This is a genomic window from Rhodoferax sp. ZS1R25, from assembly GCF_056521335.1.
The window spans coordinates 1,412,287-1,468,351 of sequence record NZ_JBWMAZ010000002.1; the positions used below are offsets into that span (position 1 = coordinate 1,412,287).

General features: G+C 58.9%; 57 protein-coding genes and 1 tRNA gene (2 of these 58 running past the window's edge). 29 read left to right on the forward strand and 29 right to left on the reverse strand.

Annotation, left to right across the window (positions count from 1 at the left end; translation table 11 throughout):
- The 5 genes in view from AC097R_RS17470 to AC097R_RS17490 are tightly spaced (at most 54 nt apart) and all read left to right on the forward strand, a layout consistent with a single transcriptional unit that may run on beyond the window.
- Nucleotides 1-1,082, forward strand: the 3' portion of a protein-coding gene (locus AC097R_RS17470) for a surface lipoprotein assembly modifier (protein WP_479599463.1). Its footprint begins 274 nt before the window's first position; 1,082 of the gene's 1,356 nt are visible here — the last part of the coding sequence; the start codon falls outside the window, past its left edge; its stop codon occupies nt 1,080-1,082.
- A gap of 23 nt (nt 1,083-1,105) precedes the next feature.
- Complete coding sequence (locus tag AC097R_RS17475) at nt 1,106-2,206, forward strand: FecR family protein (RefSeq protein WP_479599464.1); 1,101 nt, start codon at nt 1,106-1,108, stop codon at nt 2,204-2,206.
- A gap of 21 nt (nt 2,207-2,227) precedes the next feature.
- Nucleotides 2,228-3,070, forward strand: coding sequence for a FecR family protein (locus AC097R_RS17480; RefSeq protein ID WP_479599465.1), 843 nt, complete (start codon nt 2,228-2,230; stop codon nt 3,068-3,070).
- A gap of 54 nt (nt 3,071-3,124) precedes the next feature.
- On the forward strand, nt 3,125-4,336 hold the full coding sequence (locus tag AC097R_RS17485; protein ID WP_479599466.1) for an MFS transporter: 1,212 nt from the start codon (nt 3,125-3,127) through the stop codon (nt 4,334-4,336).
- Nucleotides 4,337-5,041 (forward strand): type 1 glutamine amidotransferase, encoded by a 705-nt coding sequence (locus AC097R_RS17490; protein WP_479599467.1) that lies wholly within the window; start codon nt 4,337-4,339, stop codon nt 5,039-5,041.
- 15 nt (nt 5,042-5,056) lie between these two features.
- On the opposite strand, the gene AC097R_RS17495 is transcribed toward AC097R_RS17490, so the two are convergent.
- The 6 genes from AC097R_RS17495 to AC097R_RS17520 form a co-directional block, all read right to left on the reverse strand.
- Nucleotides 5,057-5,740: a CBS domain-containing protein gene (locus tag AC097R_RS17495; protein ID WP_479599468.1), complete on the reverse strand. Its 684-nt coding sequence runs from the start codon at nt 5,738-5,740 to the stop codon at nt 5,057-5,059.
- Between the two features lie 37 nt (nt 5,741-5,777).
- Complete coding sequence (gene hemW, locus AC097R_RS17500; protein WP_479599469.1) at nt 5,778-7,019, reverse strand: radical SAM family heme chaperone HemW; 1,242 nt, start codon at nt 7,017-7,019, stop codon at nt 5,778-5,780.
- Nucleotides 7,020-7,025: 6 nt separating this feature from the next.
- Nucleotides 7,026-7,631: an RdgB/HAM1 family non-canonical purine NTP pyrophosphatase gene (gene rdgB / locus AC097R_RS17505; RefSeq protein WP_479599470.1), complete on the reverse strand. Its 606-nt coding sequence runs from the start codon at nt 7,629-7,631 to the stop codon at nt 7,026-7,028.
- Between the two features lie 43 nt (nt 7,632-7,674).
- The gene (gene rph, locus AC097R_RS17510) at nt 7,675-8,352 is read right to left on the reverse strand and encodes a ribonuclease PH (RefSeq protein ID WP_479599568.1); all 678 of its coding nucleotides are present in this window, start codon (nt 8,350-8,352) and stop codon (nt 7,675-7,677) included.
- 90 nt (nt 8,353-8,442) lie between these two features.
- Entirely contained in the window at nt 8,443-9,360 is a 918-nt protein-coding gene (locus tag AC097R_RS17515) for a PP2C family protein-serine/threonine phosphatase (RefSeq protein ID WP_479599471.1), read from the reverse strand.
- Nucleotides 9,357-10,364 (reverse strand): serine/threonine protein kinase, encoded by a 1,008-nt coding sequence (locus AC097R_RS17520; RefSeq protein WP_310345464.1) that lies wholly within the window; start codon nt 10,362-10,364, stop codon nt 9,357-9,359. Before AC097R_RS17520 ends, AC097R_RS17515 begins: the two co-directional genes overlap by 4 nt.
- 79 nt (nt 10,365-10,443) lie before the next feature.
- Between AC097R_RS17520 and AC097R_RS17525 the strand changes: the two genes are divergently transcribed.
- The 4 genes from AC097R_RS17525 to AC097R_RS17540 all read left to right on the forward strand — a co-directional run bounded on the left by AC097R_RS17525 (nt 10,444) and on the right by AC097R_RS17540 (nt 14,567).
- The gene (locus AC097R_RS17525; RefSeq protein WP_479599472.1) at nt 10,444-11,361 is read left to right on the forward strand and encodes a YicC/YloC family endoribonuclease; all 918 of its coding nucleotides are present in this window, start codon (nt 10,444-10,446) and stop codon (nt 11,359-11,361) included.
- 36 nt (nt 11,362-11,397) lie between these two features.
- Complete coding sequence (gene gmk / locus AC097R_RS17530; protein WP_479599473.1) at nt 11,398-12,018, forward strand: guanylate kinase; 621 nt, start codon at nt 11,398-11,400, stop codon at nt 12,016-12,018.
- A 17-nt stretch (nt 12,019-12,035) separates the two neighbouring features.
- Entirely contained in the window at nt 12,036-12,239 is a 204-nt protein-coding gene (gene rpoZ / locus AC097R_RS17535; protein WP_477885290.1) for a DNA-directed RNA polymerase subunit omega, read from the forward strand.
- 87 nt (nt 12,240-12,326) lie between these two features.
- Nucleotides 12,327-14,567 (forward strand): RelA/SpoT family protein, encoded by a 2,241-nt coding sequence (locus tag AC097R_RS17540; RefSeq protein WP_479599474.1) that lies wholly within the window; start codon nt 12,327-12,329, stop codon nt 14,565-14,567.
- Here AC097R_RS17540 and greB read toward each other — a convergent pair.
- The 14 genes from greB to AC097R_RS17610 all read right to left on the reverse strand — a co-directional run bounded on the left by greB (nt 14,564) and on the right by AC097R_RS17610 (nt 28,422).
- Nucleotides 14,564-15,127: a transcription elongation factor GreB gene (gene greB, locus AC097R_RS17545; protein WP_479599475.1), complete on the reverse strand. Its 564-nt coding sequence runs from the start codon at nt 15,125-15,127 to the stop codon at nt 14,564-14,566. The genes AC097R_RS17540 and greB overlap by 4 nt on opposite strands.
- Nucleotides 15,128-15,214: 87 nt before the next feature.
- Nucleotides 15,215-16,036: a diguanylate cyclase domain-containing protein gene (locus AC097R_RS17550; protein ID WP_479599476.1), complete on the reverse strand. Its 822-nt coding sequence runs from the start codon at nt 16,034-16,036 to the stop codon at nt 15,215-15,217.
- Between the two features lie 145 nt (nt 16,037-16,181).
- Nucleotides 16,182-16,258 (reverse strand) — tRNA-Arg (locus AC097R_RS17555).
- 98 nt (nt 16,259-16,356) lie between these two features.
- On the reverse strand, nt 16,357-17,235 hold the full coding sequence (locus AC097R_RS17560; protein ID WP_479599477.1) for a beta-keto acid cleavage family enzyme: 879 nt from the start codon (nt 17,233-17,235) through the stop codon (nt 16,357-16,359).
- Nucleotides 17,232-19,190, reverse strand: a complete 1,959-nt coding sequence (locus AC097R_RS17565) for an acetyl/propionyl/methylcrotonyl-CoA carboxylase subunit alpha (RefSeq protein ID WP_479599478.1) — start codon at nt 19,188-19,190, stop codon at nt 17,232-17,234. The genes AC097R_RS17560 and AC097R_RS17565 overlap by 4 nt, the downstream gene beginning before the upstream one ends.
- Entirely contained in the window at nt 19,187-20,026 is an 840-nt protein-coding gene (locus AC097R_RS17570) for an enoyl-CoA hydratase/isomerase family protein (RefSeq protein ID WP_479599479.1), read from the reverse strand. The genes AC097R_RS17565 and AC097R_RS17570 overlap by 4 nt, the downstream gene beginning before the upstream one ends.
- A 15-nt stretch (nt 20,027-20,041) precedes the next feature.
- Nucleotides 20,042-20,245, reverse strand: a complete 204-nt coding sequence (locus tag AC097R_RS17575; protein WP_479599480.1) for a hypothetical protein — start codon at nt 20,243-20,245, stop codon at nt 20,042-20,044.
- Between the two features lie 381 nt (nt 20,246-20,626).
- Nucleotides 20,627-22,345, reverse strand: coding sequence for a hypothetical protein (locus tag AC097R_RS17580; RefSeq protein WP_479599481.1), 1,719 nt, complete (start codon nt 22,343-22,345; stop codon nt 20,627-20,629).
- Between the two features lie 395 nt (nt 22,346-22,740).
- Complete coding sequence (locus tag AC097R_RS17585) at nt 22,741-24,657, reverse strand: hypothetical protein (protein ID WP_479599482.1); 1,917 nt, start codon at nt 24,655-24,657, stop codon at nt 22,741-22,743.
- Entirely contained in the window at nt 24,650-26,101 is a 1,452-nt protein-coding gene (locus AC097R_RS17590; protein ID WP_479599483.1) for a hypothetical protein, read from the reverse strand. The genes AC097R_RS17585 and AC097R_RS17590 overlap by 8 nt, the downstream gene beginning before the upstream one ends.
- 401 nt (nt 26,102-26,502) lie before the next feature.
- The gene (locus tag AC097R_RS17595) at nt 26,503-26,904 is read right to left on the reverse strand and encodes a DUF2513 domain-containing protein (RefSeq protein WP_479599484.1); all 402 of its coding nucleotides are present in this window, start codon (nt 26,902-26,904) and stop codon (nt 26,503-26,505) included.
- Between the two features lie 78 nt (nt 26,905-26,982).
- Complete coding sequence (locus AC097R_RS17600; protein WP_479599485.1) at nt 26,983-27,849, reverse strand: hypothetical protein; 867 nt, start codon at nt 27,847-27,849, stop codon at nt 26,983-26,985.
- An 18-nt stretch (nt 27,850-27,867) separates the two neighbouring features.
- A complete protein-coding gene (locus AC097R_RS17605) occupies nt 27,868-28,116 on the reverse strand; it encodes a hypothetical protein (protein WP_479599486.1) in 249 nt (82 codons plus the stop codon).
- A gap of 183 nt (nt 28,117-28,299) precedes the next feature.
- A complete protein-coding gene (locus AC097R_RS17610; RefSeq protein WP_479599487.1) occupies nt 28,300-28,422 on the reverse strand; it encodes a YHYH domain-containing protein in 123 nt (40 codons plus the stop codon).
- A gap of 268 nt (nt 28,423-28,690) precedes the next feature.
- Here AC097R_RS17610 and AC097R_RS17615 point away from each other — a divergent pair, with 268 nt between their 5' ends.
- The 3 genes from AC097R_RS17615 (at nt 28,691) to AC097R_RS17625 (ending at nt 31,119) form a co-directional block, all read left to right on the forward strand.
- Complete coding sequence (locus tag AC097R_RS17615; RefSeq protein WP_479599488.1) at nt 28,691-28,885, forward strand: DUF3606 domain-containing protein; 195 nt, start codon at nt 28,691-28,693, stop codon at nt 28,883-28,885.
- 493 nt (nt 28,886-29,378) lie between these two features.
- Nucleotides 29,379-30,023: a Cap15 family cyclic dinucleotide receptor domain-containing protein gene (locus AC097R_RS17620; protein ID WP_479599489.1), complete on the forward strand. Its 645-nt coding sequence runs from the start codon at nt 29,379-29,381 to the stop codon at nt 30,021-30,023.
- Nucleotides 30,013-31,119, forward strand: coding sequence for a nucleotidyltransferase-like protein (locus AC097R_RS17625; RefSeq protein ID WP_479599490.1), 1,107 nt, complete (start codon nt 30,013-30,015; stop codon nt 31,117-31,119). Before AC097R_RS17620 ends, AC097R_RS17625 begins: the two co-directional genes overlap by 11 nt.
- Before the next feature lie 148 nt (nt 31,120-31,267).
- On the opposite strand, the gene AC097R_RS17630 is transcribed toward AC097R_RS17625, so the two are convergent.
- Nucleotides 31,268-31,489, reverse strand: a complete 222-nt coding sequence (locus AC097R_RS17630; RefSeq protein WP_479599491.1) for a hypothetical protein — start codon at nt 31,487-31,489, stop codon at nt 31,268-31,270.
- A 287-nt stretch (nt 31,490-31,776) separates the two neighbouring features.
- Between AC097R_RS17630 and AC097R_RS17635 the strand changes: the two genes are divergently transcribed.
- Genes AC097R_RS17635 through AC097R_RS17650 form a run of 4 tightly spaced genes read left to right on the forward strand, consistent with a single transcriptional unit; the run spans nt 31,777 to nt 34,704 of the window.
- On the forward strand, nt 31,777-32,043 hold the full coding sequence (locus AC097R_RS17635; RefSeq protein ID WP_479599492.1) for a DUF2604 domain-containing protein: 267 nt from the start codon (nt 31,777-31,779) through the stop codon (nt 32,041-32,043).
- A gap of 8 nt (nt 32,044-32,051) precedes the next feature.
- On the forward strand, nt 32,052-32,681 hold the full coding sequence (locus AC097R_RS17640) for a putative metal-binding protein (protein ID WP_479599493.1): 630 nt from the start codon (nt 32,052-32,054) through the stop codon (nt 32,679-32,681).
- Entirely contained in the window at nt 32,678-33,163 is a 486-nt protein-coding gene (locus AC097R_RS17645; RefSeq protein WP_479599494.1) for a Mov34/MPN/PAD-1 family protein, read from the forward strand. The genes AC097R_RS17640 and AC097R_RS17645 overlap by 4 nt, the downstream gene beginning before the upstream one ends.
- Entirely contained in the window at nt 33,163-34,704 is a 1,542-nt protein-coding gene (locus tag AC097R_RS17650; RefSeq protein WP_479599495.1) for an E2 ligase fold family C protein, read from the forward strand. Before AC097R_RS17645 ends, AC097R_RS17650 begins: the two co-directional genes overlap by 1 nt.
- Nucleotides 34,705-34,861: 157 nt before the next feature.
- Here the strand turns inward: AC097R_RS17650 and AC097R_RS17655 are convergent, their stop codons facing one another.
- Entirely contained in the window at nt 34,862-35,101 is a 240-nt protein-coding gene (locus AC097R_RS17655; RefSeq protein ID WP_479599496.1) for a hypothetical protein, read from the reverse strand.
- A gap of 72 nt (nt 35,102-35,173) precedes the next feature.
- Between AC097R_RS17655 and AC097R_RS17660 the strand changes: the two genes are divergently transcribed.
- From AC097R_RS17660 to AC097R_RS17670, 3 genes are read left to right on the forward strand one after another with little or no spacing between them, the layout of a single operon-like run.
- Nucleotides 35,174-35,443 carry a metal-sensing transcriptional repressor gene (locus AC097R_RS17660; RefSeq protein ID WP_479599497.1) on the forward strand — a complete coding sequence of 90 codons (270 nt, stop codon included), beginning with the start codon at nt 35,174-35,176 and terminating at the stop codon, nt 35,441-35,443.
- Between the two features lie 9 nt (nt 35,444-35,452).
- The gene (locus tag AC097R_RS17665; RefSeq protein WP_479599498.1) at nt 35,453-36,568 is read left to right on the forward strand and encodes a nickel/cobalt efflux protein RcnA; all 1,116 of its coding nucleotides are present in this window, start codon (nt 35,453-35,455) and stop codon (nt 36,566-36,568) included.
- A 36-nt stretch (nt 36,569-36,604) separates the two neighbouring features.
- On the forward strand, nt 36,605-37,645 hold the full coding sequence (locus tag AC097R_RS17670) for a DMT family transporter (protein WP_479599499.1): 1,041 nt from the start codon (nt 36,605-36,607) through the stop codon (nt 37,643-37,645).
- Nucleotides 37,646-37,709: 64 nt separating this feature from the next.
- Here AC097R_RS17670 and AC097R_RS17675 read toward each other — a convergent pair whose 3' ends face one another.
- The 3 genes from AC097R_RS17675 to motA all read right to left on the reverse strand — a co-directional run bounded on the left by AC097R_RS17675 (nt 37,710) and on the right by motA (nt 39,818).
- On the reverse strand, nt 37,710-38,060 hold the full coding sequence (locus AC097R_RS17675; protein ID WP_479599500.1) for a DUF6488 family protein: 351 nt from the start codon (nt 38,058-38,060) through the stop codon (nt 37,710-37,712).
- A 46-nt stretch (nt 38,061-38,106) separates the two neighbouring features.
- Nucleotides 38,107-38,892, reverse strand: coding sequence for a HupE/UreJ family protein (locus AC097R_RS17680; RefSeq protein ID WP_479599501.1), 786 nt, complete (start codon nt 38,890-38,892; stop codon nt 38,107-38,109).
- Nucleotides 38,893-38,960: 68 nt separating this feature from the next.
- Nucleotides 38,961-39,818, reverse strand: coding sequence for a flagellar motor stator protein MotA (motA, locus tag AC097R_RS17685; RefSeq protein WP_479599502.1), 858 nt, complete (start codon nt 39,816-39,818; stop codon nt 38,961-38,963).
- Nucleotides 39,819-40,165: 347 nt separating this feature from the next.
- Here motA and AC097R_RS17690 point away from each other — a divergent pair, with 347 nt between their 5' ends.
- On the forward strand, nt 40,166-40,408 hold the full coding sequence (locus AC097R_RS17690) for a hypothetical protein (RefSeq protein ID WP_479599503.1): 243 nt from the start codon (nt 40,166-40,168) through the stop codon (nt 40,406-40,408).
- Between the two features lie 316 nt (nt 40,409-40,724).
- Here the strand turns inward: AC097R_RS17690 and istB are convergent, their stop codons facing one another.
- From istB to AC097R_RS17710, 4 genes are all read right to left on the reverse strand, one after another.
- Nucleotides 40,725-41,498 (reverse strand): IS21-like element helper ATPase IstB, encoded by a 774-nt coding sequence (gene istB, locus AC097R_RS17695; RefSeq protein WP_479599504.1) that lies wholly within the window; start codon nt 41,496-41,498, stop codon nt 40,725-40,727.
- Nucleotides 41,495-43,063, reverse strand: coding sequence for an IS21 family transposase (istA, locus tag AC097R_RS17700; protein ID WP_479599505.1), 1,569 nt, complete (start codon nt 43,061-43,063; stop codon nt 41,495-41,497). The genes istB and istA overlap by 4 nt, the downstream gene beginning before the upstream one ends.
- 235 nt (nt 43,064-43,298) lie before the next feature.
- On the reverse strand, nt 43,299-43,565 hold the full coding sequence (locus AC097R_RS17705) for a hypothetical protein (RefSeq protein WP_479599506.1): 267 nt from the start codon (nt 43,563-43,565) through the stop codon (nt 43,299-43,301).
- A 767-nt stretch (nt 43,566-44,332) separates the two neighbouring features.
- Nucleotides 44,333-45,301 (reverse strand): MCP four helix bundle domain-containing protein, encoded by a 969-nt coding sequence (locus AC097R_RS17710; RefSeq protein WP_479599507.1) that lies wholly within the window; start codon nt 45,299-45,301, stop codon nt 44,333-44,335.
- A gap of 223 nt (nt 45,302-45,524) precedes the next feature.
- Here AC097R_RS17710 and AC097R_RS17715 point away from each other — a divergent pair, with 223 nt between their 5' ends.
- From AC097R_RS17715 to AC097R_RS17755, 9 genes are all read left to right on the forward strand, one after another.
- The gene (locus tag AC097R_RS17715; protein WP_479599508.1) at nt 45,525-46,943 is read left to right on the forward strand and encodes an aminotransferase-like domain-containing protein; all 1,419 of its coding nucleotides are present in this window, start codon (nt 45,525-45,527) and stop codon (nt 46,941-46,943) included.
- Nucleotides 46,944-47,301: 358 nt separating this feature from the next.
- The gene (locus AC097R_RS17720) at nt 47,302-48,183 is read left to right on the forward strand and encodes a helix-turn-helix domain-containing protein (RefSeq protein WP_479599509.1); all 882 of its coding nucleotides are present in this window, start codon (nt 47,302-47,304) and stop codon (nt 48,181-48,183) included.
- A gap of 101 nt (nt 48,184-48,284) precedes the next feature.
- Entirely contained in the window at nt 48,285-49,031 is a 747-nt protein-coding gene (locus AC097R_RS17725) for an SDR family oxidoreductase (protein ID WP_479599510.1), read from the forward strand.
- A 2-nt stretch (nt 49,032-49,033) separates the two neighbouring features.
- Nucleotides 49,034-50,590, forward strand: a complete 1,557-nt coding sequence (locus AC097R_RS17730; protein WP_479599511.1) for an FGGY-family carbohydrate kinase — start codon at nt 49,034-49,036, stop codon at nt 50,588-50,590.
- 85 nt (nt 50,591-50,675) lie between these two features.
- A complete protein-coding gene (locus tag AC097R_RS17735) occupies nt 50,676-51,752 on the forward strand; it encodes an ABC transporter substrate-binding protein (RefSeq protein ID WP_479599512.1) in 1,077 nt (358 codons plus the stop codon).
- A 6-nt stretch (nt 51,753-51,758) separates the two neighbouring features.
- A complete protein-coding gene (locus tag AC097R_RS17740) occupies nt 51,759-52,571 on the forward strand; it encodes an ATP-binding cassette domain-containing protein (RefSeq protein ID WP_479599513.1) in 813 nt (270 codons plus the stop codon).
- Nucleotides 52,572-52,575: 4 nt separating this feature from the next.
- Complete coding sequence (locus AC097R_RS17745; RefSeq protein ID WP_479599514.1) at nt 52,576-53,835, forward strand: sugar ABC transporter permease; 1,260 nt, start codon at nt 52,576-52,578, stop codon at nt 53,833-53,835.
- 3 nt (nt 53,836-53,838) lie between these two features.
- Entirely contained in the window at nt 53,839-55,443 is a 1,605-nt protein-coding gene (locus tag AC097R_RS17750) for a methyl-accepting chemotaxis protein (protein ID WP_479599515.1), read from the forward strand.
- Nucleotides 55,430-56,065 carry the 5' portion of an HAD family hydrolase gene (locus AC097R_RS17755; protein ID WP_479599516.1) on the forward strand. 51 nt of this gene lie beyond the right edge of the window, so the window shows 636 of its 687 coding nt (coding positions 1-636); its start codon is at nt 55,430-55,432; its stop codon lies off the right edge, out of view. The genes AC097R_RS17750 and AC097R_RS17755 overlap by 14 nt, the downstream gene beginning before the upstream one ends.

A 56,065-nucleotide genomic window follows, 5' to 3' on the forward strand; every position in this document is an offset into this window, starting at 1 on the left:
GCATCCTGGCGGTCACACCCTCGTATGTGGGCATCCGGGCCGACATGGGCCGGGCCTATTTCGCGCTGGGCGACTATGGCCGTGCACGTGTCGAGTTTGAAACAGTGTTGAGCTTTCAAAACCTACCGCCGGACCTGCGCACCACGGTTGAGCAGTACGTCAAGGCCGCGGAGGCCCGCGCCCAGGACAAGCGCACCGTGGCCACGGGCTATGCCGAGGTGGGCATAGGCCGGGACACCAACATCACCAGTGCTAACGACGCGGCCGTGCTCAGCTACCCCGGCAGTGCCACGGGGGCCGCCGGCACCTATGTTCCCGACAAAAAATCCGACAACTACGCCACGCTGGGTCTCGGCGGCGAGCTGAACCACCGGCTGAGCGAGCAATGGGGCCTGTATTTGGGCGGAGACTACCGTGGCCGCGCCTACCAGACCTACTGCGACAACACCTGCAATGCCACGCTGGATGCGCGGGGTGGGGTGAGCTACTCGGGCGGTGCATGGCTGCTGCGCACGGGCCTGACCACGGGCAACTACACCCTGAACAACGCCCCCTACCGCGACACCGTAGGCCTAACGGCTGATTGGCGCCTGGCCCTGGCGAGCGGCAACCAAATTTCCCTGGGCGGATCCACCACCCGGGCCCAGTACCTGGCCTTGGGCGCCCAGAGCCAGAACACCCAAACCAACACGCTGTCGGTAGGGTGGCTCATGCCAATTGGTGATGGCAGCGCCATATTCAGCCTCAGTGCTGCGGGCGGGGTTGAGGTCGCGGCGGGCGGACGGGACGATGGCGACAAACAATTCTTCGGGCCACGCGCCCTGTTCCAGAAGAGCTTCAATGACCGCTGGGGTGCCTACATCACCTTCGGCGCCACCAGCGCCAAGTACGCCGGCACCAACAGCCTGTATGGCATTTCTCGGGAAGAGTCTTTGTATGACCTGTCTCTGGGCGTGACCTGGACTGTCACCAAAGGCGTGTCGGTCCGGCCGCAGCTGACGTATGTGCGCAACGTTAGCAATGCCGATCTGTACGGCTACGACAAATCGGACGCGTCCATCAACGTGCGTCTGGACTATTGATGTTGGATAGGGAGTTTGTGGGCATGACGTTTTCTTTGCAACAGAGCCCCGCTACCACTGCGCTGCGCGCTATGGCGTTCGTGGCTCTGTGCCTGGGCTTGGCCCCCACGGCAATGGCACAGGTCAGTGCAGCCAAGGTCATGGCGGTCACCGGAACTGTGAAAGCCATTGATCCACAAGGGCAAGAGCGGGTGTTGGAAAAGGGCGCCGACGTGAAGTCGGGCGACAAGATCGTGACGGCGGAAGGCGCACTGGTGCAAATTCGCTTGAACGACGGCGGCTACATGTCCATACGATCTGGCACCGAGATGGTCATTGACCGTTTTGCTTACGACGACAAGGACCCCGCCAACTCCAACTTTTTAGTGTCACTGGTGCGTGGCGGTTTTCGCTCCATCACCGGACTGATTGGCCGCACCAACCCTGCGGCCTACCAAATCCGCACCACCACGGCGACGCTGGGCATTCGGGGTACGGACCACGAGCCCATGGTGATTCCCCAGGGGCCCTCGCCCTTTTCTGCGTTGGGCGCCCCCGGCATCTACGACAAGGTCAACGATGGCGAAACCTTCATCCGCAACCAGGGCGGCTTGCTCGCGCTGAAGCGGGGGGAGATTGGCTTTGCAGGCATGCTGCCCGAACGTCCCCCACAAATGCTGCAAAAGATTCCAGATTTCTACAAGGTGGAACTGAAGACTGACTCTCGCGACCCCAAGGACAACAGCAGCGACAACGGCGAGAAGAAAACCATCGCACCCGGAGCGCTGCTGCGCCCCTCCCTGGCAGCACGCCGGGACGTGCTCAAACCCCTCGGTACCGTGCTCACCACGCCGGTGGTCAACGAGCCCAGTGCTCTGCGAACCACTGTGATTGACCCCGCACCTCTGGTTACGGACCGCATAGTGGCCCCCACGACCACCACACTACTACCCATCACCACCGTGGTGAAAGAGCCTGTGTTGACCACCACCGTAACCCCACTGCTGACAGTGCCTACGACAACGCTGATCGCCCCGGTAACCACGGTCACGCCCATAGCACCCGTCGTGGCGCCCACGACCACCACGATCAATACCACCGTTCTGCCTCGCACTACGCTCAACACCACCATCTTGCAGAAATAGCCTGCTGACAAGGAGCCCGCCGTGACCACTTCCATGCGCCCCCCGATGTACCTAACCGTGCTGGGCCTGATGGCCTGCACCAGTGCCTGGGCCGCACCTGCGGCGACGCTGCTGTTTACCCAACCCGGCAGCCAGATCGTGGACGGCAACGGTGTCACCCGACCTGCCCAGCGCGGCGATGTGCTGCAGGTAGGTGAGCGCGTGCTTACACCCGACGGCGCCATCACCCAGTTGCTGCTGCCCGATGGCAGCATCATCGGCATGCGTCCCGGCTCCGAATTGAAGTTCGACCCACCCGCCCCGGGTGCGGACCCGGCGCCACTGGTGTCGCTGGTACGGGGTGCAGTACGGGTCATCGGCTCTGAACTCATGGACCCCAAACGGCCCTCCACCTTCACCCTGCAGTCCGGCCTGGCCACTCTCAAGCTCAAGGGCGCAGATCTGGAGTCCCGCATCGTCAACGAGAAGACCCCAGACGCAACCGATCCCGGCAGCTACAACCGCCTACTCATTGGCAGTGGCAGCATTGGCAAGGGCAGCTTGGTCGAACCACTGGCAACACGGCAAGTGAGCTTTGTGGGTCCCACCAATCCAGCACCCTTGACCATCACCTCGGTAGCCCCCAGCCTATTCACTGGCAGCAGAACCGTGCTGCCTCTGGTCACGCCACCGCCCAGTGGCGACCTCAGGACCGGCGCCACTGCACCGCCCACCAACGTGGGCAGCAACACGTTCATCACCAAAGCACCCATTGTGGTAACACCCCCACCACCGATCACGCCGCCGCGCGTGGTCCAGCCCATCATCGTGTCGCCGCCACCCAAGTTACCCGTGGTGTCCTGCAGAATCCTCAGGACCTGCTGAACTACTAGGCGCCGCCCAGCGCCCTGAATCGACCCCGGGGATAATTGGGCACCCATGCCCCATCCCCCCAAACTCTCCCAACAAAGCGCTTTTATCCGCTACTGGCTGGCCCGGTTGGCTGGCATCATGGGCAACCAAATGCTCATGGTCGCCGTGGCCTGGCACATGTATGACCTGACCTCCAGCCCCTGGGATTTGGGTTTGGTCGGTCTCTTCCAGTTCGTTCCCGCCCTGGTCATGACCTTGCCCGCCGGCCACCTGGCAGACCGGCTGCACCGGGGCCGCATTTTTGCGGCCTGCATGTTGGTGCAGGCGCTGGTGGGCGCCACGCTGGTCAGCGCCACCGCGGGACACTTTGCGTCGCGTGAGTTGATCCTCGGCATCTCGGTGGTGCTGGGCCTGACCCGCGCATTCCAGATGCCAGCACAGCAGGCCCTGGTGCCGCTGCTGGTACCGCCCAGCTTGCTCGCGCAGGCCGTGGCACTCAGCTCCACGGGCATGGAGATCGCCGTTATCAGCGGCCCGGCACTGGGTGGTCTGCTCTATGTCACTGGCGCCATCAACGTCTACATCTGCTGCACCGTGCTCATGCTCACCGCCGGACTGCTGATTCTGGCCGTGCGCTACGAACACCGTCCCTCGCACTTGGCGGCCACCTGGGCCTCGCTGTTTGCGGGCGTGGCTTTTGTTTGGCAGCGCAAGCTGATTCTGGGCGCCACCTCGCTGGATTTGTGTGCCGTGCTGCTGGGCGGTGCCACCGCGCTGCTGCCCATTTATGCGCGCGATATTTTGCACACCGGCCCCGTGGGCCTGGGTCTGCTGCGCGGTGCGCCCGCCGTGGGCGCGTTGCTGATGTCACTGGCCGTGGCGCGCTGGCCGCTGCGCCGCTACGTGGGCAAGCGGCTGTTGATTGCGGTGGGCATCTTTGGCTTGGCCACCGTGGTCTTTGGGCTGTCACAGTACTTCTGGCTGTCGCTCGTGGCGCTGGCCGTCACTGGGGCGGCCGACTGCATCAGCGTGGTCACGCGCAGCACGCTGGTGCAACTGGAAACCCCCGACGAGATGCGTGGCCGCGTCTCGGCGGTCAATTCGATTTTCATTGGCGCATCCAACCAGTTGGGCGAGTTTGAATCGGGTGCCACGGCCGCCCTGTTCGGGCCCATGGGCTCGGTGGTGGTGGGCGGTGTGGGTACGGTGCTGGTGGCGGGCTTGTGGTTCAAGCTGTTCCCCGCACTGGCCCACCGCGACCGTATGGAAAAGGACTGAATGCAGCCGGTTGCCATCGTCCAGCACCTGGCCGATGACGGGCCGGCGTTCTTTGCCACCTGGCTGCAGACCCAGCGCATTCCCTTCACACTGCACCGCATGCACCTGGGCGAGGCCCTGCCCACGGACATCTTGGCCTGCGCGGGCCTGTGCATTTTGGGCGGCGCCATGAGTGCCAATGACCCCCTGCCCTATTACCCGCGCCTGCTACAGCAAATTCGCGAGGCCATGGCCGCCGGCATTCCCGTCATCGGCCACTGCCTGGGCGGCCAACTCATGAGCCGCGCGCTGGGTGGCACGGTGCAGGCGGCTGAGCACACCGAGATTGGCTGGACCGACCTGAAACTCACACATCCCGACGGCGCAGCATGGACAGGAATGCACGCACCGCTGCGCCAGTTCCAGTGGCACAGCGAATCCTTCAGCATCCCTGCTGGCGCCACGCTTTTGCTGCGTGGCACCTGGTGCACCAACCAAGCCTTTGTGGTCAACGACAGGCACCTGGGCATGCAATTTCACTGCGAGGTTGACGAGGCCAAATTGCTGGAATGGTTGCGCGATGGTGATCAGCTTATGCGCAGTAGCCCGGGGCCCGCTGTGCAAACGCCTGAAACGATTTTGCGCACGCTGCAGCAGGATCTGGCGCATAGCCAAGCGATAGCCAGCAGCCTCTACACGCGCTGGGCGCAAGGACTGGGCCGCTGAGTCAGCGCGCCGGGCTCAGGTCCACAGGTCCAGCGGCGGATCGGCCACCACGGCGCGCAAGATGTCAGAGCGCGACACAAACCCGGTCACCATGCCCTGCTCATCCACCACGGGCAGGCCGGGCAAGCCGGTGTCCAGCAGCACGCGCGCCACACGGCGGATATCGGTGTCCTCGGTCACGCTGGGCACGGGGGTCCACATCAGGTCCACCACGCTTTGCGCCAGCAGGGCACGCCAGACCAGCGGGTGGCTATCGGCTTTGGGCAGGCGGTCCGGGCGCATCAGCTCCGCACGCGACAGCAGCCCCACCAGCACGCCGGTCGCCGAGACCACGGGGGCCTGGCCAATGCCGTGCTGGCCCAGCAGGCCCCAGGCCTGCTCCACGTTGAAACTGTCCGGCACGGTGAGCACCTTGGCACTCATGATGGCGTCCACCCGGGTCAGTGGCTGGCGGGGAAGCTCGGGCTTGCGCACGTCCTCGTAGGCGGCCAGTGCGGTGCGGTGGGCCAGGTCAGTGGGTGGGTCTGCAGGCGGCGCGGCGAGCAAGTCGCCAAAGTGCGAGGAGCCGTGGTCCTGTGCATCCTGGTCAATCGGGGCGACGCTGCGTGTGCGTGCCAAACCGGTGGTGGCGCCCACGCGGCGCAGTTCTTCCAGCGTGCCGCGAAATACGCGTCCTGCGGTTCCGTAAACCGAAAACATGGCGTCCCCTTCTGGTCAGGGCCTGCCCGCAGCCCCTTCAGTCCGGATTGGACAGGAAAAGCTCCTGCAAGTCACTCAAAAAGTCAAAGCCGCGCACCGTGGGCCGCACGCGTGCAAAGTCACGCTCGATCAAGCCCTTGCGTTCGGCCTCCTGCAGGCCGGCCTCGATGGCGGTGATGGCCAGGCCGGTGCGCTCAGTAAAGTCACGCAAGCCAAAACCGTTGCGCAAGCGCAGCGCGTTCAGCATGTACTCAAACGGCAGGTCGGCACGTGCCACCTCGTCGTCCTGCGCCAGCGCTTGCCCAGCCAGCGCCTGTTGCATATAGCGCGTCGGGTCACGAAACCGCACTTGGCGTACCACGCGGTGCGCAAAGCTCAGCTTGCTGTGCGCACCTGCGCCTATGCCCAGGTAATCACCAAACTGCCAGTAGTTGAGGTTGTGAAAACAGCGGTGCGCGGGCTTGGCATAGGCCGACACCTCGTAGCGCTCCAGCCCTGCCACGCCCGTCAGCTCGGTAATGCGGTCCAGCATGGCGTAGGCCGTGTCGTCCCCGGGAATCTGCGGCGGGAACTTGGCGAAGTAGGTGTTGGGCTCAATGGTCAGGTGGTAGATGGAGATGTGCGGCGGCGCGAACTGCAACGCCAGTTGCACGTCCGCCTCCAACTGCTCCATGGTCTGCCCCGGCAGCGCGTACATGATGTCCAGGTTGAAGGTGTCAAACGACTGCGCGGCCTCTTCCACCGCGGCCAGCGCTTGCGCACGGTCGTGCACGCGGCCCAGCGCCTTCAGGTGGTCGTCATTGAAACTCTGCACGCCAATCGACAGGCGCGTGACGCCCGCGCCGCGGAAGGCCTTGAACCGGTCCTTCTCGAACGTGCCGGGGTTGGCCTCCATGGTGATTTCGCAGTTCGCCTCCAACCGCAGGCGCGCGCGGATATCGGCCAGCAGGCGGTCGATGGACTGCGGTGAAAACAGGCTGGGCGTGCCGCCACCAATGAAGATGCTGTGCACCGTGCGGCCCCAAATCAACGGAAGCGCTGCCTCCAGGTCGGCAATCACGGCGTCAATGTAGCGCTGCTCCTGCAGGCCCTGCGCACTTTGCTCGTGCGAATTGAAGTCGCAGTACGGGCATTTCTTCAGGCACCAGGGCAGGTGTACGTACAAGGATAGCGGCGGCAGTGCCGGTAGCTGCAAGGTTCCGGGCCGCATGTAGTGCTGGATGTCGCGTTGCACCGCGGCCTCTGTCGCACCTTCACTAACCGGTGTGATCGGAATCATGGTCTCTCAGCCACCCAGCCAGTTGCTGCGAATCAGCGCCGCCATGGCCTGCGCGGCGCGGCCGCGGTGGCTGTGGGCGTTTTTTACCTCCACCGGCAGTTGGGCAAAGGTCTGTCCAAATTCGGGGATCCACATCACGGGGTCAAAGCCAAAGCCATTGCTACCCAGGCGCTCACGCGCCACCTCACCCACCACACGGCCCACGGCGATCAGCGGCTCCGGGTCTTCAGGCGAGCGCACCGCCACCAGCGTGCTGACCATGGCCGCGCGGCGGTTCTCAATGCCCTGCATCTGCTCCAGCAGCGCGGTGACGTTATTGTCGTCACCCTTGGCATAGCCATGCTGGGTGGCGTAGTAGGCCGTGTCCACGCCGGGCAAGCCACCGAAGGCGTCTATGCACAGGCCAGCATCATCAGCCAGCGCAGGCAAGCCCGTGTGCTGCGCCGCATTGCGCGCCTTGGTCAGCGCGTTTTCCACGAAGGTGCGGTACGGCTCGGGTGCCTCGGGTACACCCAGGTCACCCTGGCGCACCAGCGTGCAGCCCAGCGCGCCAAACATGGCCTGCAATTCCGCCAGCTTGCCCTGGTTGTTGGATGCGAGAACAATTTTCATAAAAATCCGGCTCTAGCCCCCGTATTTATTGCGCGAGCAGCTATTAATTTGATAGTGCCGCCTTCTGCAGCGCCATCAACTCGATGACGCCTTTCTCGGCCAGACCCAGCAGCTGGTCCATCTCCGCGCGCGTGAACGCCACGCCTTCGGCCGTACCCTGCACTTCCACAAAATGGCCGGCGCCGGTCATCACCACGTTCATGTCGGTGTCGCAGGCGGAATCTTCGGTGTATTCCAGATCCAGCAGCGGCGTGCCCTGCACCAGCCCGACGCTGATCGCAGCCACGGCGGCGGTGATCGGTGTCTCCGCAATTTTGCCGGCCTTGAGCAGCCCGTTCACCGCGTCTTGCGCCGCCACAAAGGCGCCGGTAATGGCGGCGGTGCGCGTGCCCCCGTCGGCCTGGATCACATCGCAGTCCAGCTGGATGGTGCGCTCGCCCAACTTCTTCAAATCAAAAATCGCGCGCAGCGAGCGACCAATGAGACGCTGGATCTCCTGTGTGCGGCCACTTTGTTTGCCTTTGGCAGCTTCGCGGTCGTTGCGGCTGTGGGTGGCGCGCGGCAACATGCCGTATTCGGCCGTCACCCAACCCTCACCGCTGCCACGCTTGTGCGGCGGCACGCGCTCTTCGACGGATGCCGTACACAGGACCTTGGTGTTTCCAAACTCAATGAGCACGGCACCCTCAGCGTGCATGGTGTAGTGGCGGGTGATGCGCACCGGGCGCAATGCATTGGCGGCGCGCGCACCGCTGCGAACGAAATCAGTCATGGCAGTCCTTCAGGAAATGGCAGTGCCGCAGCGCAGCACTCAAGCCTTGCGTGCAGCGGAGCGGCGAATCGCCTCGTTGATCTCGGCAATCGAGCGTTCGATGGCCGCATCGTCCAGGTCGTCGACATCGGAATCCAGCCAGCCGGCCTGCACCGTGGAGGCAAATACGCCTTCCTCAATGTTGTCGGTGGAAATGCTGCCGCGGGTGGATTCAAAGCTGTCCGGCGTTTCCCACTCCATCGCGATCAGCGTCACGTTGTCGCAGTGCGGCCCGCCATTGGCCAGCGCCATCTCCACCAGATCGGGGGCAGCCACTGGCACCGGTTTCTGCGCCATCTGGTAGACGATGTTGGAATCATCTACCGTGCCCCACAAACCGTCGGAGCACAGCATCATGCGGTCCCCCTGCTGCAGCGGTACCGGGCCGGTGATGTCGAACACCGGTTTGGTCGGCGAACCCAGACAGGTGTAAAGCACATTGCGGTTGAACACGGCGGCGGCAGACGCCAGAGGACGATCCTCGCCATCGCGCTGTTCCATATACGAATGGTCCCGCGTGCGGGCCAGTAGTTCGCCCTGGCGCACAAAGTACAAGCGCGAATCACCGCAGTGCACCCAGTGCGCAGAGCCGTGTTGCACCACGGCGGCCACCAGCGTGGTGCGCGGGGTGTCGGCCAGGTGTTTCTCTGCGGCATAGCGCAGAATTTGCCGGTGCGCGGCCATCACCGCACGGTGAAAGAATGCATTCACGTCTTCAATCTCGGGCGAGGCCTCTTTTTGGTACAGCGCAGAGATCACTTGCAGCGCCATCTGCGCTGCCACTTCGCCCTCGGGGTGCCCACCCATGCCATCGGCCAGCAAAAACAGGCCGGACGACTTGGTATAGCAGTACCCCATGCGGTCTTCGTTTTTCTCGCGGCCGCCCTTACGGCTGATCTGGAAGACGGAGAATTTCATTTGGGTTTGCCCGACGCAGCCACAGCGCCCTGCACTGTCTTTTTGGTGTCGGCCACCATGGAGTCAAACTGCATGCGCACTTTCTCGCCCACGGTGAGCTTGGTGTAACGGCGTTCGCCCTCGCGGGACAGTTCCTTCTGCAAGGCGAACACGGATTGCGGACGCGACAGCGGATCCAGCGACATGCACCACTCCACCACCTCAATCAGGTTGTCGGAGTACACGCCGCGCAGGCGTGCCAGCGCGGTGGTGATGCGGTCTTTTTCCAGGCGCTGCGGCGCTTCGTTGGGCGGGTAGCCCTGCATGCAGGCGTAGATGCAGGCGCCAATCGCGTAAATATCGGTCCACGGGCCCATGGACGCATCGCGGCGGTACATCTCGGGCGCAGCAAAACCGGGCGTGTACATGGGACGGATGAAGTTGCCTTCTTTGCTCAGCACTTCGCGGGCGGCGCCAAAGTCGATCAGCACCGAGCGGTTGTCGTCAGTAATGAAGATGTTGGCGGGCTTGATGTCCAGGTGCAGCATCTTGTGCTGGTGCACGATGCGCAGCCCGCGCAGGATTTCGTCGAACAGCGAGCGGATGGTGGACTCGCGGAACACCTTGCTCTTCTTCAGGTCGCGCGCAGTAACGATGAAGTCCTGCAGGGCAGCGCCCTCCAGGTAGTTCATCACCATATAAACAGTTTCGTTTTCGCGGAAGAAGTTGAGCACGCTCACCACCGAGGGGTGGGAGATCTGGGCCAACGAGCGGCCTTCTTCAAAGAAGCTTTTCAAGCCCAGGCGGTACAGCGAAAGTTTTTCGGGTTGCACCTGGGGCAGCAGCTCGCCCGGTGCGCGGCTGGCCAAAGACGACGGCAGGTATTCCTTGACGGCGACCTGCTGGCCTTCCGAATCGAGCGCCAAGTACACCAGCCCAAATCCCCCGGCGGCAACCTTGCGAATGATGCGATAGCCGCCAATGATGGTTTCGGGGGGAAGGGGGGCTGGCTTGACCTTTGACATAAATTGCGGGGTATGGGCTCGTCGGTTGCGTGTGAACCGGGTTATTCTCGGGGCCGTTTCAACGCAGCGAGAACCCGTGATGCCAGTTTACAGCATGACTGGCTATGCCAGTGCCCAGCACAGCACAGCCACCAGCGCCTCGGAAGGCGAGCCCAAAAACCAGCCCATCACCCAGCTCGGGCTGGAGATCCGCTCGGTCAATAGCCGCTTTCTGGACCTCACGTTTCGCCTGCCCGAGGACCTGCGCCAGTTCGAGCCCGCCCTGCGTGAGCTGCTGGGCGCCAAGCTCAAGCGCGGCAAGATTGAGGTGCGCGCCTCCGTGGAAACCACCAGCGCCAGCAACATCCCCGATCCCACGCCCAAGCTGCTGCAGCGCCTGAATGCCGCGCAAGACAGCATCCGCGCCTGGCTGCCCAACGCCAACCCGCTGAGCGTGGCCGACGTGATTCGCCTGGCCGCCGCCGAGCAGGGCAGCCAGCGCGACTGGAGCGCCGACGTGATGCCGCTGGCTGAAAAGACGCTGAAGGAACTGCTGACCGCACGCCAGCGCGAAGGCGCACGCCTGGCCACGATGCTGCTGGGCCACATTGGCCAGCTGCGTACCCTGGCCGAACAGGCCGGCCCGCTGGTGCCCAAACTGGTGGAACAGCAGCGCAACCGCTTCATGGAGCGCTGGAAAGAGGCCATGGCCCTGACAGACGGCGCCACTCTGCCCGAAGCCGCACAAGACCGTGCCCTGACCGAAGCCACCGCCTTTGCCATCCGGATCGACGTGGCCGAGGAAATCACCCGCGTGAACTCCCACCTGGACGAGCTGGAACGCCTGATCAAAAAAGGCGGCGAGATCGGCAAACGGCTGGACTTTTTGATCCAGGAGCTGCACCGCGAGGCCAACACCATGGGCTCCAAATCGGCGGCGCTGGAGCTCACCCACATCTCGGTGGACATGAAGGTGTTGATCGAGCAAATGCGCGAGCAGGTTCAGAACTTAGAATAAGGCGACTTCAGCCACCGCCCAACGGAGCCAATGTCAATGGACTACCCCGGAAACCTTTTTGTCGTCGCAGCCCCCAGTGGGGCGGGTAAGTCCAGCCTGTGCAAGGCACTGCTGGAGCTGGATTCGCGGCTGCAGCCTTCGGTCTCTCACACCACGCGCCCCCCGCGCGGTCAGGAAAAGCATGGCCGGGAGTACTTCTTCGTCTCCCAGCAAGAATTCGATGCCATGGTGGCCGGCGACGCCTTTGTGGAATGGGCCCATGTGCACAGCCAGCGTTATGGCACCTCCAAGAAGGCCATCGAAGACCGCATGGCCCAGGGCGCAGACGTGATCCTGGAAATCGACTTCCAGGGTGCCGTGCAGATCAAGAACGTGTTCGCCAACGCCATCTGCATCTTCATCCTCCCCCCCAGCTGGGAAGAGCTGCGCTCGCGGCTGGAACGCCGTGGTGAAGACTCGGCCGAGGTCATCGAGATGCGCATGAAAAATGCCCAAATTGAGGTGGCCCAGGTCGCAAAATTCGACTTCGTTATAATCAACGAGTTATTCGACCGTGCGCTTTTTGACCTGAAAGCCATCGTCCACTCTCAGCGGCTCAAGATTTCGGCACAGCGCCGTGCCCGTGCCGAGACATTCCAAGCGCTGAACATCCTCTAGTTTTCCCGGAGATTTCCATGGCCCGCATCACTGTTGAAGACTGCCTCGTGCAGATCCCCAATCGCTTCCAATTGGTTCTGGCAGCCACCTACCGTGCGCGCATGCTCAGCCAAGGCCACACTGCCAAGATCGAAAGCAAGAACAAGCCTGGCGTGACTGCCCTGCGCGAAATCGCTGCTGGCAAGATCGGCATTGAGATGCTGAAAAAAGTGCCTCTCTGAGCTTTACCGCTTTCCAAAAAAGCACCGCTTGCGGTGCTTTTTTTCGTCTGTACAACGCCACTCTGATCCGCACGCTACATTTACGCCATGGGTAGCACTCCACATCTCACATCACCCGCCGCGGCAGCCAATGCAGTAGCCGCCAGTTTTGCCGGACTGACGGCCAAGCTGGACTACTTGAGCCCCAGCGACGTGGAACAGGTGCGCCTGGCCTACCGGTTTGCCGACGAGGCCCACCTGGGCCAGATGCGCAACAACGGCGAGCCCTACATCACCCACCCCATTGCCGTGGCCGCCCAGTGCGCCGAATGGAAGCTGGACGCCCAGGCCCTGATGTCGGCGCTGTTGCACGACGCCATCGAAGACTGTGGTGTCACCAAGACCGAGCTGATCGAGAAATTTGGCTCCCCCGTGGCCGAGCTGGTGGACGGCCTGACCAAGCTGGACAAGCTGCAGTTCAACACCCGCGAAGAAAACCAGGCCGAGTCCTTCCGCAAGATGCTGCTGGCCATGGCGCGCGATGTGCGCGTCATCCTGATCAAGCTGGCCGACCGTTCGCACAATATGCGCACGCTGTCGGACATGCCGCGCGCCAAGTGGGGGCGCATTGCCTCCGAAACGCTGGACATTTACGCCCCCATTGCCCACCGCCTGGGCCTGAACCAGACCTACCGCGAGCTGCAGGACCTGTCGTTCCGCCACCTGCGGCCCTGGCGCTATTCCATTTTGGCCAAGGCCGTGGCCAAGGCGCGCAGCCGTCGCCGTGACCTGATCCAGAAAGTGCAAAAGGAAGTCGAAGCGGTGTTTGCCACTGCCAACATGCCGGTGCGCATTGCGGGCCGCGAGAAGACGCTGTACTCCATCTACAAGAAGATGGACGACAAGCACCTGAGCTTTGCCCAGGTCACCGACATCTATGGCTTTCGGGTGCTGGTGCCCAATGTGACCGACTGCTACACGGCCCTGGGCCTGCTGCACCAGCTCTACAAGCCCGTGCCCGGCAAGTTCAAGGACCACATCGCCATTGCCAAGGTCAATGGCTACCAGTCGCTGCACACCACGTTGGTCGGGCCCGCTGGCATCAACGTCGAGTTCCAGATGCGTACCGAGGCCATGCATGTGGTGGCTGAATCGGGCGTGGCCGCCCACTGGCTGTACAAGGTCAACGACCCTGAAGATGCCTCCAATGACCGCTTAGGTACCAAGTGGCTACAGTCGCTACTGGATATCCAGGACGAGACGCGCGACGCGGCCGAGTTTTGGGACCACGTGAAGGTGGACCTGTTCCCTGACGCGGTTTATGTATTCACCCCCAAGAGCCAGATCATGGCGCTGCCGCGCGGCGCCACGGTGGTGGACTTTGCCTACGCCATCCATAGCAATGTCGGCGACCGCACCACGGCCGCGCGCATCAATGGTGAGCAAGTGCCCCTGCGCACGGAGCTGAAAAATGGCGATGTGGTGGAAGTGGTCACCGCCCCGGTGTCCACGCCCAACCCGGCCTGGCTGGGTTTTGTGCGCACCGGTCGTGCCCGCTCCAAGATCCGCCACCACCTCAAAACCATGGCGCAGACCGAATCCGAGAGCTTGGGCAGCAAGTTGCTGACCCAGGCCCTGCGCGCCGAGGGCATTGAGGGCTTTCCTGATGACGACCCCAGCTACAGCGCACTATGGGACAAGCTGTTGCGCTTTACCGGCAACAAGACGCGCGAGGAACTGCTGACCGATATCGGCCTGGGCAAGCGCATTGCCAACATCGTGGCCAAGCGCTTGGTAACACTGCTAGCCGACACCGGCGAGCGCCCCGATGCGTTGCTGCTCACGCGCGAGCGCTTCACGGCGCACGAATCCACGTCGCTGGGCTCTATCACGCTGGACGGCAGCGAAAACGCCTCGGTGCAATTTGCGCCCTGTTGCCGCCCCATCCCAGGTGACGCCATCGTCGGCTATCTGGGCCGTGGCGAAGGCCTGGTGGTGCACCGGGAAGAGTGTCAGGTGGCACGCAAGCTGCAGAACAAGGACAGCGAGCGCTTCATTGGCGTGGAATGGTCAGATGAACCGATTCGCCCGTTCGAAACCGGCGTGGTGGTGACCGTGAACAACGGCAAGGGTGTGCTGGCCAAGGTGGCCGCCGCCCTGGCCTCGGCCGAGGCCGACATCCTGCACATCGACATGGGACAGGACGGGGTACAGGATGCATCCGACCTGCGCTTTTTGGTGGCAGTGCGCGATACAGGCCATCTGGACACCGCACTGCGCAACCTGCGCCGCACGCCCTCGGTGCTGCGCGCAGAGCGCAGCAGCAACGCGACCACCAACAATAACTAGCTGCGTGGCGGTGCCGGGTAGTCCACCCGCAGCACCTCAATGTCACCCACGCGGTCAGGCATCACCAGCTTGAGCTCGTCGCCCACGCGGGCTTTCAGCAGGGTGCGGGCGATAGGGGAAATCCAGCTCACCTCGCCCTGTGCACTGTTGGCCTCGTCAATGCCCTTGATGGTCACCGTGCGCTCAACGTCCTGGTCGTCTACGTAGGTCACAGTGGCGCCAAAGAACACCTGGTCGTTGCCATGGTGCACCGTGGGATCTGTCACCTCGGCAATCTCCAGGCGCTTGGTGAGAAATCGGATACGGCGGTCTATCTCGCGCAGACGCTTTTTGCCGTAAAGGTAGTCACCATTTTCGGAACGGTCACCGTTGCTGGCGGCCCAGTGCACCACTTCCACGATCTTGGGGCGTTCGTTGTCGATCAGGTCGAGCAGCTCGTCGCGCAGTACGGCATAGCCTTGGGGGGTGATGTAGTTCTTGCCGCCCGACGGCAGCGCAGGCAGTTGCAGCTCATCGTCGTCAGTGCCCGTGTCAGACTCTTTGGTAAAGGCCTTGCTCATGATTCCGTTCAATGCAGTCCACGGCACTCCGCGGCTGGTTTCATTCTATCGACGACAGCCTGTGCGCCGGGGCGGATCCCTGCATTGTTACTTGGCGAAGGCGTAGCCCGTGCGGTCGCGTTTGGCCACGTACATCGCAGCGTCCGCCTCTTTGATGAGTGAATCCGCTGTCGCCCCGTTTCTGGGGAAGAGCGCAATACCAATGCTCAACAGCACGGTGATGTCACCGGTATCGAGTTGGCAGGGCAACTGAACCCGGTTGACGATCTTCTGGGCGAGGTTGGCCACGGTCTGCTCATCCGTCGCCCCCATCAACAGGTACAGAAATTCGTCGCCACCTAGGCGGCTGACGGTGTCGTCGTCCCGCGTATTTTCCTTGAGTCGCTCTGCGATGGTCTTCAGCACCATGTCGCCCACATCGTGTCCATAGGTGTCGTTAACTTGCTTGAAACCGTCCAGGTCCAGAAACATCACTGCCAGGGCCAAGTCATGCCGCCGCGCTTGCGCCAGACCGTGTTCCAGTCGGTCGTTGAATAGCGTGCGATTCGGCAAGCCGGTCAGAGAATCGTGCATTGCGGCGTAGCGCGCCACCTCTTCCTGCTGGGTGACGAGGGCCAGCTCCGCATCGATAGCCTTGCGCTCGTTGATCTCCCCCTCCAGTGCCTGGGTGACCAACGCCAACTTGTCGGACGCGTCTTGCACCTTTTCTTCCACGGCCTGGCTTTGCGCCAAGGCCTGCTTGACCTCTGGCGACTGCGCTTGCACGCTGGGCTGCCCCAGCACGGAATTGACGGTCGACAGCTCCACGGCACTTTGCTCAACCAGGGCTTGCACGTGCTCCGCCTGGCCCAAAACGCTGTGAAGAGACTCGCTGGGCGTGGGACCGGGGGGCGGAGAAATAGGGGTCATGCAGATTACCTAGATGGGACGTCCCCTCAGGGTAACAAGCACGGCAACGGTGGTCTGTGCGGTGGCGCACGCGGGCTTCACAGCATGTCTGCTGGTGGCAGAAACGAAAAAACCCTAGAACATTGCTGTTCTAGGGTTTCACGTTTGGTGCGGCTGGCAGGAATTGAACCCACGACCCCTTGGTTCGTAGCCAAGTACTCTATCCAACTGAGCTACAGCCGCTAAGCTTCGTATTCTAGCACGAAGTTTTTTGGGCTTTCTGGAAAACCCGTAGAAACTTTTTGCACACCCCCACTTCCCGGGGGCGTTAGCCCCCAAGTTTACGCGCTGCGCAGGCCCAGCAGGCTGCGCGCCTCCGCCGGGCTGGCGATGGCACGGCCCGCACGGTGGGCGCAGGCGGACAGTTCGGTGATGAGGGCACCATTGCCGGCAGCACGTTCACCATTAGGCAAGTAGAAGGTGTCCTCCAGACCGGTGCGCAGCATGCCGCCCAGGTCGGCCGTCTTCTGGTGCACGGGCCAGATCTCGGTGCGGCCGATCAGCGTGGTCTGCCAGACGCTGTCTGCCGCCATGTACTTGGGCAGCAGCGGCAGCAGCTCCGCGTCGCACGGCATACCGGAGGCCACGCCCATGACGAGGTTGTATTCGGCGCGGCCCATGGCGGGTTTGAGCATGCCGTTCTTCAGGTACATGGTGACCGAGCGAACGATGCCCACGTCAAAGCATTCGAATTCGGGGTGGGTGCCCGCCTCTTCCATCACATCCAGAAACTGCTGCACCTTGGCCACCGGGTTGTCGAACACCATGGGCGGCCAGGCCCAGGATCCATCTTCCTTGAGCTTGAGGTAGTTCAAGCTACCCGCGTTGCAGGCCGCAATCTCGGGCTTCACCCGGCGGATGCAGGCCAGCGGGCCGCTGATGTCCTTGCCCACCACGCCGGTGGTCAGGTTGATGATGACGCCGGGGCAGGCTGCTCGGATCGCGTTGACGATGCTTTCCGCCACATCGGGGTCCCAGGACGGCATGTGGCCCATGCCCTCCTCCTGGCTGCGCATGTGGATGTGCATGATGCTGGCGCCGGCGTTGAAGGCGTCCCGTGCCTCGGCGGCCATTTGTGCGGGCGTCACTGGCACGGGGTGCTGCTTGGGGTTGGTCAGCACGCCGGTCAGCGCGCAGGTCAGTATGGCTTTGTCCATCATGCGTCCTTTTTGATATCAAGTTCCACCAGCAGCGCGCCGGATTCCACCTGGTCACCCGCCCTGGCGTGCACAGCCTTCACCGTGCCTGCGCTCTCGGCGCAGAGCCACATTTCCATCTTCATGGCCTCCACACAGACGAGCTGCTGGCCGTCCTGCACCGCGTCGCCCGGTGCCACCAGCACCTGCGTGACCTTGCCGGCGACCGGGGAGCGGGCACGGCTCGCGTCCTTGAGGGCATCGGCATTCGGAAATGCGGACACCTCGGTGAACACATGGCTGTGGCCCGCGTGGGCAAGGTGCAAGTCAGCGCCGACAAACACCGCAATCGCGGTCTGTGCCACGCCATCGACTTCGAGTCGCAGCACGCCCTCGGCAAACTGCAAGACACGGGCTGTCGTGGTGTGACTATCCCAAGTAACTGCCACCGCACCATGGCGGTCCGGCAACACGCGCACCGCACGCACCGTGTCGCCGGCCTGCAGTTGGAAGCCATAGGCCGCAACGCTGTTGGCGCGCCAGCTGCTACCGTGTTGCATCGCCAAGGCCACGGCCGCCACGGTCCACGCCGCATCGCTGGCCACAGGCGCTTGCAAGAGCGGCTCACCCTGCTCCAGCCACTGGTCGATCAGGGTGGTCGTCATCTCGGCATTGCGGAAGGCCGGGTGGTCGACCAGATCACTCAGGAAGCGGCCGTTGTTCTTCAGGCCCAGCAAAGGCGTATTCGCCAGCGCAGCGCGCAGGCGGCGGATGGCATCGTCCCGGTCGCGGCCGTGCACGATGATTTTGGCGACCATGGGGTCGTAGAACGGCGAGACCACACTGCCCTGCCGAATACCGTCGTCCACGCGAACACCGCCGTGCAGAGCACGCTGCGGGTGCCACCAGGCCACGGTACCGGTCTGCGGCGCAAAGCCCGTGTACGGGTCTTCCACGTACAGGCGCGCCTCGATGGCGTGGCCGATGAGCGTGATGTCTTCCTGTTTGGCGGGCAGCACATCGCCCGCTGCTACCTGTAGCTGCCACTCCACCAAGTCATAGCCTGTGATGCATTCGGTCACCGGGTGCTCCACCTGCAAGCGGGTGTTCATCTCCAGAAAGTAGTGATTGAGCTTGTCATCGACGATGAATTCCACCGTACCCGCGCCGCGGTAGCCCACGGCCAGTGCCGCGGCTACGGCGTCCTGGCCCATGGCTGCGCGCATGGCGGGGCTGACCACGGGCGATGGCGCTTCTTCAATCACTTTTTGCCGGCGGCGCTGCGCCGTGCAATCGCGCTCGCCCAGGTAGACCGCGTTGCCATGCGCATCGGCAAACACCTGGATCTCGATATGGCGGCCGTTGTCGATGAGGCGTTCCAGCATCAAGGTGCCGTCGCCAAAGGCGCTGGTGGCTTCGCGGCGTGCGCCGTCGATGCCCTGCTGCAACTCGGCGTCGCTCGCTACCCGCCGCATGCCGCGTCCGCCACCACCGGCTACGGCCTTGACGAGTAACGGGTAGCCCAGCTTCTTGGCTTCTGCCGTCAAGGCTGCATCGCTCTGGTCCATACCCAGATAGCCGGGGGCGCAGGGCACGCCGGCTTCCAGCATGCACTTCTTGGCCAATGCCTTGTCGCCCATGGCGGTGATGGCGCTGGCGGGTGGGCCGATAAAGACCACACCTGCATCGGCGCAGGCTTGCGCAAAGGCCGCGTTTTCGCTGAGAAAGCCATAGCCCGGGTGCAGCGCATCGGCACCCGTCTTGCGCGCGGCGTCCAGAATCGCGTCGAACTTTAAATAGGACTGCGCAGCAGGAGAAGGGCCAATGTGCACAGCCTCATCGGCCAGCGCCACATGGGGCGCGTCGCGGTCCGCATCGCTGTAGACGGCCACCGTCTGGTAGCCCAGCTTGCGAGCGGTGCGAATGACGCGGCAAGCAATCTCGCCACGGTTGGCGATCAGAATTTTGGAAAAGCTCATGTCACGGCCCAAGTGGGTTTGCGTTTCTGGATGAAGGCGGTCATACCCTCTTGCCCCTCCGGGCCCTGGGCTGCGTGGGAAAAGATGGCGGCGGCTTCCAACACCAGATCGGTAGCAGCCGTAAAGCGCGCTTGGCGCATCAGCGCCTTGGTGGCAGCTAGTGCGCCGGGCGCGCAGGCCAGGATTTCGGCCAACGCCTTGTTCAGCGCGGTGGCGATGCCTTCGGTAGTCTTGGCCTCATGCACCAGCCCCACTGCGAGTGCGCCCGCTGCATCAAGCCTGCCGCCAGTAACAGCCAACCGCTTGGCTTGCGAATAGCCAAGCCGCTCCACCAGAAATGGGGCGATCTGCGCGGGCACCACGCCCAGCGAGGTTTCTGGCAGGCGGAAGACCGCGGTGTCGCTGGCAATCGCCACGTCAGCCACACAGGCCAGGCCAAAGCCGCCGCCCATGACCGTGCCTTCCAGCACCGCCACCACGGCCAGCGGTGTGTTGGCATAGGCTGCGCACAGGTGGCCAAAGGCGGCATTCACTTCGGCCATCGGGTCGGGCGCGCCCTCGGCACGTTGCAGGGCACGCATGCGCGCACCGGCCATGTCCTTCAAGTCGGCCCCGGCGCTGAAGTGCCCGCCCTCGCCGCGCAGCACGACCACGCGCACGGCGTCCGGCGTTCCCGCCGTAGCCTCTGCCGCGCGCAGCACCTGCTGCAGCTCGGCCACCATTTGCAGCGACATGGCGTTGCGTGCCTCTGGGCGATTCAGGTAAATATGCAGGCTAGCCCCCGTGGACACTGCGCGAACAGCTCCTAATTGCATAGCATCGATGATGTGCTGCATGGTGTGTCTCTGGCCTCAAGCCTTGCCGGGCAGCGTGCCTTCAGGCTTGCCACGCGAATATATGTTTAATGGACACACCGATTTACCTTTGAAATCAACGATATCAGTATTTTTTATATGTCCATATTTCCATAGCATCGGATGGACTGAAACACTATCGGCTGTCCATTTTTGCGCCACTTCCGCCCCTTCTTGAATGAATTGATGTGACTTTTCCATCCGTCAGCGCAGCCTCTTTCTTGGCCCACTCCTGCCGTTCGTCCCACAGTTGTTTAACCACCGATGCCTCCCTACATAGGGCTCCCTCCCATAGGGCGCGATATCGTGCAGTTTCTTCACGGGCGGCATGCAGCCTCGTTTTAGCATCACGGAGTGGTAACTTCTGATCCCTGCCTGCCTCATCAATGGCATTAATCAGTGCTTGGAAGATAGGCCTTGATTTCTTGATGCTTCCTTTTCCACGACCGGCCTCCAGTGCGACACTGTCATTGGTGATCTTTGCTCCCCGTGTCACCACATTTGGAATCCCTTTCCTAAGCCGATCCAATGCCTCAAAGTATCCTTCTATTGGATTAGGCATGGAAACATCCCGACAAACTTCTAGCGTTCAACATTTCCAAGCTCACCTTTCAACAACGTATCCCCGCTCCTTAACGCCAAATCAGCGGCGGCATGCCTCAAACTAACGCGCACGGGTTTAGGGGCACTTGACCGTTGCGACAGGCTCCATTCTTTCTCCGTAGCTTCCAGAATGTCCAACTCCTCCTTTTCCATGGCGTAAGCAATGGAATCCGGATCAAGCTGCGCCACGATGCCCCGTTGAATGGGGACAATCTTGATGATCTGAGAGTGCTTGCCGATCAGTGATTTGCAGGCAAGCGAAACGCAGATGCCACTGGTCAAACGCAACCCTTTTTGCTTAGTGCAAGCTCCCACATGGGTGCACCCCCCCAATGGATGGGCCTTGTAGGCCAGGCGCCCGGACTTCAGTTGCTCCTTGACTTCCTGGCCTGACAAGACTTCGCCGCGCTTCCTTCTGAGGTCGTAGAAGACGCCTGCGGGCCCCCAGAGCGGTTCATCGGCGCTTAGAACATCACGCGTAAAAGCCAAGAATTGGGCTTCTTGCTCACTGTCCTGCCATTCCACAGCAATGTGCTCTTTATAGCCTTTCAGGTCATCTTTCAGGAAATTCCTGGCGAACACGCTGCCGCGCCCATAGTAATACGCCATTTCGCTGGTAATGTGCTGCAACTGTCGACGCAGGGAGGAAACCTTCACCAATCCGCTGGCGTTGGAATACAGCGCGAGCGAGCGTCGCAATTGGTGGGACTTAAGGTGCCATCGTTTTCCGACACAAAACTCACTCTCCCCATTCCACTCGCGGAAGGGGTCAATTGCTTCGAGCTCTTCGAGATCTTCAGGCTTGATAACGGAAAAAAGCTTTTCCTTCGTAATCTTTGGCAGTTTTAGAGGATCCAAACGCTGATTCGGAGCAAAGCCTACGGCGGGTCTTGTACGGTCGTTTCCCCAAGGCAAATATTTTGCAGAAACAAACAATGGAAAGGCGTCTTTGTCAGCATCTTCAGAACTCGGGGTGATGTCTATCACCTCATAGATTAGGTCCGCGACTCTTTGAGCGAAGCGAATGGCGCGAAAGCCCTGTTCGTCAGTTGTCACCCATCGGGTTCGCTTGTTCCGTCCTGCAGCCAACTTAGTAGTTGTCCCCGTGATCCAGGCATGTTTACGACCATGGGAGGAATTTTCATACTCCATACAGCTATACGGAAGATATTGGGTCTCTTGGTGGCGCATTCCGCTGAAGACCTGAATCTGCAACTTCGCAATGCGCTGAATGTGACCGAACAGCGACGTCAATCCATGGAGGCCAATATCAAACCCATAGTGGCCCAGAATAACGTCAAGACCATGTTTCACCAGCAATTCGGGGCCAAAGCTCGCACCCATCTTCCAGCCCTTAGCCTTGTAATCGCGGTGCAATATGGCCGCCTCCCTTGTCACAGCCTGAATTCGATCTAGGTGGACATCCAGGGCATCCAACTCTGCACTCAACCCGCTGATGAGCTGCATGTAAATTTGGGTTGGCAAAGGCGCGTGCTGCGCATTCCCTTCCCGATACTCTTTCGCACGATCGAACAATCTCCCCCACAACTGAGGTTTTGCCAATTCAAACCCCAACTCTGTATTCGGGTTCAACGTGCGAAGGAATCTGATCCACATCATCAACACATGGCTTTTGGCCTTAGGTAGCTTCGCAATGTAGGCATCCAATAAATCGGTTCGCTCAAGCACGTCCCGCACGGCACAATCCCATTCTTCCGCGCAGCTAGCTAAGTGTCTTAGTAGACCGAGCAACTGGCTAAGTTGTGATAAGCCACAACTCCGCTCCGATCGGTAAATTCGAAGCAACATCAAATACTGAAGCTCACGGATGCGAGAAATGCGCTCTGGTGTGATCTCGCTTTCTTGAACCGTTCTTGGGCTGCTTCTCCAATACCAAAATACCAGTTTTGTTTTTACGTTTCGAGGGTGGTAATAAGTAAAATCCCACTGGTAGTCGCCTACGCAAGACAGTGCGTCTCCCCTTGAATCTCTGGTGATGACATGGTCTAGCGATAGGCACACAGCCTCCCCGGCATCCCATGAGTCCGGAGCATATGCGCCGGTGGGTAGATCAAGCTGAGGGGCGTGAAACATCATAGAGCCCCCAGTGCGAGAAACAAATGATACTTGTTAAGAAAGTACGGCGTCAGGTTTCCGTTTTCGTAAACATCCTTTTTGACCCGATCTACGATTTCCGCACATCCCTCAAATGCACTCAATTTGGCTAGGTCCTCATCGCATTTGGTAATTTGTGGACGGAATTCCGCCTCTGACAATGCCCCAGTGACCAACCGCTCCATCAAGAACGCTGCACTGGCAATCTTGCGAGCGTCCTCTTCTCCAGCGACCAGAACCCGCTTCGCGCAAAACAAACATCCTGTTTTGCAATTCGGGAACACTGGAGCATCTTCCGACAATGCCGTCGGTTGGCCATAGGAAGGACAGACTCCGCCATCTTCCAATGACTTGGAATTCTTCGGCACACTTTCAAGATCGATAACTTGTGTCTGCGCCTTCTGTGCCATCTTTTGCATTACTAACGACATCTCAACCTGCTGGTCAGCCGCATTGCCTGCGTCATAGTTCCTGAGAGCCGTCGCCTCGGTGTTTTGCAATACAGCCGCCGTCACGGAGACATCGTACTGACGCTGATAGTGACCACTAAAAGTTGCCCGGATTTTCTTAGCGGCAATTAGGGGCAATGCAGGATCAATGCGCCGCAAGATTTTATACAGGCGATGAATTGCCCTTGGATCTATTTTGAGTGGCGAGTCGCTTCGTGATCTGCCAAGGTTAAAAAATAAACGGGGGCACTCCATTCCGTTAAGCATATATTTTCGCAGCTCCATATAGAGCCGTAAAGATGGCAAGAAGGCTGCTGGAACCACCAAATCTATCTGCTTTCCTCCAGCTCGCCACTTGATGCTGCGATACCCCTGATTCACCACACCCTCATTCAAAATTCCATCGATCTCAATGTCAGTGACGATTTGCAGGTTACCGCCGGTGTTAGCCATAAACAAGAAGAGAAAGGCGTCATGGGCTATGCTTGCCATCATGAGTCGGTAGTACGCCCTCGGATCGGCGTTAGCCTGATCAATGTTTACTTTTGCCTTGGCAAGCACATGTCGCACCATAGTACGTTGCTGGCGTTCAGTCTTTGCCTGATAAAGGTGCCAGATGCTGTGTTCTTTAGCAAGGCACCCGTTTTGGTAGTCGTACACGTTCCATCGATCAGATGGTTGACCTTGCTCTAGCGGGTGCTTAAACCATTTAGCAGACGGGAACACCCAAGCATGTTTTTCTTTCCAGCCCAACGACCCGGGCAGCGTCAACCTGTAGGGAAACTTGTTGCCACCCAAAACCAATTGGCAGAATCCCTGAAACAACGCTTCATTCAAGGCGAGCACATGGGAGAAGTCGTGCGGACTGGCTGCTTGAGTAGCACTCGACTCCTTGTAGCTGGATCTAATCAATCGAACACCTTTGCTCAATTGGTCCAATCCCGTTAAGGCTTCCAAGACGGTCAACACCCTTTTTTGCTTTTGGAACCCTGCGGCGCTGCCAAACTTGTGACGTCGATATTGATCCTCCACTGCTCCCGAATAGCTTCGGTACGCATCGCGTGTTGCAACCCCACCAGCTAGGCAGTCAAAATGTCCGTTGGAGTCGGCCCATTGCATGAATTCTTTTAAGGAATGACAATAGTTCTTCACGGTTTCCCCACGCAGACCGCCGCTGGTCAAAAGTTGCGAGAGCGTCTTGATCAAGTTGCGAATTTGGTGGGCCCGCTCCTGTCTGAAGCTTGCTAGGACCACTGCACTTGCGCAATTCGGCTTGCGGCTCTTAGGAGACCGTAAGGTATAGCAATAGGAACCCAGGTCGTGAACGGTTCGATTCACACGCACCATGATCCTCTCTGGGTGAAGCAAACTGGCGTTTGCTGGCAACGGGAGTTCCAGAATCATCACTTCGCGATCAGTGAAGATCGGTTCGAGGATGTTAGTCATCGGAGCCTCCGATTTTCAACGCATCGCTAATCCAGCACTGAACTTGCTCGCCGTAAGTGTTGATTGCCGCATACACCAAGGCCATGCGGCTACGGTAATCTAGATACCGATCAGTAGTCGCCGCGCTCTCGTGCCACATCAGCTGACGCACAATGTCTCTAGCCTTGCTAAGAGATATTTTCCCCTTCTGCACCAACTCCATTTGAATGTCAGTCTGATTCATCCCAAAGGTCGCACGAAGATCGTGAATCTTCATTTGAAACGTTGAATCGTGGTGTGTGCGGATGTACTTCTGAACACGCTCGGAAACGAACTTGCGGACGGTGCCACCGTCATTTACGTAGCGACTGGTACGGGTGGGGTCAAAGACACATGTCTCGTCCTTACCAACGTAGTACGGCTTGCAGCGGTTTGTGAGGAACAGATACTGCTCACCGCAATCGCCGCCTTTTGCGCCTTCGCGTCGAAGCCGCGCACGCTTGCTATGGGCATAGGTTCTCATTACTTCAAAAAGCGACGACGGAATCTGCAGGACCCCATGTTTGTCATTTTTCGTGTCAATCAATGTTCCAGGACCGCACTTGAGTTTCACGACTTCCTCCCCACCACTGGCATCACTCCTAAACACCTGCCGTTTTTCAAGAAAGTGTCCGACACGTAAAGTGCAGGTGGTCTGGATCCGTGCACCGGTGGCCACCATAAAGAGGAAGACCAGGTACATCTCGGGATTGCCCAGCACCCTCAATGCTTCCATGAGCCATCGCTGTTCCTGTTGAGTCAGTGGACGCAACTCCCCGCCATCGATGATCGTGTCGCGAAATGCATCCGACGCCTTGGGGTTCTTGATCTTGAGGTCGGTGGTGGTGATCTGTTTGTTGACAACCATGCCGTAGTTGGTATTGAAACTTAACCGAACGTGCTTCTCAGCCCAGGCGGGATAATCGGGGGTGAAATAATTACTATTCGCAAGATGGCGGTAAAAATCAATCACCGTGAGCATTCGGTGATTCGCGGTTTCCGAAGCAATTTCGCCGGCGAAGACCTGATTCTTCAAATGCCCGTAATACCGATAGGTGACACGCTCCAGCTTCATCTGAGGAAAACAGAATAGCGAATCGAAGTTAGGCTGATCATCGAGCCAATGCCGATAAGCCCCCAAATCGTCCGCAGCAGCCTGAAATGTAGACATCTGCGGACGGAGTTGGTTCTGAATGCGGTCTAACAAGTAGTTGACAGCAAGATGCCACAGATGACCACAGCTATCTAGCGGAAAGGCAAACAGGTTCCATGCCTGCGATCTCCCCAGAATGTTTGATACCACCGGGCGTTGGTGATACACAAACTCCGTATCGCCAACTTTGATTCGCCGCTCTAAAGCGCCAACATCGCTCGGATCGCAAACTTCAGTAAGTTGAAAAGCGGGCACTGACGCTTTGCGTGGCATGGAAGATATCATCTGTAACCCGTCTGTGTTCTACACCCACCGCCTTGGCAAACTGCGGTGGAGCGAAATTTGATCCACGCCTCATCCAACGTGGGTCGTCGTTGTCGTCCGCGTCAAATTCAGTGTTCTGGTTTGCCGCCGGACAGGGGGCAGTCCATTCAAAGCTTCCATAAACTGTATCGGACTTGCATACCCCAATGTGGAATGTCTTCGCGTAGAGTGTCCTTGCACCCCAAACCGTGGCACTCCGGCACGCAATTGCTTCCAAATCTGGGCGGCACTCATATGCTTCACCAGCCCGACAGCGAAATCTTCTTCGTTTCACATGCGAACCGGGCAATAGGCTGATCAAACTAGCGGTTCGGGCGCAGATTCGTCTAAACGTGCCTCGTCGGCGACGCCTATAGCTTGATTCCAGTCTTGTCTTCGATTTGTTTTTTGACGAAGCCTTTGGCCAAGTCTTTGACGAGCTCAAACGTAAACCCACCAACTTCCTTTACGCCATTCCTGGTTTTTCTCCAAACCTCTGGGTCACGGATTGAGTCCAGAAAGTCGTGGCCCTCCCAGGACAGGGATCTGAAAAGAATCCCACTCATGGGCCTGTTGCCCCCACCTACGATCAAGCCAGCCTCGTCAATGAGATTCAGGTGATATTCGATCTGATCAATCGTAAAACCCTCAACTCGCAAATCATCATCAGGATCGTTCTCATCCAACGTAATGTGGACAACGCCGCCTTGTCGAATGGGGAGTGCTTCAAGCTTCAACAGTAGTTCCCGGATCAAATCCATGTCGCGTTTCATTCTTTGGCCTTTGTTTGAACTCGTACAACTCCATGAGAACGCTGCGATCACTCAATAAGTGAAATGTTCGACACGAACCTAAACAACGCTGGACTGCCGGGCCAGAGAGGAAGAAACCAGTGCCGCCGCCGTTGCGAGAAGCATATTTGCGTCGTCTCGGCTGTAGTATTCCGCAGCACCACGATCATCAACGTGATGGGCAAGTTGTGTGTAGTGCCGGACGGCCTCCATCAGAGAAAACTCTCTTTCAAGTTTTGACATATCTCGTTTGGCAGACTTCAATTTCTGTGCAGTCGCATCAATCGCTAGCTTTTCACCGGTGGCCAGCGCGGCGCTTTCGATGGCCAAACGACACTCTGAAACCACTGCATCGAACCGTCCATCCACCAGGTGGGCATGGGCCCGGCGTATCCGGCCGATGGCTTCCACAAGTACATGGTCTTGTGCACTCTTTGGCAGGGGAATGCCGATGACCATGTACTCTTGTCCCTGCAGCTCCTTCAAAACCTTTGACCATTCACTCAGATTGAGTCGATGACTGATTTCGTCTTGCTGAGGCCATACCCCATTGGGGCCATCTGCCAAGGCTGTGAAGCGTAGTTTCAGGTGGAGGTCGCTTCCACCGCGAAACTTTTCCAATGCAAACAACTGGCCTTCCGCGAGCGGGAGTTCAAAGATCAGGCGCCTTGGGTTTTGGCCGCTCTTGGTTGCCAACTCCAGGGGAACTTCAGGTTCAGCAAAGCCCAGAAACGAGGGAGCCTTACCGGCATCGCCTTCTACATTGATCCGCAACTGGAAATTACGCATCCTCACCGCCGCCAGGGCAGTTTCAGGGATATGAAAGGCAATAGACAAACACAGCAAGGAAGCGCCAACTCCTGCACGGCCAAAAGCACCAGTAACTTCAATGTCCGCTACGGTGTAGCCGTTGTAGCTGAATGACACAGAGCGGCGTTCCCTGTTTTAGCGCTTACGGTTGGACTGAGAAACAACGGAGCCGGCGAGTTTCTGGGTGGTGGCACTGGCGGAGTTACTACGCAAGGCCTTTGACGCAGTAGCTTCAATAGCTGCGCCGGTTTGCTTACCGGTGTGTGCTTGAGCCAACGCGGAGCCGGCAAGTTGCTTTTGCACTTGGGACGCATTGCCGCTTTGTAGCGTCTTGCCTGCAAGGGACGCCACGGATGGTGACGTTTGCTTTGAATTGGTTGCCATATATAAACCCCTTTTCTATTGCGTGAGAAACCAGAACAACACTGTATATGGTGTATCGGAATTCGACAAGACACTACCTGTAGTGTTTTTGAGTTTTTCTGCTGTTGGGTGCACAACCCCCAGTTGGCCGCAAGCGATGGCAGCGAGGCCTACCGATCAACACCTCAGAACACACCAGAGGGTTCAATGACAGTGCCGGGTTCCCGCCTTTCGATCGTTGTGACAGCCGTCTTTGTCGATCCCACCAGAGTGCGCAAATGCGAGGCTGGACATGATCAGGAGCGCAAATAACACGAGTTTTTTCATGGGAGTCTCACCAAAACACTCCCACGGTCTGCGTGGGCTCAGTCGAGCGGTCATCCATCTATGTGGCTGTTCATATTGCTTTCGGCAAGTCTGACGTGCCAGTGCGGGTCTGCATATCCCCCAAACGGGTGAATCTGGTCGGTAAATTGAACGGATGACTGTCTGCAAATTCACCCGTTTGGGGGATATCCAAAGGCCAGTATCTGCCGCAAAAATACGTGTCGATTGAGCGAAGTCACACTCACGGAAACTAAACCAAGGAGATGCTATGGCTGACGATTTGAGCAAACGTGGTCCACCAGACCGCGACCGCGTGAACGTAAACGAACCCTGGGAATTGAGATATTGGTGTGCAGAGTTCAAATGCACCGATGCTCAATTGCGCGCTGCCGTGAAGGCCGTTGGTGTCGTGGCCGCAAACGTCCGCAAGCATCCGTTGAAGCAAATCTGTAACCACTTTTGAAGCAAATCTGTAACCGCAAGAATTGCGATGATGCCCTTGTCTACCCTTGAGGCAGTTTTCCAGACCACCCTGCCATCCATGGCCGACTGCACAGGGTATGACCAGCAACTTGGTGTGGCGATAACCATGTCACCTCCAACGAACCGATCATGGCGAAATGACGGTCATCGCCTGACACCTGTGGTCGACAAAGGTCGTCACGCCTTCAGGAATCAAAATTCCTGCTCGGAAAACGGACTCTTGGTGATCTTCCGGCCACTTTGTATCCAATCTGGTGAAGAACTGGGCAGTGCCACACGCACAGACTTCAAACACTGGCCAGATTAGAGCTTCACGATCAGAAAAAACCTCTAAACGCTCGCTTTGCGAATCGGAAACTTGGCCCCCTGCCCCGTAACTTTTCTTTGTTTTCGCCCTTGAAATCTCTTAAGTAAGCTTGCATTTGGTAACAAGTAGAAGTGCTGCATCAGAAGGCGTAACCACAACACTAGGGGTGACATTGGCTTCCAACCACGAATACGCAGTTATTGGGCATAGCCGGGCAACAGTTGGCCGCTTCCTTGGCATAGCGGCAGGACTGGTCAGCTCAGGCCTAGCTGTACTGATCGCCACCTTGATTGCTTGGGCCCAAGACTGGGGTTTTCTGCAATCGCGTGCGTTCTGGGCCCTTCCACTTACGGCGGCGATTTTCTACAGCCTGGGTCATCTGGCCTTTGACAAATGGGCATGGCGCACTTGGCTGATCCATGCGCTATTGGGCATTCCGGATCTGCGTGGCAAATGGGACTGTGCTGGCGAAACCATTGATCCTGCTACGGGTGCTGTGCTGCACAACTGGACTTCTGAAGTCACTATTTCGCAAGGCTGGGAAAAGCTCAGGGTCTACTCCCAGACGAGCACTTCACGCTCACACAGCGTTGCCGCCTCCATCGTGGTGGAGGAAGACGTCGGCTACATCCTCATGTATAGCTACCGCAACGAGCCGCGCCCTAATGAACCCGAACTGAAAGCCCACTACGGATATGCCGAGTGGCACATTACGGCCGATGGCGAATCTGCCGAGGCTACCTATTTCAATGGTGGCGGCCGCTATACCGGAGGTTGCATGAAGCTGACGAGGAAGACACGTGGCAACTGATTATTCGAAACTCATCGGCAGAGTTAATGCTCGACGCAACAACAGCGGAACAACGAGTCTTAGTGAATCTGTCTTGTTTGCACAGGACAGTTCGTTGTGGGACACCGTAGTCAAGGGCTATGGCGGCAAAACCAAGTCAAAGAGCTTCCAGTATGCGTTGGTATCTATGCAGGAGGTTGATAAGCAATACACAGATATCAGCTACCGTGAGGCTGAAAGAGTTGCGAAGCAGCTTGATTCAGGGCTTTTGAAGCATGGCAAGGCCGTGACCGTTGCACTGCAGGGCTCATTGCCTTTGAATGTCCACCTCAGGCGGGTAAGCGATGTGGATATGCTGGTGTGGCCAATTGGTTTCTGTATCTATGATCGCTTTGGGGTCACGGCATCCACATATACCTACAGCCCGAATACTGCTGAATCTGAAATCCCCGCATTGCGGTCTCAGTGCGTCAAGGTAATTCAAGCATCTTTCCCTGCTGCGAAAGTCGATGATTCCGGCGCAAAGTGCATCACGGTTTCGGAGGGATCACTCCTAAGAGAGATTGATGTTGTGCCCTCAGTGTTGTACGAAACTGCCCAGTATCAATCAACTCAAAATAATGACGACAGAGGCGTAAAAATTTACGACAAAAAAACCCATGCAACCATCACCAACTACCCGTTCAAGGTAAGAGCCCTCATCAATGCGAAGGACGGACGTACTGCCAGCGGATGCAAGAAGGCGATCCGCTTGCTTAAAAACATGAGAGAGGACTCCGATACGTCCATTGCGCTGTCCAGTTTCAACATCATGTCGCTTGTCTATGCGATGCCTGATTCCAGCCTTCTCCACCAGATTTACTCACAAGGAAAAATTGTGTCTTCGCTGCAGGAGTGGTTCATGTCGCTGGCAAATAACGAAGCGAAGTTGAGAGCTCTGGATACTGCGGATGGAAGTCGAAAAATCGTCCAGTCGGCAGCAGACATCACGGCGGTAGCTCAAATGTCGGATGAGTTGGACATGCTGGTATGCAGAATTGCGCTGGAACTACAGTCCACCCTGCCATCTGACTATTCAGTGTGGAGATCCAAGGTTGAAAATGAAATTGTGATCTAACCGCGTATTCAGGTCATCGATCTAGAGGCCGTTGACGCGCCTTCGTACTACCTGGAGAGGCTGCTATACAACGCCCCGGACTTTCTGTTCGGAGCCCACTATGAGGACACGATGGTCAACCGGAATGGTGTTAAGTGCCGCGAGTACCTTAACGGGTTAGTAGGACTCTGGAAAGGTTGGTGAGATTTTGTACGTCAGTTTTCACGAAGACCCTGTTGATCTCAATGCGATCTGCTCTGCGCTGCAGGATCGTGAGGCGGTTTTCATCAATACGACAAGAACGAACTTTCGCAGAATCAGTGAGCTTGTCGAGGGCATAGGAATCAAAGCCATTCCCCTCGCAGTTGAAGGTCCTGATGGCGACTTTCACAACTATTTTCTTCCATTCCCATGGGATGAGCTTAGCTTGGAGGTCACGGGACGAAAGGTGCTGAGAGCCATACTCGCTTGGTATGCAGAGGGGTCACCATTTCCATTTGTCAGGTCGGTCTAGAAAGTGCATTCTTGACATCACGATCTCGCTGCCTTCGCGGAAATCCGGCCTGATCAGCCTTTACAGGGTGCATCACACAAGTTAGCATGACCACGCTACGCACAATCCATCATGAAGAATAGGTGTGCGGATTTACATAGATTTGTGCAATATAGGGAGAGCATATGGCGAAGGAAGATAAAGACGTTCATCTGAAAATCGTTGTGAACGGCAAAGCAGTTTCTATCAAGGCACCTCCAGAGGCGCTGCTTGGCTCACTGGTGGAACCGGCATTGGACAAGGCCAAGGTCGCCGACAAATCGGATCCGGATCGCTGGTTATTCTCGAACTCGGCAGGTCAGCCATTGGACAAAACTCATACAGTCGGCAGCTTTGGTTTCCAGCACAACGAAGAGATTTTCTTGAATCTAAGTGCCGGCGTGGTTGGCTGACTACCGCCATGTACGCGGACCCGACCGTCGTTCGACGCAAAGTCGAACGCGAAATCGCTGGTTACTTTGAACGCCAGGAGCACTTTCGCGCACGCGGCATTTGGGTATTGCAATACGAATTTCCCCAACTTTTGGTCGCGTTCGTGGCGACCAAAGTCAAGCCGTTTCCTATCGCACCATATGGCGTTCTGTTTGATCTCAGCAATTACGATGTTGAACCGCCATCCGTTCGCTTTGTAAATCCATTTACGAAACAGTTGCTGAAGCGGAGTGAAATTCCCACGGGGCTTTCACGACTTCGCGTGCTCTCAGGCATTCCGCAACAGATGATGATGGTGGGTGGCGGACCGGGTGTTCTGCCGATGCAAGGTGTCGTCCAGCAACAAGACGACTTGCTTCAAGCATGGCCGGAGGACGACCGTCCATTTGTATGTTTGCAAGGCGTTTTGGAATACCACCGGAACCCAGGCCACACTGGGGACTCTTGGTGGCTGCACAGAAGTAAAGGGGCTGGAGGCATTCTCAGGCTATTGGATATGCTCGCCCGCTATGGAACTGAGCCAATGAGACAACTGAATTTCCAAATGCGGTTTGATGTCGCCGGTATACAGGCAGAGCCTCCTCAGGAGCAAACATGAGCGAATTGGCGGATGTAGCCTTGTTGCGCGTTCCCATGCAGGTTCTGGTAGACGGCTATGAGTTTATGAGGTCCGCTGGGCGTATGCGGCTGGAGGGCATGGTGTTATGGATCGGCACCCAAGACGACAATGCTTTTACGGTCACGGAACTGATCGCGCCTAAACAGAAAGGACTAAGTACGCCCGATGGTTTGTGCGCCATTGTCGAAGCAGTCGAGCTTCAACAGTTGAACATGTATCTGTATCGGAACTCATTGACTTTGGTAGCCCAAGTACACACACATCCGACGGAGGCCTATCACTCTTCAACTGATGACCAATATGCAATCGCTACCACCACCGGCAGTTTCTCGATCGTAGTTCCCAATTTCGCAGTTGTGAACTACGCGCTTTCTCAATGCGCGGTATACAGGCTTGCGGGAAACGGAAGCTGGAATGAGGTGGACGAGTCTCAGTCTCCCAACCGAATTGTGGTGATTTGATGGCATTCGCTTCCTATTTCGAACGAAATGCGCAGGCAGCTGCAGCTCTCATTCAAGGCTTCGATGCGAGCATGCTTGGCACCAAGCTTGAGCAAGAAGTCATAGGGCTTGCCTTTGATGCTTCAATAGAGTCCAGCAAAGAAGGTCAAGCGGCACTTGATATGACGTTACGCCTGATAGCCAGACTTTACCCAAGCGTAGTCATAGCTGGTAAACCCGGGACGAAGACGACATACTTGAAACGGCTTCATCAGTTGGCCCGCAGCATCAACCCGAAAATTGATATCTCCATAGATATTCGCGACGCGACAAAGCTGTTGGTCTTGGGAAATAGTAAGTTTCCTCTCAACAAAAAGGCCAAGGCTCACACCTGGTACATCGGCTCCGACAATTGGTTTGCAAAGCTATCCATGTCAAAGCCAGTAGGCTCAGGTGTAAGCAGCAATCCTTTGGGTGCCGGTGCAGCTGCATGTATTGCTGTGGCGAACGTCTTCAGGGCAGTATTCGCAAAGGAGCTTGGCAAGCCCGAACTGGATGTCGAGCTCTCGACTTCGTTGCTAGACCTTCGACCTACAACAGGTAGTAGTCCGAACCCGCAACTAAAAATAGTGAGATTGGACGATGTCCATCTCGTCGGAGCCGGGGCCATTGGCAATGGCGCACTGTGGGCTTTGTCCCGAATGCCATGCACGGGGACCTTGCACGTGGTCGACCACGAAAAAGTCACTGACAGCAATTTGCAACGATATGTCATGCTTGCTGAACGAGATCGGATGAAAGACAAAGCCCTGCTCGCGATGGATTGGCTTAAGTCTTCTAAGAGTCGACTACAAGTAGTGCCGCATGTGAAAGACTGGGAAAGTCATATTGCTTTGGTACAGGAGCACAAAGTCGATACTGTGTTGAGCGCAGTCGATTCGGCCGAGGCTCGAATTCAAATTCAAGCCAGTTTGCCAAAAGTCATATTCAATGGATGGACACAACGAGGAGAAGCCGGCGTCTCAAGGCACTGGTTTTTAAGTGAACAGGCGTGTCTAGCTTGCTTGTATATCCCCTCGGGATTAGCTCCAAACGAAGACCTGCTTGTGGCGAGAGCGCTGAAACTCGGTGAAGACGAGCCAACAGTAAGGGAGGTTCGACGTAGGCTTCAGCTAACAGTCCCGACCGATCGCGCTTTTTTAGAGCGAATCGCTACGGCAGCTTGCATTGCGGTGGATAAAGTGCTTCCGTTCGAGAACAGGCCGTTGAGAGAACTGTATGTTGAAGGAGTATGCGGCGGCGGGGTAATGGAGTTCCACCATGCAGCTTTACAAGTTAAGGCTGAAGTGCCCATGGGGTTCCAATCTGCCTTGTCCGGATTACTTTTGGCGGCGGAACTCGCTCGCCCAGTCCCATTGAGACACACGATCACCCAGATTGATCTGCTGAACAGCTTTCCAGAGACCCCAGGTACACCAATCGCTAAGAAGCTAACTCCAAAATGCCTTTGCCTTGATGAAGATTTCATCGAGGTATTTAAGCAAAAGTACGCAACTGCGTAGGACCGTAACTTGACTGCTCGCTGAACCTGGCTATGCGACTTGAATTAGTTGCCGTCAAACGGCCAAGTGGGCCGACCAATTTTCCTTGGTTTGTCTTCAGAGCTTCGACCACTTTTTTCTGTTTCCCATGACTGTGGCGGCGCGAGGAGCAGACTTTTTAGCTCTTAGCCTTTTGACTTGGCTGGCGCTTTGCAGAAGTTTTGTTCTGTGACTGAGTATTCGCACCAACTCCACCAGCGATTCGCATCTCAAAAACACCAGGCATTCGCACAGCAAAAACACCGGCGATTCGCATTTCAAATCCACCAATGAGTTGTGGGTGATGTTTAAGGCTTGTTTGCACCTCATCCAATAAGGTTTGACAGGATCGCCTCAAGGTCAGGAATGCTAACTCCATAGGCCGTTCTCAATGTCCGGCACGGCATTTTTGACTCAAGCTACATCCTAGGGGGGAGGATATAATCGTGCCATGTCTACCCATACCTCCCACCCCGATGTCATCAAACGCCTTAGGCGTGCAGCAGGACATCTGAACAGCGTCGTGGCCATGCTGGAAGAAGGCAAGGCTTGTCTTGATGTCGCCCAGCAGCTGCAGGCCGTTGAGAGCGCCATTGCCAATGCCAAAAAGACACTGGTGCGAGATCACATTGATCACTGCCTGGAGCATGCGGTGGGTGGCGACAGCCACAGCGCCCAAGACGCGATCCGCGAATTCAAAGCCATTACCAAATACCTGTAGGACCGCTTGATGACTGATTTTTCCACTCTGATTCAACAAGGGGCGTCCAACGCCTGGCTGTTTATCCCCAGCGCCATTCTTCTCGGAGCCCTGCACGGCCTTGAGCCGGGCCACTCCAAAACCATGATGGCGGCCTTCATCGTCGCGATACGGGGAACAGTGACCCAGGCCGTATTGCTAGGTCTGTCCACCACCGTGTCGCACACAGCGGTGGTCTGGATTGTGGCTTTGGGTGGGATGTACTTCGGCCAACGCTGGAGCGCCGAAACCAGCGAGCCTTATTTGCAAGTGGCATCCGCGGTACTCATCATCGGGGTGGCGTTGTGGATGGTGTGGCGCACCTACCAGGAGCAAAAGGCGGCACGAGCGCAAGCCGACCACGACCATCACGAAGAAGAGACCAAGCATATTGACACCGGTCACGGCATGGTCCGGTTGGAGGTTTTTGAAGACGGTGTCCAACCGCGCTTCCGTTTGTACTCGGAGGGCTTACACGCGACCGTATGGCCCGCAGCTCAGGTTCGCATCGAAACCACCCGTGCTGACAAAAGCCGCCAGATATTTACTTTCGAGCAACGGGATGGTTTTTTGGAATCCGCGCAAGACATTCCGGAGCCACATGAATTCACGGCACGCCTGAGCCTGGGGCACGTCAACCATATCCATGACTACGATCTGGAGTACGTTGAGCATGCACACCACCATGCTGCGGGAACCGATACGGGACTGGATGTTTCCTCTCCCGACTACCAGGATGCGCATGAACGCGCCCATGCCAATGACATCCGCCGCCGCTTCTCCAACCGCGAAGTCACCACCGGTCAGATCGTGATGTTTGGGCTGACAGGGGGACTGATCCCTTGCCCGGCCTCTATCACTGTGCTGCTACTCTGCCTCCAACTCAAGGAGTTCACCTTGGGGGCTGCTTTGGTCTTGTGCTTCAGCATCGGTTTGGCTTTGACGATGGTCTTTTCCGGCGTCGTAGCGGCGTGGAGTGTGCGGCACGTCTCATCACGCTGGAGCGGATTTGGCGAGTTTGCGCGCAAGGCGCCTTATTTTTCCAGCGCCCTTATCTTGCTAGTGGGCCTCTATGTGGGCTATGAAGGATTGCACGCGTTGTTCTGAGTCAGCTGGCAAGATCAATCCAAAATACTCAACCGCATGAATCGCAATGTCCTTTATGCCCTGGTGGCCGCCGCGTTGTTCGGTGCCAGCACACCGTTTGCCAAACTGCTGGCGGGTGACATGCCTCCGGTCTTGCTCGCTGGGCTGCTCTACCTCGGTAGCGGCATTGGTTTGACTTTGATCAGGCTGGTGCGAGATCGCGGCTGGCAGGCATCTGGATTACCCAGCGGGGAATGGCCATGGCTGCTTGGCGCCATCCTGTTTGGCGGAGTGCTAGGGCCAGTTGCCTTGATGTTTGGATTGACGTCCACCAGCGGATCCAGTGCCTCTCTGCTGCTGAACCTGGAGGCTGTTCTCACCGCAGTCATTGCCTGGGTGGTATTCAAGGAAAACGCCGACAAGCGCATTGTGTTGGGCATGGCCGTCATAGTTGCGGGTGGTGTGGTGCTGTCCTGGCCAGGACAAAACACCAGTTCAAGCGGTTGGATGGGGCCGGTTTTGGTCGGGCTCGCCTGCCTGTGCTGGGCCATTGACAACAACCTGACCCGCAAGGTCTCTGCCTCGGATGCGCTGTTTATTGCGGGCAGCAAAGGATTGATGGCCGGGCTGGTCAATACGGGCATTGCCATCGTTTTGGGCGCCAAGTCGCCGGGTCTTATTTCTATCGCAGGTACGATGACTGTAGGCTTGCTGGGCTACGGATTCAGTCTGGTGATGTTTGTCCTTGCACTACGGGGATTGGGTACAGCGCGGACAGGGGCGTATTTTTCGACCGCCCCCTTCATTGGTGCAGCCATTGCGCTATTGGTTTTCGGCGAGTCGACCAGTGTTGCGTTTTGGTTTGCCGCATTACTGATGGGCGTGGGAGTCTGGCTGCATTTAACCGAGACCCACGCGCATGACCACGTGCACGAACCCACTGAGCATGAGCACCCACATAGTCACGACGAGCATCACCAGCACGCCCATGACTTTGAATGGAGTGGCGAGGGCAAGCATGTGCATCCTCACAAGCACGTCACCATCCGTCACAGCCATCCACATTTCCCGGATATCCATCACCGCCACGAGCATTGATGGTTCGTCGATAGCCAGCCAACACCAGTAGGTGCGGTGTTAGCCGGCTAAGAGGCAGACTGAATTACTGACCGGTGAAGTTGGCCGCAATGAAGTTGCCAGTCAACGTGTAGAACATGTAGAGGGTCTTCTTGTTGGCTTCCAGGGCTGAGGGATTCTTGAAGGTCAGTTTCCACTCTTTCATGCTCTTGCCTTCCACGGTTTCCGCTTTTTCCAGCTGGGCAGATTTCCACGACATTTCAATTTTGGCACTGGCGACCAACGCGTTGATTTGCTCCTTGGCACATCCCACCACCACGGCTTCTTTGGCTGGGGTGTAGCCATGGAAGTGGCAGTCGCCACCGCCACTTGCGAAAGCAGCGGGTGCCGAGAACATGGCAGTGGTCAAAGCGCAGAGAGAAATAAGTTTTTTCACGGTGATTTCCTTGGGGTTAAAAAAGGGAACGGGAGAATAGAAAAGGTCAAAGATTGTTTCGACTGGGGTCGACCGTCTTGTCGATATCCATGTCTTCATGGATGTGCTTGTGTTCCTGCACGGGAAAGCGGAAGCTCTCAGGATTAGCATCGTGCTGGTAGCCATGTAGCTGCATGAACAGCAAATACACACCGGCGTAAACCAATGCCAGATTGGCGGCAAAGCTGAACCGCTTGAAAGAAGGCCTGTTCCGCCAAAACGCCAGCAGACCGACCATCACGGCCAAAGCTGCAATCTGGCCGACCTCTACGCCCACATTGAAGCTCAGGATGCGCAGCAGCATGCTGGTGCTGTCGTCACCCAGCGGCAACTGCTGAAGACGTGTTGACAAACCGAAACCATGCAACAGTCCGAAGCCAAAAACTGCCGCCAACAGGTTGGGCGACCGCATGTCAAAGACACGTTGGAAGCCACCGTTGTTGTCGAAACCCTTGTAGATCACACTGACGGCGATGATGGCGTCTACCAAGTAGTAGTTCCAAGTGATCTTGTAGTAGGTGGCAAAGATCAAGGTGATGCAGTGCCCCAGCGTGAAGACGGTCACGAACTTCGCTACGTCCCTGAAGGTCGTCAAAAAGAACACCACACCAAACAGGAACAACAGATGGTCGTAACCCGTGAGCATGTGGCTGGCACCCAGCCCGATATAGCGGAGGTAGCCCCCGTTGAGCATGCTCTGTTTGTCCGCTTCTGAGATGCCGTGTGCCATGGCCAAAATTGGTACTGCCATCAGCAACATGGCGAAGAGACGGCCGGATAGTAATTTTTTCATCTAATACTTAAAGGGTTGATATGGATGGTGGGAGACAGGTCACGCGCTTGCTGCGCAGACCGGTAGGACTACTTTTTCTTGACGTGGGCTTCGAGCTCGCTAAAGGATGGGCGCTCGGTGGAGAACAAAATTTGCCGGCCAAACTCAATGGCGGTAGCCGGGTTGTAGCCCTGCATGCTGGCCAACAGCACTGTCTTGATGCATTGCAATTCCTTGCCAGCTTCCTCGACTTTTTGCTCCAGCAGGCCTGCCAGGGGTTCGGCAAAGGCGTAGGCCAGCAGAATTCCCAGGAAGGTTCCGACCAGGGCTGAGCCGATCATTCCGCCAAGGACTGCTGGCGGCTGTCCCACGGACCCCATGGTGTTCACCACGCCCAGCACTGCGGCCACAATGCCAAAGGCTGGCAAGCCACCGGCGATCCGCTGTAACGCGGCCACTGCGGCATGTTCTTCGACGTGGTGGGTCTCGATCGCCCCCTCCATGATGGTCTCAATCTCATGGGCATTGAGGTTTCCCGAAACCATCATGCGCAGGTAGTCCGTGATGAACTCCACGACATGGTGGTCCGAGCCGACTGAGGGATACTTTTTAAAGATCTCGGACTGCTCCGGCTCTTCCACATCTTTCTCGATGGCCATCAGCCCCTCCTTACGGGCTTTCTGGAGGATGTCGAACAGCAAGGCCATGAGTTCCATATAGCGCGCCTTGGTGTACTTGCTACCTTTGAAGCAGGCGCCCAGGCCCTTCATGGTGGACTTGATCACTTTCATCTGGTTGTTGGCCAGGAACGCGCCCAAGGTGGCGCCACCGATGGTCAGCATTTCGAAGGGAAGTGCTTTCAAGACCACTCCAATATTGCCGCCGTGCACGATGAACACGCCGAACACGCAGCCCAAAACGACGAGCCAGCCGATGATTACAAACATATGAGTTTCCTAGCGAGAACCCTGGGTTCATGAGAAAAAAGCAAAAAATTGCAAATGGAAAGATCCACGCGGGAGCCGTAAAGCGGCAATGCCTCTGGCGAGTTACAGCAGGGCATGGCCAACATGACAAGCCAAAGCGGTTGTCGTCCAGCGAACGTCAGGAAAGTCGCCCCTAGCGAAGTGGGGCGGAGGTTTTAAGCGTGGTGCTTAGGCGGCCGCAACGGACCTTCAAGAACGGGGGGGATCCAAATGCCGCACTCGGTATCCCGAGGGGAGACGGAAGGGGGACAGCTCAGTACCGGTGACGCGGCGCTCAACAATGCGTTCATTACCATGCCAGTGTCCGCATGCAGATGCTGGGTTGCTGGCTCACCTGGCTCAACATGCAAGGTTTGATCGTCGTGGTGGTGATGCTGCTGGGCCACTTGGCTATGGAATATCTGATGGTCCAATTCACCAGCGCGCTGCATCACGCTCAGCGAACTGAGCATGGCCAAGGTCTGCAAAACAATTACAGCCAAGAGGAAGTAGGCACGGGTCCTTTGCAGCATTACAGAAAATTTTATCCGCTAAATGAATTGAAAGCGTGACCAGCGGATGTCAAATGCCAAGCGGATGAGCGTCCCTACCCTTTGGACTGAATCCACACTGCTACATCAACGCCCCATGCCCTCGCTGCTTCATTCTGAAAAATTCCTGTTAACAGCGGCTCTGGCGATGGAAACAAACCTCGCCCGCAAAAGAAAAAGGCCCCGTAGGACCTTATCTTGGCAAACACTGCGGTTCACCTTGCGAGTTTCTGTTGCCCCTTGCTAACCGCAAGACCTGAATTGCTCCAGGCAGCACGTTCGTATTTCACTTGCTCTCGAACGGTCTTGTGCGCAATTTTAGTCCCAACTGGGAGCCTCAAGTGGTGGGCTGCTTCGCCGCAGATCGCGCCCCCTTTACATTTGGACTCCTGGACTTTCGCAACGACTCGCCGGACAGTTGCATGTGGTACGACCCATGGATGATGCGATCCATCAGGGCGTCTGCCACCGTCTTGTTGTCAAACGCGTCGTGCCAGATGTTCAGAGGGAATTGGCTAGTGAACAAAACCGAGCGATTGCCGATTTCGTTGTCGATCAACTCCAGCAAATCGTTCTGTGAGCGCTTGTTAAACACCTCGATCCCCCAGTCATCCAGAATTAGCAGATCGAACTTCTTGAGATTGGCCAGTTTCTGGTTGAAGGTGGTGGTGGCCCTGGCCGCCAACAGGTTTTCCATCAACATGGGGACACGGACGAAGTGGCAGGACAGCCCCTGTCGGCAGGCCTGATTGGCAAGTGCACTGGCCAGCCAAGACTTACCGGTGCCGGTCGGACCGGTAATCACCAGGCTGTGTTGGCTCCGGACCCAATCCAATGAGCACAAGGTCTGGAACTCGGCCTTGTCCAGGCCGCGCGGTGCCCGGTAGTCCACGTCCTCAATGCTCGCATTCGCAGGCAGGCATGCCTTTTTGAGCAAAAGCTTCAGCCGCTTATCGTCGCGCAGCGTGATTTCATGGTCCACCATGCTGCGCACCCGGTGCTCGAACGCGAGTTCATGGGCCGTGGGTGTTGTCAGTTGGCGCTCCAGCTCGTCGGCCATGCCGAACAGTTTGAGGGATTGCAGTTTGTCGATGGTGACGTTGTTCATCATGATTGGGATTCCTTCTTTGTTTTCAAAATGCGGTCGTAGTAATCCGCGCCGCGGATGTTTTCGTGATCCACCTCAGGCGATGCGACCTCGGGGGTGTCTTGGGAGAGCAGCTTGTCCAGGCGTTTGTCTAAGACTGAGCGCAGATCCGTCACTTTGGAAATTTTGTGGGCCAACGCATAGGTGCAGGCTTCCTCAAGGCGGTCGGGACCATGGGCCTTGGCCAGAGACTTCACGGTCTGGGTCATGCGATACCCCATGGTCTCGCCATGCGTATGGGAAAGCTTGATCTGCAGTACCGCCTGGGTACTGGGCCCAACCGTTGCGGCCCAAGCGAGTGCGGCCGATTCGGTCCAGCCTTGTACGGCCTGGTGTGCAGGATGCCGATGCGCATCCCATGTGGAGACGCCCTCGGCTTGGCGGCTACGCCGGTGGACTGCAATCGACTTGCCCTTGGAGATCAGCTCCACGGCCTTGTCCGTCAACCGGTATTCGAACTCCTGCCCTCGCAGTTGGTAGGGAACACTGTAGAAGTGATCGTCAACGTTCACGTGATAGTCGATTCCGGCACGCACTTTGCCCCATTCAGCGAACGCATACGGCGCCATCGGCAGCGGCTGCAACGTAGGCAGTTCATGTTCCAACCAGCGTGAATGGCGACAGCCTTTGAGTTTCTGGAAAGGCTTGAGATTCAGCTTTTCCAGGAGCACCCGTATCTCCTTGTTGGCCTCTTCCAGGGTGAAAAACTTGCGTTTTCGCAAGCGGAACAGAATCCAAACCTGAGCCAGATAAACCCCGCCCTCTGCACGTGCCTTGTCTGTCGGACTGTAGCCACGCGCGGGAAAGGGTACGACTCTGTAGTGGCGACACATCGCTTTGTAAGATTCGTTGATGACTGGAAACAACCGGTCGGCTTTGGTGACAGCCGCTTTGAGGTTGTCTGGCACGACGACAAGCGACACACCGCCGAAGTACTCAAACATGCGCGCATGCGAACTGAGCCAGTCACGCGAGCCCTGCGTCCAGGTTGCTTCGCAGTAGGTATAGCCAGAGCCACCCAACACCCCAATGAAGACCTGTGCAGCCCGAACCTCCCCGGTATCCGGGTCTGTGATGTTGATGGTTTGCCCGGAGTAGTCGACGTAAGTGTTCTCTCCATAGACTTCCGTCTGTCGCAACGAAATGCGCAGCGAATTTTTGAAGGCGTTATAGGCCCGACAAAACTGGGCGTAGCTGATGGCATTCTGGGGGGACGCCTGTTCTAGCCACTCGGTGTACAACGCTTGCCGCGTGGCACCTTTCTTTTTCAGTTCCTCGTGGACTTCAGCGAAGTCAATCAGCTTTTTGACGGGCTCCATGGGCACGACGGGGATCGGCTTCAGAAAAAGCAGACTTTCCAGAGTGGCGTCATCCATCTCTGCAGGCAAGGGCCATGAAAGGCCAGCCTCGTGGAATCGCGTCAGGTACTTGGCAACGGTCGTGTGGTTGGTTCCAAGAATCGTGGCGATTTTCCTGTTTGAGAACCTTCGTTCAAAGTGGTTGGTCAGAGCATCGCGGATTTTCCGCATGTCGATCCTCCTATTGGTCATGGGTGGTTCTGCCTTTTGAAAACAGCAGGGCTCACCGCCTGAAGAACAGTCGCTGCGCCATTACATCGGCGAGCAGCATCCCCCGGGCGGATTCGGTGTTGACACGGGAAGGGGGAAGGAAGATACTCAGACCAAGATCGGTTCCCAAAATCGGATCTGCAAGGGCTTGTGAACTGTCATTCACAGGCCCTTTTTTCTGCCTCCCTGCAGGTGGCTAGTTCATAGGCCCTCCTTGTGCAGGTGGGCTGAGTTGGGCAACGGCGCGAGCACGCTGCGCTGCAAGCCATGCGGCAACATCCTTCGTCAGGGCGAATTTGCCGCGCCGCTTTTCAATACCGAAGATCGGGATGGGCGTCGTCTTGCGTGCGACCGCCTGGCGAAATGCCTCCTTGGACGGATAGCCGAGTGCGACCCGCAAATGCTCCCCCGTCATCATGGGCCCATGCCGACTGGATAGCTCGTACTCAAGCACGGTGGCCATGGGCTCAAAAAGTTGGGGTTCAGACATATCTGGGTTACATGCAGTCACGTTCAGGTGCGCTGATGCTACCCATCATGGCCGTTTGACGAAACCTATACTTTGGGCCTTAACGTTGCTCTTTGCGGAGCCTTGAAATTAGTTTAAGCCATTGATTTATATGGAAATCAATGGACTTCATTGCCACTTTTATACAAAAAATAAATGAGAAAACCCCGGGCACCGAGAAGAGATTCCGATGTGGACGCTGCTCGCACGATCTATTGGTTCCACTGGCTGGGCCTACGCCGAGGAACGCTAATACCGCGGGAGATTCAGCGCGCCATCGCGCCCGAGACACTGGATCTCGGCAGGGATGGGCGGCACATCAGAAACAACAAATTCCTGGGCTACCAAAGGGGTGACCATGTCCCGCACGCCACGCTGGTTCAGCTTGCCGAGGAGGTCGTGCCCCGGTCAGGCCGGGCGGTGAATCACCCCATCTGGAAGGTGCTGCGCTCCAAGGGTCCCATCAGGAAAAGTGCTCGGCAGTGGATATACGAGCTGGATCGGGAAATTCAAACTGTGGTGTTGGGGCCCTTCAATCAGATCACGGAGGGCGCCAGCCGTCATACCTTGGGTGCACTGGAGCGCAGGGCCAGTTTAGATAGTCTGGCGGCGCTCACGATTCTTCTGCGGCTGCGCCACGAAGAGAACAAACCAGAGTGGGTGTGGCTATATGCACAGAGCATTTTCCGGGTGCTGCTCATGATTGGCCCGCAGTTGGATGACTATGGGAGCTGGTTAGCCTGGCGCGCACTGTCGGCGTTTTGCTGGACCGCGGAGCCCAATTGCTCCATGGAGGCAGCGGTTTGTTGTAGCGCGCTGGCCTGGTTTTCGGTTCTGCTAGAGAGGTCGTGGTTGCCCTGCGCAATCTGGCTGCTGGCGGTGGCAAGCGCTTCCGAGCCCTCACGGACATTGCCCACTATCGAAGCGAGTCTCTCTCGCATGACCGCCAGCGCCCGCGTGAGCTGTGCGACCTCGTCATTGCCCTTGACCTGGATATCGGCGGCAAGATTGCCATCGCTGATCGCCTGAGCAAAGTGCACGGCTTGACGCACCGGCCCGGTGACTGAACGCGTGGCAATCCAGGCCAGCAGCATGCCCAGCGCGATGGACAGCATTGCGCCCAACGACAGCGCCCACTGGCTGCGGGTCGTAAGTTCTGCGGCCTCCGCCTGGACCTTGTTGAGCAATTCATCCGTGTGTTTGTCCACCTTGTCGACCGCACCCAAATAGCTCTCTGCCAAAGGACGCAAATCGCGGTCCACCCCACTGGAGATGTCCGCTCCGCCGACTTTTTTCTGCAGAAGCGCTGCGCGTGCTTCCAGGTAAGCTGAGCGCGTCAAGGCCACCTCGCTCATCAATTTTTGGCTAATTTCGTCCTGCATCAGGGCATCCAATTTCTTTTGCGTTTCGTTGGTCAGCTTGGAGGTCTGCGCCATATCTTTTGTGAGTGCATCCGCGAAGTCAGCGTCGGTAGACTTCAGCAGAGCTGTCGTCCTGACCCAATTCAAGTTGATGTAGGCGGTCCAGCTTTGCGCCAACGAACTGCGCTCCATTTCCGTGCTGGCAATGGACTGAGTCGTGTCCTTGAGCGCGCCCAGGCGGGTAACACCGATGAATGCAATCGTTGCCGTAATCAGCAGGACCACCCCAAATGCCAGTGCCAGCCGCGGCCCGATCTTTAGCTTGTTCATACACAGTCTCCAAAGTACACCCGCCCGCGGAGGCGGGGTGGGGATGCTGAGTACTATGGTGCTGGTAGCGGCAGATTGGTAGATGCAGTTCCCGTTCATTTCTGCATAGCAGATGGGCCCCACTTGTGGCGCCCTGGGAACCTACTTCGCGTTGACAGAACCCCTGCCAGGACGTTCAATGGGATCCACGCCTGCGTATTGGACGATGGGATTGGAGGGAGACGTGTCATTAAAGCGCTATGAAGCACTTGCCGAGGAGTTTGAAGATTCCATTCGCAATGGTGTCTTACGCAATGGTGATCGCTTGCCCTCCGTGCGCAGTACCAGCGCCAGCCGGGGGCTGAGTCAATCCACGGTCTTTCAGGCGTACTACTTGTTGGAGGCGCGTGGGTTCGTTCGCGCACGCGAACGCTCGGGTTACTTCGTTAGCACGCCGGGCCGTACGGTTCCGATGCTTCTGGATACTGTGTCACGACCGCCCAGTGAACCCCTGACGTTGGACGTCTCTTCCAGAGTGTTTGCGATACTTGAGTCGACCAAATCACGCGATGTCGTCCCATTTGGATCGGCGTTTCCTAGCCCTTTGCTGTTTCCATTCGCGCGCTTGGGCCGCTCGATGGCGCACAGTGCCAAATCATTCGACCCGTGGAATACGGTCGACTACCTCACACCCGGCAGCCCGGAGCTACGCCGCCAAATCGCGCTGCGCTACCTTGCCGATGGAATGCAGGTACACGTGGACGAGATTGTCATCACCAACGGTGCGCTTGAGGCGCTGAATTTGTGTTTGTCTGCGGTCACTCGGCCCGGAGACTCGGTTGTCGTGGAGTGCCCGACGTTCTACGGGGCGTTGCATGCGCTGGAACTCCGAGGATTGAAAGCGGTACAAGTACCCACCTGCCCTATTCAGGGAATGGACCTGGCCAAGTTGGAGGAAACGATTGCGCTGCATAAACCGGCCGCTTGCTGGATGATGCCGAATTTCCAGAATCCTCTGGGCAGCCTCATGCCAGAAGGCAAGAAGCGGGCTTTGGTGGAGCTTCTGACGCGACTGGACGTGCCGCTGATCGAAGACGATGTCTATGCAGAGCTATATTTCGGCGAGAGGCGGCCGTTGCCAGCCAAGGGGTTTGACAGTGCAGGCATCGTGATGCATTGCTCGTCGTTCTCCAAGTGCCTGGCGCCGGGGTACCGCATTGGCTGGGCCGCACCTGGCAAATACGTTAAGCAGGTCGCCCAGAACAAACTCGTCACCACGTTGACGACCTCAGCACCGGGGCAGCGCGGCCTTGCGAATTACTTAGACCAGGGTGGCTATGACAAACACCTGCGCAAGCTTCGGCAAACTTTGTCAGACCAGCAGGTGGTTTTTTCCGAAGCCGTAGGACACTACTTTCCGCCGGGGACACGCGCGACGCGACCTCAAGGAGGTTATTTTCTGTGGGTCGAACTGCCAGAAGGTACCGATGCCATGCGTGTCCATGAGCAAGCGCTGGCGAGAGACATCAGCGTGGCACCGGGTCCCATTTTTTCACCAACACACGCATTCAAGAACTGCTTGCGATTGAACTTTGGGCATCTCTGGGACGCCCGCAGCGAACGCGCTCTGGCCACTTTGGGACAAATTGCCGTTGACTGCTGAGGCCCACAGGCAGACTGTTGAATTGCGTTGAGGCTTGACCCGAGGGGGGTGCCGCCCCCCAAAAAAACTCATCGGTGGATAGCAGACATTTAGGATCGATTCGCTAGGCGAGTATGAGGGCCCGCACCTCTGCCCTGCGTCTACGACTCGTTGTTTGGCGCCACCGAGAGCGAGGCGCACCGCTACGTATGCGGCATCCGCTAGCGCCCGGGGTGGCGTACTGATACAAACTCAGTGTTTACCCTATAAGCAAAAAAAGTATCAGGCAATTGCCCACTACGCAGTAGTGGAGACGGGTTTCCGTTCGTAAGCTATGGGCATTGAATCGCCACAAGTAACAACGAACCGGAGACTGGCAATGGCACCGTACCTGGAACTGGTTGGGATACAGGAACAAGAGTCCTTCAAGGTCTGGACGCACGGCTACCCGTATGAAACGGTGCGCTGGCACTTCCACCCCGAGTACGAGCTCAACCTGGTCACCCACACCTCGGGCCGCTTTTACGTGGGCGACCACACCGGCACCTTCGAGCCCGGCCAGCTCTACATGGTGGGCCCCAACGTGCCGCACAACTGGATCAGCGAAGTGCCGGACAACCAGCCTGTGCCCGAGCGCTGTGTGGTGTTGCAGTTCTCCGGCAAAAGCATCATGGGTGGTATCGAGGCCTTCCCGGAACTAGGCCAACTGGAGCGCCTGCTGGCTGATTCGCAACGCGGCATCCTGTTTTCCAAAGCCACTTCCGCCAAGGCCGAGCCCGTGCTCAAGGAACTGCTGCACGCCAAGGGTTTTCAGCGCGTGCACAAGTTCCTGTCGCTGCTGGAGTTGCTGGCCACGGCGCACGACAGCACACTGCTGGCCACGCCCACTTTCCGACCCGACCCACAGGGCTACCAGTCGTCCACCATCAACCAGGTGCTGAGCTACCTCGCAGAACACCTGGAAGAGCAGCTCAGTGAATCTGACCTGGCGCGCTACGCGGGTATGGATCCCAGTGCGTTCTCGCGCTTTTTCCGCCGCCACACCGATGTGCCCTTTATCCAATACCTGAACCGCCTGCGCATCAACAAGGCCTGCGAGATGCTGATCTCCAGCGACACGCCGGTCACCGATGTTTGCTACGCCTGCGGGTTCAACAATGTCTCCAACTTCAACCGCCAATTTCTGGCGCAGAAGAACATGCCACCGTCGCGCTTTCGGCGCTACTACCGCCTGAACGACGACTGTGAGGCCATGGGCTAACGCCCCGGCACCGCCCCCACCCACCTTGCTCTCCAAATTTGGCTGCCGCTGGCAGCCCCGGGGAGCGCTTTGCCCGAATTTTTCTCAACCACTGTCTCACCATGAAACCAGATCGCACAGAAACACACGCACTACACGGCAAAGTCGCCGCCGTCACGGGCGCCGCCTCGGGCATAGGCCTGGAATGCGCACGCGCCATGCTGGACGCAGGCGCCACCGTGTTTCTGGTGGACCGCGCCACCGACCGGCTCGCCACACTCTGCGCCGAGCTGGGCGAGCGTGCCATTCCGCTCACGGTCAATCTGCTGGACCCCGCCAGCGTGGCCACCATGGTGCCGGCCATTCTTGCGCGCGCTGGCCAGTTAAACATCTTCCACGCCAATGCCGGCGCCTACATCGGCGGCGACGTGAGCACTGGCAACCCCGATGAGTGGGACCGCATGCTCAACCTAAACATCAACGCCTGCTTTCGCTCCATCCAGGCCGTGCTGCCGCACATGAAGGAACGCCGCACCGGCGACATCATCGTCACCAGCTCCATCGCCGGCATCGTGCCCGTGGTGTGGGAGCCGATTTACACCGCCTCCAAATTCGCCGTGCAGGCTTTTGTGCACACGGTGCGCCGCCAGATTGCACCGCACGGCCTGCGCATCGGCGCCGTGGCCCCCGGCCCCGTGGTCACCGCGCTGCTGGACGACTGGCCCAAGGCCAAGATGGAAGAAGCGCTGGCCAACGGCAGCCTCATGCAGCCCAAGGAAGTGGCCGACTCGGTGATGTTCATGCTGACGCGCCCGCGCAATGTGGTGATTCGCGACCTGGTCATCCTCCCGCTGAGCGTGGACCTGTGAGCATGACAACTTCTGCCTACGTCATCGGTGTCGACATCGGCACCCAGAGCACCAAGGCCGTGCTGGTCAGCACCACGGGCGAGATCCTGGCCCAATGCGCCCACGCCTATCAGGTGGAGACCCCCAAGCCCCTGTGGGCCCAACAGTGGCCTGATGTGTGGCTGGACGCGGTGGAAATATGCATAAAAGGGGTGCTAGCCCGCACCAGCATTGCGCCAGCTGCTATCAAATCTGTATGCGTGAGCAGCCTGTATGGCGGCAGCGGCATCCCTGTGGACACGCAGGGTAAGGCCCTGTACCCCTGCCTGATCTGGATGGACCGCCGTGCCAACGACGAAGTGGCCTGGGTGCGCAAGCATGTGGACCTGGAACGCCTCTTTGATATCACCGGCAACGGCGTGGACAGCTACTACGGCTACACCAAGATGCTGTGGCTGCGCGAGAACGAGCCTGCCGTGTGGGCACAAACCCAGCAGTTCCTGCCGCCCAACAGCTATGTGAATGCGCGCCTGACCGGTGCCGTGGCGGTGGACCACAGCTCGGCCGGGAACATCGGTGGCGTGTACGACGTGACGGCCCGCACCTGGTCCGACGAGGCCCTGCAGATGCTGGGCATTCCGCGCCACATGATGCCCAACCGCCTGGTCGAGTCCAGCGACGTGGTGGGCCCGCTGCTGCCCCACTGGGCCGCGCGCCTGGGGCTGCAGGCAGGCACACCGGTCGTCGCCGGGGGTGTGGACGCTGCCGTGGCCACACTGGCGGCGGGAGCCGCCCAGCCCGGCAACCATGTGGCCATGATCGGCACCAGCATGTGCTGGGGCACCATCCGCCCCAGCGTGGATGCGCGCCACGGCCTGATCAGCATGCCGCACGTATTCAACGGCGCAAATGACCTGTATGTGTTTGGTGGCGCCATTGCCGCCGGGGCCTCGGTCACCTGGTTCCGCGAGACCTTTTGCCAGGCCGAGATTGCGGCCGGCAAGGCCCAGGGTGTGGATCCACACAGCCTGCTGGAAAAAGACGCGGCGCCCCTGCCACCCGGTAGCGACGGCCTGTTGTTCCTGCCCTATCTGATGGGCGAACGCAGCCCCGTGTGGGACGCCAAGGCCAGCGGTGCGTTCGTCGGCCTGGGCCTGCACCATGGCCGGCCCAACCTGTACCGCGCGGTGCTCGAGGGCGTGACCTTTGCGCTGCGCCACAACATCGAAGCCGGTGTCAAAGGCGTCGGTGTGTTGGACGAGCGCCTGGTGGTGGTGGGCGGTGCCAGCCACTCCGACCTCTGGATGCAAATCATTGCCGATGTGACCGGCCGCCCGGTCTTCACGCTGGCCGAAGACGTGGAAGCCTCGCTGGGCGCCGCCTTGCTGGCCGCCTATGGCGCGGGGCTCATCAACGCCGACGCAGTGCGCCAGGGCTGGGTCACCCCCGTGCCCCGCACCACACCCAACCCACAGGCCCACGCTGCCTACAACGACCTGTTCGCCCAGTACGTGGACCTGTACCCCGCGCTCAAGCCAGCGATGCATCGCCTGCGCGCCACCCCTTCGACCCCATCCTGAGGAGAATGCACCCCAACCCAGACCCACGCCCTACCCTGCCTGTTTTTGTATTGCTTTGACACACTAAATAAATTCGGAGATGACCATGCAAGTAAGTAACTGGAAATTCACCCGCGCCGCGGCGCTCACCACCGTTGTCCTAGGCGCCAGCGCCGTGTACGCCCAAACCATCACGCCCGCCAAGATCGCGTTCCTGATGCCCGACCAGTCTTCCACCCGCTACGAAGAGCACGACAAGCCCGGCTTCGTCGCCGAGATGAAGAAGCTCTGCGCCGCTTGCGAAGTGCTGTACCAGAATGCCGACGGCGATGCCTCGCGCCAACAGCAACAATTCAACTCGGTGATCTCGCAGGGCGCCAAGGCCATCGTGCTGGACCCGGTGGACTCCACCGCCGCCGCCTCGCTGGTGAAGGCCGCACAGGCCAAGGGCATCAAGGTCATCGCCTATGACCGCCCCATTCCTGCCGCCAAGGCTGACTACTACGTGTCGTTCAACAACGAAGGCATTGGCAAGGCGATTGCCGACTCGCTGGTGGCACGCCTGAAGGCCAAGGGCGTGAAGCCCGAAGACGGCGGTGTGTTGCAGATCAACGGATCCCCCACCGACGCGGCCGCAGGCCTGATCAAGAAGGGCATCCACGCCGGGCTGGACAACAGCGGCTACAAGATCCTTGCCGAGTACGACACCCCTGACTGGGTGCCCGCCAAGGCCCAGCAGTGGGCGGCAGGCCAGATCTCGCGCTTTGGCAAAAAGATTGTCGGCGTGGTGGCCGCGAACGACGGCACCGGTGGCGGCGCGATTGCAGCCTTCAAGGCCGCAGGGGTGAACCCCGTGCCCCCCGTGTCGGGCAACGACGCCACCATTGCCGCACTGCAGCTCATCATTGCGGGTGACCAGTACAACACCATCTCCAAGCCCAGCGAAGTGGTGGCTGCAGCGGCTGCCAAGGTGGCGGTGCAATTGCTGGCGGGCGAAACCCCCAAGGCTGAGATGACGCTGTATGGCACGCCTTCGCAACTCTTCACGCCTGCCGTGGTAACCGCGGAGAACCTGAAGTCCGAAATCATCGACAAGATGGTCAGCGGCAAGCCGATCCAGACACCGGCCGTGCTGTGCGTAGACCGCTACGCCGACGGTTGCAAGAAACTCGCCATCCAGTAAAGCACCATGACCGCTCCATCAATGCAACAGCCTGCTTCCGCACGCGAACTTGTTCTCAGTCTTCGCGGTGTCTCCAAGCGCTTTGGCGCCGTGGCGGCACTGACCGATATCGATCTCGACGTCCATGCGGGAGAGGTCGTTGCCTTGGTGGGCGACAACGGTGCCGGCAAATCCACCCTGGTCAAGATCCTGTCCGGTGTGCACCAGCCCACCGAAGGCACCATGACCTTCTGTGGCCAACCGGTGACGCTGGAGGACCCGGGTGCCTCACTGGCACTGGGTATCGCCACGGTGTTCCAGGACCTCGCGCTGTGCGAGAACCTGGACGTGGTGGCCAACATCTTTCTCGGCAAGGAGCTGCAACCGCTGCACCTGGACGAAGTGAGCATGGAGGTCAAGGCCTGGAAGCTGCTCAACGAGCTTTCGGCCCGCATCCCCAGCGTGCGCATACCCGTGGCCTCGCTCTCGGGCGGTCAGCGCCAAACCGTGGCCATTGCACGCTCCCTATTACTGGAACCCAAACTCATCCTGCTGGACGAACCCACCGCCGCACTGGGCGTGGCCCAGACCGCCGAGGTGCTGAACCTGATCGAACGCGTGCGCGACAAGGGCCTGGGCGTGGTGATGATCAGCCACAACATGGAAGACGTACGCGCCGTGGCCGACCGCATTGTGGTGCTGCGCCTGGGCAAGAACAACGGTGTCTTTGCCCCCGACGCTTCCAACCAGGAACTGGTCAGCGCCATCACCGGCGCATCGGACAACTCCGTCTCGCGCCGATCGGGACGGCGCCAGGCCCAACTCAACCAGACGGCATAAGAACATGACAAGCGCAAACCACACCCCTGCTCCCGCCACCCCGTTGCTGGACCGCAGCGACGAACGCTACAAGGTCGACAGCGGCATCGCCGGTGCCATCCGCACCTTCCTGGACCGCGTGCGCGCGGGCGACCTGGGCTCGCTCCCCGTCATCGTCGGGCTGGCCATCATCTGGACCATCTTCCAGAGCATCAACCCCATCTTCCTGTCCAGCACCAACCTGATCAACATGCTGTTCGACGCGTCCACCATCGGCGTGATCTCGCTGGGCATTGTCTGCATTCTGATGGTGGGCGAGATTGACCTGTCGGTCGGCTCGGTCAGCGGTTTTTCCTCGGCGATCGTGGGCGTGCTGTGGGTCAACCATGGCTGGCCCGTGAGCCTGGCCATTGCCGCCGCGGTGGCCAGCGGCGCCCTCATCGGCCTGGTCTATGCGCAGCTGTTCAATCGCTTTGGCATGCCCAGTTTTGTCTCCACCCTGGCAGGCCTGCTGGCTATCCTGGGTGGCCAGCTGTACCTGCTGGGCGGCACCGGCTCCATCAACCTGCCTTATGAATCCCCGTTGGTAGACCTGGGCCAGTCGCTGTTCATGCCCGCCGTGTTTGCCTATGGCGTGGTGGCGCTGGCTGGCGTGATGATGTTTGTGACGGGCTTTCGCACCGCGGCGCGCCGCCGCAGTGCGGGCCTGTCCACCGAATCGCTGAGCGGCTTGCTGCTGCGCACGGTTTCCTTCACCGTCGTGCTGGAGTTGATCGCCGTCTACTTCTACCAGGATCGCGGCATTCCCTGGATGTTTGGCATCTTCGTGGGCCTGGTGGTGGGCCTGAACTACGCGCTGACGCGCACCCAGTGGGGCCGCATGGTCAACGCCGTGGGTGGCAACCGTGAAGCCGCACGCCGCGCCGGTATCAACGTGCGACGTATCTACTCCAGCGCCTTTGTGCTGTGCGCCGTGCTGGCAGCTTTTGGCGGCGTGCTGGCCTCGGCCCGCCTGGCGTCGGCCAGCCAACAGGCCGGCACGGGCGATGTGAACCTGAACGCCATTGCGGCCGCCGTCATCGGTGGCACCAGCCTGTTCGGTGGCCGTGGCAGTGCGTACTCCGCACTCTTGGGCATCATCGTGATCCAGTCCATATCCAGCGGGCTCACGCTACTGGACCTGTCGTCCTCGCTGCGCTACATGATTACCGGCGGCGTGCTAGCGGTGGCCGTCATCGTGGACTCGCTGGCACGGCAATCCCGCGTGTCCCACGGCCGCGCCTAAGCCATGCGCGTCGGCACGCGCCTGACGGCGGGCTTCGCCCTGCTCCTGGCCCTGGCGATCACCGCCGCGGCCGTGGGTGGGCTGCAGCTGCGCGTCATGCAGGCGGACTTCCGCGATGTGACGGCCAACACCCTGCCGTCCATGCTGCTGGTGGGGGACATGCGCACCGATGTGGAGGAAGTGCGCCGCAACCAGATCCGGCTGGCCAGTGCGCCCGATGCCTACGCCCGCAAGCGCATCGTCAGCGCCATCGTGGACACGCGCAGCCTGCTGCAAACCCTGTACGAAACCTATGGCCAAGACCGGCTGCAGGGCGAGCAGGATCGTGCGCTTTGGCAAGCCCTGGGCAGCAAGCTGCAAGCCTACGAGCAACTCTCCAAGCAGATCGAAACGCTGGCCCAAAGCGAAGAGGCGCCTGCCGAAGGCGTGGACGCCGCGCCCAGCACCATCGTGCCCCAACTGCTCGATGCGATTTACGGTGATGCCTTTGCGGCCTTCGGCGCCGTACTGGCCCAGATGGACGAACTCAAGGCGCTGAATTTGCAGCGCTCGCGCGAGGCCGAAGAACGCGGCAACGCCACCTATGGCACCGGCCAACGCGTGCTGGCCCTGACCGCGGCCGCAGCGCTGGTGCTAGGCGCCCTGCTGTCGTGGCGGCTGACACGCGGCGTGGTCGTCCCACTGCGCGACGCGGTGGGCGCCATGTGCCGCATGGCACAGGGGCAGCTGGACACCTCTATTGCTATCCGCGGTAAGGACGAGCTGGCCGAGATGCTGCGCGCCCTGTCCACCCTGCAGGACAGCTTGCGCCACATCGTGCAGGACATTCGCGCCAGCAGTGCCTCGGTGGCCAGTGCCTCCGGTGAGATTGCGGCGGGCAATCTGGACCTGTCCAACCGCACGGAAGCCCAGGCCGCCAACCTCGAAGAAACATCGGCGTCCATGCAGCAACTCACCGCCACTGTGCAGCACAGCGCCGAAACCGCGCAGCAGGTGGCCCAACTGGCCACCGAGGCCAGCCTGGCCGCCGACCGAGGCGCTGCCGTGGTGGGCCAGGTAGTGGACACGATGCAGGGCATCCAGAAAAGCAGTGACCGTATTTCCGAGATCACTGGCGTCATCGACGGCATTGCGTTCCAAACCAACATCCTGGCGTTGAATGCCGCGGTGGAAGCCGCACGCGCCGGCGAACAAGGCCGCGGCTTTGCCGTGGTGGCTTCTGAAGTGCGCGGCCTGGCGCAGCGCAGTGCCAATGCGGCCAAGGAAATCACGCTGCTGATCACCGACAGCGCGCAGACCGTGCGCCACGGCTCCCGCCTGGTGGGCGAGGCCGGCCAGGGCATGCAGGACATCCGCGCGCAGGTGCGCAAGGTCACAGGGCTGGTCGGGGAGATCTTGACCACCTCCACCGAGCAGCGCACCGGCATCGAACAGATCAGCCAGGCAGTGACCCAACTGGACGAGGCCACGCAACAAAATGCAGCCCTGGTGGAGCAGGCCAGTGCGGCGGCCGCCAGCTTGACCCAGCAGGCCGGCCGGCTGATGGATGTGGTGGCCGTGTTTCGATTGGAGCCCCCCGAAGACAAGGAATTGCTTGAACCCGCTTAACCCTCTGCGCGGCCCGGTGCGGGCCGTGGTGTTTGACATGGACGGTGTACTGATCGACTCTGAGGTCATCTGGCGCCGCGTGCGCGCGGACTACGCCGCCGAGCGCGGCCAGCAGTGGACCGAAGCCGACCAGATAGACCTGCTGGGCCGCAGCACGCCCGACTGGTCCGCGCGCATGCGGGCGCGCCTGCAGATCACCCACCTGAGTGCGGCCGAGCTGGCACAGGAGATCGTGCAACGCGTACTGCAGGCCTTTGCCCTAGACCTGCCGCAGCGCCCCGGTGCGGCAGCGGCGCTGCAGGCGCTGGCCGCGCGCTACCCGGTGGCGCTAGCCTCGGGTTCGCCACGCGTGTTGGTGGAGTGCGCGATGGCTAGCACCGGCTTTGGCAAACACTTCCAGAGCATCTTGTGCGGCGACGATGTGCAGCACGGCAAACCCCACCCTGAGATTTACCTGCGCAGCCTGCAGCGCCTGGGCACTACAGGCGAGCACGCCGTAGGTATTGAAGACGCGCCCAGCGGCCTGCGGGCCCTGCGCGCAGCAGGCATGTGGGCCATTGCCGCGCCCTGCCCCGAGTTTCCGCTGGACCCGGCCAGCATTGCCCTGGCACATGTCCAAATA

Bases quoted from the DNA above. Each gene is read 5' to 3' on its own strand.
- AC097R_RS17475 (WP_479599464.1), top strand. From the start codon at position 1,106: ATGACGTTTTCTTTGCAACAGAGCCCCGCTACCACTGCGCTGCGCGCT.
- AC097R_RS17485 (WP_479599466.1), top strand. From the start codon at position 3,125: ATGCCCCATCCCCCCAAACTCTCCCAACAAAGCGCTTTTATCCGCTAC.
- AC097R_RS17490 (WP_479599467.1), top strand. From the start codon at position 4,337: ATGCAGCCGGTTGCCATCGTCCAGCACCTGGCCGATGACGGGCCGGCG.
- AC097R_RS17495 (WP_479599468.1), bottom strand. From the start codon at position 5,740: ATGTTTTCGGTTTACGGAACCGCAGGACGCGTATTTCGCGGCACGCTG.
- hemW (WP_479599469.1), bottom strand. From the start codon at position 7,019: ATGATTCCGATCACACCGGTTAGTGAAGGTGCGACAGAGGCCGCGGTG.
- rdgB (WP_479599470.1), bottom strand. From the start codon at position 7,631: ATGAAAATTGTTCTCGCATCCAACAACCAGGGCAAGCTGGCGGAATTG.
- AC097R_RS17515 (WP_479599471.1), bottom strand. From the start codon at position 9,360: ATGAAATTCTCCGTCTTCCAGATCAGCCGTAAGGGCGGCCGCGAGAAA.
- AC097R_RS17520 (WP_310345464.1), bottom strand. From the start codon at position 10,364: ATGTCAAAGGTCAAGCCAGCCCCCCTTCCCCCCGAAACCATCATTGGC.
- AC097R_RS17525 (WP_479599472.1), top strand. From the start codon at position 10,444: ATGCCAGTTTACAGCATGACTGGCTATGCCAGTGCCCAGCACAGCACA.
- gmk (WP_479599473.1), top strand. From the start codon at position 11,398: ATGGACTACCCCGGAAACCTTTTTGTCGTCGCAGCCCCCAGTGGGGCG.
- rpoZ (WP_477885290.1), top strand. From the start codon at position 12,036: ATGGCCCGCATCACTGTTGAAGACTGCCTCGTGCAGATCCCCAATCGC.
- AC097R_RS17540 (WP_479599474.1), top strand. From the start codon at position 12,327: ATGGGTAGCACTCCACATCTCACATCACCCGCCGCGGCAGCCAATGCA.
- greB (WP_479599475.1), bottom strand. From the start codon at position 15,127: ATGAGCAAGGCCTTTACCAAAGAGTCTGACACGGGCACTGACGACGAT.
- AC097R_RS17550 (WP_479599476.1), bottom strand. From the start codon at position 16,036: ATGACCCCTATTTCTCCGCCCCCCGGTCCCACGCCCAGCGAGTCTCTT.
- AC097R_RS17560 (WP_479599477.1), bottom strand. From the start codon at position 17,235: ATGATGGACAAAGCCATACTGACCTGCGCGCTGACCGGCGTGCTGACC.
- AC097R_RS17565 (WP_479599478.1), bottom strand. From the start codon at position 19,190: ATGAGCTTTTCCAAAATTCTGATCGCCAACCGTGGCGAGATTGCTTGC.
- AC097R_RS17570 (WP_479599479.1), bottom strand. From the start codon at position 20,026: ATGCAGCACATCATCGATGCTATGCAATTAGGAGCTGTTCGCGCAGTG.
- AC097R_RS17575 (WP_479599480.1), bottom strand. From the start codon at position 20,245: ATGGAAAAGTCACATCAATTCATTCAAGAAGGGGCGGAAGTGGCGCAA.
- AC097R_RS17585 (WP_479599482.1), bottom strand. From the start codon at position 24,657: ATGACTAACATCCTCGAACCGATCTTCACTGATCGCGAAGTGATGATT.
- AC097R_RS17590 (WP_479599483.1), bottom strand. From the start codon at position 26,101: ATGCCACGCAAAGCGTCAGTGCCCGCTTTTCAACTTACTGAAGTTTGC.
- AC097R_RS17595 (WP_479599484.1), bottom strand. From the start codon at position 26,904: ATGAAACGCGACATGGATTTGATCCGGGAACTACTGTTGAAGCTTGAA.
- AC097R_RS17605 (WP_479599486.1), bottom strand. From the start codon at position 28,116: ATGGCAACCAATTCAAAGCAAACGTCACCATCCGTGGCGTCCCTTGCA.
- AC097R_RS17610 (WP_479599487.1), bottom strand. From the start codon at position 28,422: ATGAAAAAACTCGTGTTATTTGCGCTCCTGATCATGTCCAGCCTCGCA.
- AC097R_RS17615 (WP_479599488.1), top strand. From the start codon at position 28,691: ATGGCTGACGATTTGAGCAAACGTGGTCCACCAGACCGCGACCGCGTG.
- AC097R_RS17635 (WP_479599492.1), top strand. From the start codon at position 31,777: ATGGCGAAGGAAGATAAAGACGTTCATCTGAAAATCGTTGTGAACGGC.
- AC097R_RS17640 (WP_479599493.1), top strand. From the start codon at position 32,052: ATGTACGCGGACCCGACCGTCGTTCGACGCAAAGTCGAACGCGAAATC.
- AC097R_RS17645 (WP_479599494.1), top strand. From the start codon at position 32,678: ATGAGCGAATTGGCGGATGTAGCCTTGTTGCGCGTTCCCATGCAGGTT.
- AC097R_RS17650 (WP_479599495.1), top strand. From the start codon at position 33,163: ATGGCATTCGCTTCCTATTTCGAACGAAATGCGCAGGCAGCTGCAGCT.
- AC097R_RS17655 (WP_479599496.1), bottom strand. From the start codon at position 35,101: ATGGAGTTAGCATTCCTGACCTTGAGGCGATCCTGTCAAACCTTATTG.
- AC097R_RS17660 (WP_479599497.1), top strand. From the start codon at position 35,174: ATGTCTACCCATACCTCCCACCCCGATGTCATCAAACGCCTTAGGCGT.
- AC097R_RS17665 (WP_479599498.1), top strand. From the start codon at position 35,453: ATGACTGATTTTTCCACTCTGATTCAACAAGGGGCGTCCAACGCCTGG.
- AC097R_RS17670 (WP_479599499.1), top strand. From the start codon at position 36,605: ATGAATCGCAATGTCCTTTATGCCCTGGTGGCCGCCGCGTTGTTCGGT.
- AC097R_RS17680 (WP_479599501.1), bottom strand. From the start codon at position 38,892: ATGAAAAAATTACTATCCGGCCGTCTCTTCGCCATGTTGCTGATGGCA.
- motA (WP_479599502.1), bottom strand. From the start codon at position 39,818: ATGTTTGTAATCATCGGCTGGCTCGTCGTTTTGGGCTGCGTGTTCGGC.
- AC097R_RS17690 (WP_479599503.1), top strand. From the start codon at position 40,166: ATGCAGATGCTGGGTTGCTGGCTCACCTGGCTCAACATGCAAGGTTTG.
- istB (WP_479599504.1), bottom strand. From the start codon at position 41,498: ATGATGAACAACGTCACCATCGACAAACTGCAATCCCTCAAACTGTTC.
- istA (WP_479599505.1), bottom strand. From the start codon at position 43,063: ATGCGGAAAATCCGCGATGCTCTGACCAACCACTTTGAACGAAGGTTC.
- AC097R_RS17705 (WP_479599506.1), bottom strand. From the start codon at position 43,565: ATGGCCACCGTGCTTGAGTACGAGCTATCCAGTCGGCATGGGCCCATG.
- AC097R_RS17710 (WP_479599507.1), bottom strand. From the start codon at position 45,301: ATGAACAAGCTAAAGATCGGGCCGCGGCTGGCACTGGCATTTGGGGTG.
- AC097R_RS17720 (WP_479599509.1), top strand. From the start codon at position 47,302: ATGGCACCGTACCTGGAACTGGTTGGGATACAGGAACAAGAGTCCTTC.
- AC097R_RS17725 (WP_479599510.1), top strand. From the start codon at position 48,285: ATGAAACCAGATCGCACAGAAACACACGCACTACACGGCAAAGTCGCC.
- AC097R_RS17730 (WP_479599511.1), top strand. From the start codon at position 49,034: ATGACAACTTCTGCCTACGTCATCGGTGTCGACATCGGCACCCAGAGC.
- AC097R_RS17735 (WP_479599512.1), top strand. From the start codon at position 50,676: ATGCAAGTAAGTAACTGGAAATTCACCCGCGCCGCGGCGCTCACCACC.
- AC097R_RS17740 (WP_479599513.1), top strand. From the start codon at position 51,759: ATGACCGCTCCATCAATGCAACAGCCTGCTTCCGCACGCGAACTTGTT.
- AC097R_RS17745 (WP_479599514.1), top strand. From the start codon at position 52,576: ATGACAAGCGCAAACCACACCCCTGCTCCCGCCACCCCGTTGCTGGAC.
- AC097R_RS17750 (WP_479599515.1), top strand. From the start codon at position 53,839: ATGCGCGTCGGCACGCGCCTGACGGCGGGCTTCGCCCTGCTCCTGGCC.